Origin of the sequence: Larsenimonas rhizosphaerae (assembly GCF_023700005.1) — a bacterium.
Taxonomy (GTDB): Bacteria; Pseudomonadota; Gammaproteobacteria; order Pseudomonadales; family Halomonadaceae; genus Larsenimonas; species Larsenimonas rhizosphaerae.
In genome coordinates this window covers 115,344-159,401 of the sequence record NZ_JAMLJK010000004.1, presented here as the reverse complement: position 1 = coordinate 159,401, position 44,058 = coordinate 115,344, and the positions used below count along the sequence as shown (strand labels likewise).

General features: G+C 59.9%; 45 protein-coding genes, 1 tRNA gene and 1 pseudogene (1 of these 47 cut by a window edge). 24 read left to right on the top strand and 23 right to left on the bottom strand.

Annotation, left to right across the window (positions count from 1 at the left end):
- From NAT21_RS14050 to NAT21_RS14015, 8 genes and pseudogenes are all read right to left on the bottom strand, one after another.
- Nucleotides 1-119: pseudogene (locus NAT21_RS14050) on the bottom strand (sulfate adenylyltransferase subunit CysD); the annotation flags it as partial.
- Between the two features lie 210 nt (nucleotides 120-329).
- A complete protein-coding gene (locus NAT21_RS14045; RefSeq protein ID WP_250939378.1) occupies nucleotides 330-1,052 on the bottom strand; it encodes a metallophosphoesterase family protein in 723 nt (240 codons plus the stop codon).
- A 23-nt stretch (nucleotides 1,053-1,075) separates the two neighbouring features.
- Nucleotides 1,076-1,516 (bottom strand): DUF1249 domain-containing protein, encoded by a 441-nt coding sequence (locus NAT21_RS14040; RefSeq protein WP_250939376.1) that lies wholly within the window; start codon nucleotides 1,514-1,516, stop codon nucleotides 1,076-1,078.
- A 3-nt stretch (nucleotides 1,517-1,519) separates the two neighbouring features.
- The gene (locus NAT21_RS14035; RefSeq protein WP_250939373.1) at nucleotides 1,520-2,146 is read right to left on the bottom strand and encodes an NUDIX domain-containing protein; all 627 of its coding nucleotides are present in this window, start codon (nucleotides 2,144-2,146) and stop codon (nucleotides 1,520-1,522) included.
- A 108-nt stretch (nucleotides 2,147-2,254) separates the two neighbouring features.
- Complete coding sequence (locus NAT21_RS14030; protein ID WP_250939371.1) at nucleotides 2,255-3,028, bottom strand: SDR family oxidoreductase; 774 nt, start codon at nucleotides 3,026-3,028, stop codon at nucleotides 2,255-2,257.
- Nucleotides 3,025-3,699, bottom strand: a complete 675-nt coding sequence (locus tag NAT21_RS14025) for an iron-containing redox enzyme family protein (RefSeq protein WP_250939369.1) — start codon at nucleotides 3,697-3,699, stop codon at nucleotides 3,025-3,027. The genes NAT21_RS14030 and NAT21_RS14025 overlap by 4 nt, the downstream gene beginning before the upstream one ends.
- Before the next feature lie 2 nt (nucleotides 3,700-3,701).
- On the bottom strand, nucleotides 3,702-5,162 hold the full coding sequence (locus tag NAT21_RS14020; protein WP_250939367.1) for an AMP-binding protein: 1,461 nt from the start codon (nucleotides 5,160-5,162) through the stop codon (nucleotides 3,702-3,704).
- A complete protein-coding gene (locus NAT21_RS14015; RefSeq protein WP_250939365.1) occupies nucleotides 5,152-5,814 on the bottom strand; it encodes a thermostable hemolysin in 663 nt (220 codons plus the stop codon). Before NAT21_RS14015 ends, NAT21_RS14020 begins: the two co-directional genes overlap by 11 nt.
- 109 nt (nucleotides 5,815-5,923) lie before the next feature.
- Between NAT21_RS14015 and greB the strand changes: the two genes are divergently transcribed.
- Nucleotides 5,924-6,463, top strand: a complete 540-nt coding sequence (greB, locus tag NAT21_RS14010; protein ID WP_250939363.1) for a transcription elongation factor GreB — start codon at nucleotides 5,924-5,926, stop codon at nucleotides 6,461-6,463.
- A gap of 18 nt (nucleotides 6,464-6,481) precedes the next feature.
- Here the strand turns inward: greB and NAT21_RS14005 are convergent, their stop codons facing one another.
- Both NAT21_RS14005 and NAT21_RS14000 read right to left on the bottom strand, forming a co-directional pair.
- On the bottom strand, nucleotides 6,482-7,462 hold the full coding sequence (locus NAT21_RS14005) for a methyltransferase (RefSeq protein WP_250939362.1): 981 nt from the start codon (nucleotides 7,460-7,462) through the stop codon (nucleotides 6,482-6,484).
- Complete coding sequence (locus NAT21_RS14000; protein ID WP_250939361.1) at nucleotides 7,459-8,247, bottom strand: methyltransferase domain-containing protein; 789 nt, start codon at nucleotides 8,245-8,247, stop codon at nucleotides 7,459-7,461. The genes NAT21_RS14005 and NAT21_RS14000 overlap by 4 nt, the downstream gene beginning before the upstream one ends.
- A gap of 111 nt (nucleotides 8,248-8,358) precedes the next feature.
- Here NAT21_RS14000 and NAT21_RS13995 point away from each other — a divergent pair.
- The 16 genes from NAT21_RS13995 to NAT21_RS13920 all read left to right on the top strand — a co-directional run bounded on the left by NAT21_RS13995 (nucleotide 8,359) and on the right by NAT21_RS13920 (nucleotide 22,320).
- Nucleotides 8,359-8,435, top strand: a tRNA-Arg gene (locus NAT21_RS13995).
- A 165-nt stretch (nucleotides 8,436-8,600) separates the two neighbouring features.
- Nucleotides 8,601-9,785, top strand: coding sequence for a tyrosine-type recombinase/integrase (locus NAT21_RS13990; protein ID WP_250939360.1), 1,185 nt, complete (start codon nucleotides 8,601-8,603; stop codon nucleotides 9,783-9,785).
- A gap of 764 nt (nucleotides 9,786-10,549) precedes the next feature.
- Complete coding sequence (locus NAT21_RS13985; RefSeq protein ID WP_250939359.1) at nucleotides 10,550-10,816, top strand: helix-turn-helix transcriptional regulator; 267 nt, start codon at nucleotides 10,550-10,552, stop codon at nucleotides 10,814-10,816.
- Nucleotides 10,813-11,016, top strand: a complete 204-nt coding sequence (locus NAT21_RS13980) for a hypothetical protein (RefSeq protein ID WP_250939358.1) — start codon at nucleotides 10,813-10,815, stop codon at nucleotides 11,014-11,016. The genes NAT21_RS13985 and NAT21_RS13980 overlap by 4 nt, the downstream gene beginning before the upstream one ends.
- A gap of 433 nt (nucleotides 11,017-11,449) precedes the next feature.
- Nucleotides 11,450-11,728 (top strand): hypothetical protein, encoded by a 279-nt coding sequence (locus tag NAT21_RS13975; protein ID WP_250939357.1) that lies wholly within the window; start codon nucleotides 11,450-11,452, stop codon nucleotides 11,726-11,728.
- Entirely contained in the window at nucleotides 11,721-12,008 is a 288-nt protein-coding gene (locus NAT21_RS13970; RefSeq protein WP_250939356.1) for a hypothetical protein, read from the top strand. Before NAT21_RS13975 ends, NAT21_RS13970 begins: the two co-directional genes overlap by 8 nt.
- Nucleotides 12,001-12,267, top strand: coding sequence for a hypothetical protein (locus NAT21_RS13965; protein WP_250939355.1), 267 nt, complete (start codon nucleotides 12,001-12,003; stop codon nucleotides 12,265-12,267). The genes NAT21_RS13970 and NAT21_RS13965 overlap by 8 nt, the downstream gene beginning before the upstream one ends.
- Nucleotides 12,260-13,276 (top strand): toprim domain-containing protein, encoded by a 1,017-nt coding sequence (locus NAT21_RS13960; RefSeq protein ID WP_250939353.1) that lies wholly within the window; start codon nucleotides 12,260-12,262, stop codon nucleotides 13,274-13,276. The genes NAT21_RS13965 and NAT21_RS13960 overlap by 8 nt, the downstream gene beginning before the upstream one ends.
- A complete protein-coding gene (locus tag NAT21_RS13955) occupies nucleotides 13,266-15,074 on the top strand; it encodes a DUF927 domain-containing protein (protein ID WP_250939351.1) in 1,809 nt (602 codons plus the stop codon). Before NAT21_RS13960 ends, NAT21_RS13955 begins: the two co-directional genes overlap by 11 nt.
- A gap of 83 nt (nucleotides 15,075-15,157) precedes the next feature.
- On the top strand, nucleotides 15,158-16,087 hold the full coding sequence (locus NAT21_RS13950) for a hypothetical protein (RefSeq protein ID WP_250939350.1): 930 nt from the start codon (nucleotides 15,158-15,160) through the stop codon (nucleotides 16,085-16,087).
- A gap of 130 nt (nucleotides 16,088-16,217) precedes the next feature.
- Entirely contained in the window at nucleotides 16,218-16,508 is a 291-nt protein-coding gene (locus tag NAT21_RS13945; protein ID WP_250939348.1) for a hypothetical protein, read from the top strand.
- Between the two features lie 631 nt (nucleotides 16,509-17,139).
- On the top strand, nucleotides 17,140-17,928 hold the full coding sequence (locus NAT21_RS13940; RefSeq protein ID WP_250939346.1) for a hypothetical protein: 789 nt from the start codon (nucleotides 17,140-17,142) through the stop codon (nucleotides 17,926-17,928).
- Nucleotides 17,929-18,450: 522 nt separating this feature from the next.
- Complete coding sequence (locus NAT21_RS13935; protein WP_250939344.1) at nucleotides 18,451-19,344, top strand: hypothetical protein; 894 nt, start codon at nucleotides 18,451-18,453, stop codon at nucleotides 19,342-19,344.
- 78 nt (nucleotides 19,345-19,422) lie between these two features.
- The gene (locus NAT21_RS13930) at nucleotides 19,423-20,439 is read left to right on the top strand and encodes a hypothetical protein (RefSeq protein WP_250939342.1); all 1,017 of its coding nucleotides are present in this window, start codon (nucleotides 19,423-19,425) and stop codon (nucleotides 20,437-20,439) included.
- 618 nt (nucleotides 20,440-21,057) lie between these two features.
- Nucleotides 21,058-21,663, top strand: a complete 606-nt coding sequence (locus tag NAT21_RS13925) for an HAD family hydrolase (protein WP_250939340.1) — start codon at nucleotides 21,058-21,060, stop codon at nucleotides 21,661-21,663.
- Nucleotides 21,664-21,789: 126 nt separating this feature from the next.
- A complete protein-coding gene (locus tag NAT21_RS13920) occupies nucleotides 21,790-22,320 on the top strand; it encodes a DUF1176 domain-containing protein (protein ID WP_250939339.1) in 531 nt (176 codons plus the stop codon).
- Nucleotides 22,321-22,417: 97 nt separating this feature from the next.
- Here the strand turns inward: NAT21_RS13920 and NAT21_RS13915 are convergent, their stop codons facing one another.
- The 5 genes from NAT21_RS13915 to NAT21_RS13895 all read right to left on the bottom strand — a co-directional run bounded on the left by NAT21_RS13915 (nucleotide 22,418) and on the right by NAT21_RS13895 (nucleotide 28,431).
- Nucleotides 22,418-22,729 (bottom strand): DUF6482 family protein, encoded by a 312-nt coding sequence (locus tag NAT21_RS13915; RefSeq protein WP_250939338.1) that lies wholly within the window; start codon nucleotides 22,727-22,729, stop codon nucleotides 22,418-22,420.
- Nucleotides 22,730-22,904: 175 nt separating this feature from the next.
- Nucleotides 22,905-24,668 (bottom strand): PilZ domain-containing protein, encoded by a 1,764-nt coding sequence (locus tag NAT21_RS13910; protein ID WP_250939337.1) that lies wholly within the window; start codon nucleotides 24,666-24,668, stop codon nucleotides 22,905-22,907.
- A gap of 191 nt (nucleotides 24,669-24,859) precedes the next feature.
- Complete coding sequence (locus tag NAT21_RS13905; protein ID WP_250939336.1) at nucleotides 24,860-26,266, bottom strand: Na+/H+ antiporter NhaC family protein; 1,407 nt, start codon at nucleotides 26,264-26,266, stop codon at nucleotides 24,860-24,862.
- Between the two features lie 75 nt (nucleotides 26,267-26,341).
- Nucleotides 26,342-27,625, bottom strand: a complete 1,284-nt coding sequence (locus tag NAT21_RS13900; RefSeq protein ID WP_250939335.1) for an NAD(P)/FAD-dependent oxidoreductase — start codon at nucleotides 27,623-27,625, stop codon at nucleotides 26,342-26,344.
- On the bottom strand, nucleotides 27,622-28,431 hold the full coding sequence (locus NAT21_RS13895) for an IclR family transcriptional regulator (protein ID WP_250939334.1): 810 nt from the start codon (nucleotides 28,429-28,431) through the stop codon (nucleotides 27,622-27,624). The genes NAT21_RS13900 and NAT21_RS13895 overlap by 4 nt, the downstream gene beginning before the upstream one ends.
- A gap of 220 nt (nucleotides 28,432-28,651) precedes the next feature.
- Here NAT21_RS13895 and NAT21_RS13890 point away from each other — a divergent pair, with 220 nt between their 5' ends.
- Nucleotides 28,652-29,311: a DUF1007 family protein gene (locus NAT21_RS13890; RefSeq protein ID WP_250939333.1), complete on the top strand. Its 660-nt coding sequence runs from the start codon at nucleotides 28,652-28,654 to the stop codon at nucleotides 29,309-29,311.
- Entirely contained in the window at nucleotides 29,296-30,291 is a 996-nt protein-coding gene (locus NAT21_RS13885; RefSeq protein WP_250939332.1) for a nickel/cobalt transporter, read from the top strand. Before NAT21_RS13890 ends, NAT21_RS13885 begins: the two co-directional genes overlap by 16 nt.
- Before the next feature lie 136 nt (nucleotides 30,292-30,427).
- Here the strand turns inward: NAT21_RS13885 and NAT21_RS13880 are convergent, their stop codons facing one another.
- The 3 genes from NAT21_RS13880 to NAT21_RS13870 form a co-directional block, all read right to left on the bottom strand.
- Nucleotides 30,428-32,119, bottom strand: a complete 1,692-nt coding sequence (locus tag NAT21_RS13880) for a BCCT family transporter (protein ID WP_250939331.1) — start codon at nucleotides 32,117-32,119, stop codon at nucleotides 30,428-30,430.
- 793 nt (nucleotides 32,120-32,912) lie between these two features.
- On the bottom strand, nucleotides 32,913-33,344 hold the full coding sequence (locus tag NAT21_RS13875; RefSeq protein WP_250939330.1) for a DUF6691 family protein: 432 nt from the start codon (nucleotides 33,342-33,344) through the stop codon (nucleotides 32,913-32,915).
- A 7-nt stretch (nucleotides 33,345-33,351) separates the two neighbouring features.
- Nucleotides 33,352-33,792: a YeeE/YedE family protein gene (locus NAT21_RS13870; RefSeq protein ID WP_250939329.1), complete on the bottom strand. Its 441-nt coding sequence runs from the start codon at nucleotides 33,790-33,792 to the stop codon at nucleotides 33,352-33,354.
- Between the two features lie 112 nt (nucleotides 33,793-33,904).
- On the opposite strand from NAT21_RS13870, the gene NAT21_RS13865 reads away from it, so the two are divergent.
- The 3 genes from NAT21_RS13865 (at nucleotide 33,905) to NAT21_RS13855 (ending at nucleotide 36,589) form a co-directional block, all read left to right on the top strand.
- A complete protein-coding gene (locus tag NAT21_RS13865; RefSeq protein ID WP_250939328.1) occupies nucleotides 33,905-34,822 on the top strand; it encodes an AEC family transporter in 918 nt (305 codons plus the stop codon).
- 92 nt (nucleotides 34,823-34,914) lie between these two features.
- Nucleotides 34,915-35,634 carry a pirin family protein gene (locus tag NAT21_RS13860; RefSeq protein ID WP_250939327.1) on the top strand — a complete coding sequence of 240 codons (720 nt, stop codon included), beginning with the start codon at nucleotides 34,915-34,917 and terminating at the stop codon, nucleotides 35,632-35,634.
- A 61-nt stretch (nucleotides 35,635-35,695) separates the two neighbouring features.
- Nucleotides 35,696-36,589, top strand: coding sequence for a LysR family transcriptional regulator (locus tag NAT21_RS13855; protein WP_250939326.1), 894 nt, complete (start codon nucleotides 35,696-35,698; stop codon nucleotides 36,587-36,589).
- Between the two features lie 37 nt (nucleotides 36,590-36,626).
- On the opposite strand, the gene NAT21_RS13850 is transcribed toward NAT21_RS13855, so the two are convergent.
- Nucleotides 36,627-37,292 (bottom strand): glutathione S-transferase, encoded by a 666-nt coding sequence (locus tag NAT21_RS13850; protein WP_250939325.1) that lies wholly within the window; start codon nucleotides 37,290-37,292, stop codon nucleotides 36,627-36,629.
- A 175-nt stretch (nucleotides 37,293-37,467) separates the two neighbouring features.
- Between NAT21_RS13850 and glpT the strand changes: the two genes are divergently transcribed.
- Entirely contained in the window at nucleotides 37,468-38,793 is a 1,326-nt protein-coding gene (glpT, locus tag NAT21_RS13845) for a glycerol-3-phosphate transporter (protein WP_250939324.1), read from the top strand.
- 43 nt (nucleotides 38,794-38,836) lie between these two features.
- Here glpT and NAT21_RS13840 read toward each other — a convergent pair whose 3' ends face one another.
- The 3 genes from NAT21_RS13840 to NAT21_RS13830 all read right to left on the bottom strand — a co-directional run bounded on the left by NAT21_RS13840 (nucleotide 38,837) and on the right by NAT21_RS13830 (nucleotide 42,718).
- The gene (locus tag NAT21_RS13840; RefSeq protein WP_250939322.1) at nucleotides 38,837-40,111 is read right to left on the bottom strand and encodes an NAD(P)/FAD-dependent oxidoreductase; all 1,275 of its coding nucleotides are present in this window, start codon (nucleotides 40,109-40,111) and stop codon (nucleotides 38,837-38,839) included.
- Nucleotides 40,112-40,308: 197 nt separating this feature from the next.
- A complete protein-coding gene (locus NAT21_RS13835) occupies nucleotides 40,309-41,844 on the bottom strand; it encodes an AMP-binding protein (protein WP_250939321.1) in 1,536 nt (511 codons plus the stop codon).
- Nucleotides 41,845-41,896: 52 nt separating this feature from the next.
- On the bottom strand, nucleotides 41,897-42,718 hold the full coding sequence (locus tag NAT21_RS13830; RefSeq protein WP_250939319.1) for a p-hydroxycinnamoyl CoA hydratase/lyase: 822 nt from the start codon (nucleotides 42,716-42,718) through the stop codon (nucleotides 41,897-41,899).
- A 142-nt stretch (nucleotides 42,719-42,860) separates the two neighbouring features.
- Here NAT21_RS13830 and NAT21_RS13825 point away from each other — a divergent pair, with 142 nt between their 5' ends.
- Nucleotides 42,861-43,283, top strand: a complete 423-nt coding sequence (locus NAT21_RS13825) for a MarR family winged helix-turn-helix transcriptional regulator (protein WP_250939317.1) — start codon at nucleotides 42,861-42,863, stop codon at nucleotides 43,281-43,283.
- Nucleotides 43,284-43,331: 48 nt separating this feature from the next.
- On the opposite strand, the gene NAT21_RS13820 is transcribed toward NAT21_RS13825, so the two are convergent.
- Nucleotides 43,332-44,058, bottom strand: the 3' portion of a protein-coding gene (locus NAT21_RS13820) for a PDR/VanB family oxidoreductase (RefSeq protein ID WP_250939315.1). Its footprint extends 236 nt past the window's final position; 727 of the gene's 963 nt are visible here — the last part of the coding sequence; its start codon lies off the right edge, out of view; it ends in the stop codon at nucleotides 43,332-43,334.

Below are 44,058 nucleotides of genomic sequence, written 5' to 3'. Positions count from 1 at the left end.
TCCTTGCCGATGGAATACAGCATGACAGGATTGCGAAATTCCGCGGCTACTTCGCGGATGATATGTATCGACTCGGCTTCGAGCTGCTTTAAATGCGTCTGGCGCTCAGGTGAAAGCATCGCGTTCGACCACCTCTTTGATAAGCGTGAAACGGCAGGCTGTCCGGCGCGATTCGGATGCCCTGCCGACAGGAAAACTTCGGTAACGGTATACGTGTCGGCCTGTAGCGCGCCGAGGGTTGGCGTACCTGTAGATGATGGTACGTTACCCTCGGCCTCTCATAACGTCAAAGAATTAAATTTCATCCTTTTAGGCCATTACGCTATATGTCATGGGTCGACACGCTCAACCCAGGTGGTGACATTGTCGCCTCTGGCAGCCACGACGCGAAAGCCGGGACGCGAGGCGCTATCAAGCTGAAAGGTATCACTGCCGGCCAGAAACTGATCCGACGTCGCCGGCGTAGCGCAGACCCGAATGTTCTGACACCAGGTACTGAAGGCATGATGCACATGGCCACACAGGATCATTTCTACATGAGGATGCATCGACAGGATGTGCCATAACGCTGCTTCATCCTCAAGCGACAGGGCATCCATCCAGGATGAACCAACCGGCACAGGCGGATGATGCATGGCAATGAAGGTGGGCTGATCGCTGGACTGCAACTCACGTTCAAGCTCATCAAGCTGCGTTTCACCCACGCGGCCGGCCACGTCACCAGGCAGTTGGGTATTCAGCATCAATAGCCGGCGCTCCCCCAGATCCAGGGTCGGGATCATCGGCCGGATATCATTCATGATCTGCACATTGTCATGATTGCCCGGCAGCCAGAACCAGGGGCACTGAAAGCGGTCCAGGCGGGCTACCGCCTGATGATAGGACGCAGGCGAATCATCATTGCTGATGTCCCCGGTCACGATCACCATGTCCGGCCGCCGTGCCATGGCCGCATCGATGACCCGCTCGAGCTGAGGAGTAGCGTATCCCTGTCGGTACAGTGCGGCGGGGTCGGCACTGAGGTGACAGTCCGTCAATTGAACCAGGCGCATTGGCAAGCCGTTAGTGTGCTGGGTTAGCCGGGAAGGTCGGCAGTATGTCCATGGGCCATGGCGTGTTCCAGCCATTCACCCAGAAACCGGTTGAGCTGGAGTTTTTCATCCGGCTGATGCATGCGGGCATTCGGATAGCGGTAGCGCCCTTCAAAATGACGCTGACGCTGGAAGTCGGTCACCTCGGCCATGCGTACATCATGGTACAGGTGCACCGTCATGCACGGCGTATCGATCACATGATCGAGCACCCCCTGCTGCCTGACCCGCAAGATGGTGGTATAGGGGGCCTGCTCCCGCACGTCAAGGCACAGCGTGCCGAAGCGCGCCTCCTGACCTGACAGGGCTATTTCGCGCACATCCCCGGCACGTACATCACGCACCAGCCTGGAAAGCCGCGCATAATTGGCAGAACACTCGCCCTGCAGGGTTCGAAGGTCTGTTACGTAGGCCATTCGAGACAAGATTCAGCTCCTTGCACGCAAACTTGCGCGCTCCCTAGACAACCACTGCATACCGATAATGGCCATCGCATTATTCAATCGGCCCGCCATCATCATCTCCCAGGCAGCCGGGAAGGCGATGACGTGAACCTGAATATCCTCTCCCTCGTCAGCAAGGCCGTGTACACCGCCGATCGGAGCGCTATCGATCAATGCACAGAACAGCGTGACCCTTTCAGTGCAGGCTCCCGGACTCGGGTAATAGCTGTACAGCCGAATCACTTCACTGACGCTGCAGCCGGCTTCTTCCTCGGCCTCGCGACGGGCGACATCCTCGAGTGACTCGTCCTTGTCGACAAGTCCTGCCACCGGCTCGATCAGCCAGGGCGTCACGGGATCATTCAGCGCACCTGCACGGCACTGCTCTACCAGTACTACGGCATCGCGGGCCGGATCATAGAGGATAATGCCGACAGCATCATGACGCACGTGCACTTCACGGGTCAGTACCGGGCTGATGCTTCCGTCAAACCGTCGGTGCTTGAAATGGCGGCATTCCAGCGAAAAAAAACCGTCCTGCAACACTTCTGTCTCGACGGTTTCCACATCAGCCCCGGTAAACCGGGGCGTATCGGGGACAGTCTCGCTCATCGGTCAGGGCCTTTGCGGTCTGGGTCATCAGCGATATGCCGATAACGGAAGCACCCAGTATCGCTGTAACCGCGCCATGATGCCAATCAGCCGAGTCTGCGCCTGTTTTCAGGCGGGATGGGTAAAGCGGCGAATGATCGGCAGTTGCTTGATGAGACTGCCCCGCACCAGATCCGGCAGAAAGCTGTTGAGCCGGGCGAAGAAGCCCTCCGGCTGCCCGATGAAACGCTCGGTACAAGGCCGTTTCAGATGTGTCATCAGCGCCTGAGCCACCACATCCGGGGCATCGACCCGCGTGCCCAGCGCCTTCTGCATTGCCTGGGCGGCCTCGTTGTTCATGGTGGTATGCGTGGCACGTGGGGCCAGCCAGCCAACGCGAATGTTGTCATCGCCCAGCTCGCGATCAAGTGCCTGGGAGAACAGCCGCATACCGGCCTTGCTGGCGCCATAAATGCTGTAACCGGGATGGCCGATGGCCCCCAGCGCCGAGCCGATGTTGACGACCTGCCCCGGTCGGGCCATCAGCGGCAAAAGGGCCCGCGTCAAAAGGATCGGCGCAATCAGGTTGGTGGTCAGCTGCGCCTCGATCTCCGCCTCGTCGCAATCACCAAGAAAGCTCAACTGATTGACGCCGGCATTGTTGATGAGCAGGGACGGCGCCCAGTCAAGCGCCGTGAGGCGCTCAACGATGGCGGTGCGGGTAGAGGCTTCATTCAGGTTGCCGGCGACCACCTCATGATGACCAGGCAGTCGAGACGCCAGCTCCGCCAGCGGCGTGGTACGCCGACCAACCAGCATCAGCTGCCAGCCGTCGTCCGCCAGCCGGGTGGCGCAGGCACGGCCGATGCCACCACTGGCACCGGTCAGGATGGCGATCTTCATGCGCGCGCCTCCGGTTCGTTGGCAGTTACGGCGTAGAACATGCCGCCCCACAGGCGATACATCATCCGCGCCATGTGAATGATGTCGTCCTGCTGCTTCCTGTCCGTAATACGGTTGACCAGTTTTTCAAAGAAATCGAGGTGCTCGAGATCCAGGCTGCCATGCGAGTAAAGGTAACTGAAGGCAGATTTTGGCAGGGCCAGCTCGCTTTGAATGATCTCACCCAGCGGGGTTGCCAGCGACACGCTGGTGCTTTCCAGCACATACACCATGCCAAAGAAGCTGACCGGATTTTTCCGCATGACGCTGTCGTAGGCATAGCTGACCATCATCTCGGTTTCGGGCCAGGGCCTGGCGTGGCGAACCGTATCCTTGTCGATACCGCATACGGCCAGATCATTCAGGATCCACTCCTGATGCCCGACTTCTTCCTCAATGTATTCACACAGCGCCTCGCGCAGCCATTCCTGCTCATCCGTCAGTCGGGCACCGGTCGCCATCATCAGCGGTACCGTGTGCTTGACGTGCTGATAGGCCTGGCTCAGATAGCGGGTATAGCGCTCCAGCGTGATATAGCCTTCGCGGCAATCGGCGATCAGCGGCGCGGCCAGCAGCCAGTTCAGATCTTCTGCGGTTTCTTCCTTCAGGCGTTCAAAAAGCAGTGCGGTCATGGTCATTCTCCATACGAGGTCATATCAGGAGCCAGTGCGTCAGGCACGGCGGTTGTCAATGCAGCAGGACGAGACAGCACCAGCGCACGCCGAAGCCGTCCATTGGCGGTCAGTTCACCGCCTTCCCGCGTAAAGGGCGCATGGCGCGCCCAGCCATTCAGGCGGGCGTAGGCAGGCAGTCGGGCGTGTACCCGGGCCAGCGCCCCGTCAATCTCATCATCCGTGGCCGAGCTCACCAGCAGGGCTCGCAGCCCCACCTGCTCATCGCCGTAGACCATCGCCTGATCAATGAGCGGCTCGGCGGTCAGCTCGGCTTCAATCCACTCCGGCGACACATTGCGGCCCAGCCCGGTCACGATCACATGCTTGCGCCGCCCCTCGATCCACAGCCGCCCCTCGTCATCCAGCCGTCCCAGATCCCCGGTCGCCAGCCATTCGGCGCGCGGCGTATCATCATGCAGATACCCCAGCAGGCTATTGCCCCGGACCTGCACCTCCCCATGCCGGATACGTACCTCCACATGGCTCAGCGGATGCCCCACCGAGCCGGCCACCGCCTGGCCCGGGCGATTAAGCGCCACCACGGAGGCACATTCGGACAGGCCGTAGCCTTCCAGTACCGGCAGCCCCAGCGCCATCGCGTCGGCAACCCGCGCCGGCGGTGTATGCCCGCCTCCCAGCGCCAGCAGGCGCATGTCCGTCAAGGGAGCAAGCTGCTGCTGCGCCATCAGCCCGGCCAGCATATCCGGCACGATGACCGCACTGTGGATGGCCAGCGCTCGCAACCGATCTGCCAGCCGTTCGGTATCGATGCCCGCCATGCCCACCCAGCCCAACCGGGCCAGCGGTGACAGCACCAGCGTTCCGCCACCGCGCAGTACGGCCTCACCGGCAACCTGCTCAAGCAGTACCGACAGTGGCAACACCTGCAAATGACGCTGAACACCGCACTCGATCACCACCTCTGCCAGCGCCGCAGCTACCTGGTCCAACTGGCGAGCTTCCAGGCACACACCGCGAGGTGAGCCTGTCGTGCCGGAGGTATACGTCACCAGCGCGCACCCCTCGGGGGGCTGCTGCCGACACCGATAACGCTCCAGCCGATACCCGGGCATCAGCTCCCCCTGCTGATCGGCATGGGCCGGTGTCAGCAGGGCATCCACCCCGGCATCACGCAGGACGTGCTGCTGCTGCGCCGGAGTAAAGAACGACGGCACCGGTACCAGCGTCAGCCCACCCGCTCGCGCAGCGATGGCAGCGACCCACCACAACAGGCCGTTATCCGCCTGAAGCCCCAGCGTCTGAACGCCCTCTTCGGCCAGCCGCCGAGCCAGCCCCTCGGCCTGGTGAAAAACATCCTTCACCGTGACCGGACGACCATCCAGATCAAACAGGACCGAGGCCGCACCTCTCGCCCTCAGTACCGATACCAGCGAAGACGCCGGGCATGCATCAACGGCCATTAATGATCTCCTGCAGGGTGGTGCGAGGAAGCGGGCATGAGCGCCACAGGGCCTGATTGCCCCCTCGATCAAGTGAAGCGAGGCTGGCAGCCACCGGCGCCGCCACGACAACCGGACGGTGGGCGTAATACCGCCCCCACTGAGTGGTCATGTCGCTCAGGCGTTCAGGCAGTGCCGCCCCCAGTGAAATCAGCGCAATGCGTAACCGGTAGAAGGCGGCCAGCAGCAGCGGCGTGCCGGTAAATACCACCACATCGGCATTCACGGACGAGAAAAAGCGGGTCAGTACGGCAATCAGCGGGCGGGAATAGCCGGAAGCAGCCACCAGATTACCGACTTCGATAATGCCGTCGCGGGCAACGGGCCGCCCCAGATGATCACTGACCAGCGCCTCGATGGGATCATCAAGGTACTGCTCCAGATACAGGGGGGCAGTACGTGCGCTGCTGAACCCGGCGCTGCCCCGCCATTGCCCGCCCTGGTCCAGTACAAACTGGTGTGGATGAAAGTACGTCAGCCGGGCATCATGCACCTGCTGATACCGCGTCTTGATTCGTGTACACAGCGCTGGATAATCGGCATCGCCAGGACCACTCAGATAACTTCCCAGTGGCAAGGCAGTGCTATCGGGCGACAACATGGGACGAGGCATGAAGGCTCCTCCTGAAAGGATATGCCCGCACAGTGCGCTCGCGGTCTTAAGGCATTATTAACCGTTTGATTACATTTCAGGGTGCGTGCAACGACGCGGAGACATACGAATGAAAGGACGCAACATGAGCCGCTGGCGCGACCCGGCCACCGACCCGCGCCAGGAAAAAAAGACCAACCTGATCACCCCCCAGGGCTATGCCCGCATGGAAGGGCTGCTGAACCATCTGGCACGGGAGCGCCGACCGGAACTGTCCCGCAAGACCGGTGAAGCCGCCGCCCAGGGCGACCGCAGTGAAAACGCCGATTACACCTACAACAAGCGGGAACTCAACAAGACCATCTCCCGCATTGCCTACCTGCAAAAGCGCCTCGACGCCCTGACGGTAGTCAGCCGGCGCCCGGATGACACCTCACGAGTCTTCTTCAGTGCCTGGGTGACGCTGGAAGATGATGAAGGAGAGGAAATGACCGTGCGAATTGTCGGCCCCGACGAGACCGACACACGCAAGCACTGGATCAGCATCGATGCACCGCTGGCGCGTGCCCTGCTGGGAAAGGAACTCGATGCCGACATCAACGTGGACGCCCCGGGCGGGTCGACCCACTACATCATTACCGATATCGACTACGACGGCCCCGATGCCTGACATCGGCGCCTGACGGCCTCAGCGCCGCTTCGGGTAGCGGCACTCATACACCTTGAAGCGGCGATTATCCGCGATCACCTCAACCGAGTTGAACGTGCGCGACAGGGCCTCCTGATACGGCAGAAAACTGTTGGCCACCAGATAAAACGCACTTTTCATCTTCAGCATGCCCGCGGCCTGCTCGATCAGCCGCCGGGTCGGCATCAGCGTCACATCGCGCTCTTCATGAAACGGCGGGTTGGTGATAATGGCGTGAAAGCGCCCTTCCACACTTTCCAGCATGTCACTGGCCACCACCCGGCCTTCCACCTCATTGGCTGCCAGCGTCTGTTTCGTGGCCTCCACGGCAAAGTGGCTGACATCACAGGCGGTCACGTTCACGCCCTGCTTCGCGGCAAAGGCAGCGATAATGCCATCGCCACAGCCGACATCCAGCACTTCCCCCTTCAGCTCCGGCAGGTTCTCCAGCAGAAGCGCCGTGCCATCGTCGAGCTTGCCATGGCCGAACACGCCCGGATGGCTCACCAGCGTCAGCCCCAGCGCCTCGAAGCGCGAAAAGGAATCCGGCGCCGGCACCGGCGCTACCGCCATGCTGAAGATGGAACAGCGCCGGGCGTTATCCACCCGCTCACCGGCCAGTCCCAGCTCCTCCATCAGTTTCGGCATCCGCTTGATGCCGACCTGATGCTCCCCCACCACATCAAGGGTGGCACCGTCCTTCAGCACCGTGCACAGCGTCTGCAGCCACCAGCGCCCCAGCGCCTGTGCCTTGGGCCAGAACAGCAATGCCCGATCAAAGCCGTACTCCGGCGCCTCAAGCCCTTCAAACACCATCACACCGCGTTCCCGATAATGAGTGGCAATGGCATGATCTGCCGTCCAGACGGCCGCCCCGGGGGCCACATCACCGCCTTCCGGCGGCGCCACCCACAGGGCAGCGGCGTAGACGGCGCTATCCTGGCGGTCGAGGATCTGAAAAACAGGACGTTCTGCGCTCATGAAGACTCCGGACGGTATAAACAATAATGAAGGTAGCGGCCCAGCCGCCAGTAGGGTTCCTGATCGCCGAACCGGGCCTCCAGCTCGGCCAGCTGCGAAAGCTGCACCTCGCTGGGCGTACGTTCGCGCAGGTAATCATGGAAGACGCGAATGCCCGACACCGCCCGGCACTCAAACCCGGCCGCCTCGGCCCAGCCCAGCACCTGGGCATGGGTCATCGGGGAGATCGGCGTCAGCCGCTTTCTATCCCCCCGGCCTGCCAGGCTGCGCCCATCCACCACACGCTCAAGGTTGCCCTTGACGATATTGGAAAACCGCAGCGCATCGTGATTGAACACCATCAGCGACAGCCAGCCACCGGGCGCGGTAAGCCCATACAACAACGGCAGCGCCTCCTCCGGGTGGGCCATCCACTCGAGCATGGCATGACACACCACCCGCGGCCAGGGCGCGGCGCTTTCCCGGGCGAAGGTTTGCAGATCCGCCTGCACACACGGCACCGAAGCCCCCAGCACCTCGCGGGCGCGGGCCAGCATCTCGGCAGACGGCTCCACCAGCGTCGGGCACAGCCCCTCATGGCGCGCCCACTCGCTCATCTGCCCCAGCCCGCCCCCGATATCCAGCAGCGCCGTGCCCACCGGCAGCGGAATGTGCGCCCGGATATGGCGCTGCACCAGCGAGAGCCGAAGCTGCCCGCGGGACGCGCCATACATGCTGTTGGCAAATTTCTCGGCCAGACCATCGAAATGACGATCATTGCCCGGTGTGTACGCCTCAGCACCCATGGTTACTCACCGCGATTGGAAAAAGAGGCCGCATTGTAGGCCCGGCGAACAACGAACTCCACCCTGCGGGTTTTACATCCCTGCTCAAGTGCTTATAATGATGCCCGCTTCGCCCCCATAGCTCAGCTGGATAGAGCGTCCCCCTCCTAAGGGGAAGGTCTCAGGTTCGAATCCTGATGGGGGCGCCACCTGACGTTCCTGACACGTCCAAGCGGTTCCAAAAAAACCCTTAAATTCAAAGAAGTAACCTTAAAACCCTTCCCAGAAAGTCCAGGCCATTCCTACCTAATCCGGCATACTCATGGTATACGTTGTGGACTAACCCACTGTTCGAAGAATGTCGGTATGCCACGATGCCTCTAACTGCCCAACAAGTCTCGAAAAGTAAGCCAGGGGACAAAGTCATCACCCTGTCCGATGGGTCGGGATTAGAACTCAGGATTTCTCCAAATGGCCGCAAGGGATGGCGCTTTCGCTACGTGCGTCCCAATGGAAAGCGCAACATGATCAGTTTTGGGACATACCCTGAAACTACACTCGCAGAGGCCCGGGAAAAGCGCATTGATGCAAGACGGCTTATAGCCAAAGGCATCGATCCCGCTGAAGAAAGAAAGCGTGAGCAAAATGAGCGTCAGGAGATCGTGCGCAATAAGTTCATCACGCTTGCCCAGGAATGGCACAAAACGGTGATTACCCGCTGGAAAGAAGGCTCAAGGCGCGGCAGGCAATGCTGGTCAGCTTTAGAACGCTACGTGCTTCCAGACATGGCAGAGCGTGATATAGACAGCATCAACCCCCTTGAATGGCTAGAAGTCTTCAAGCGAATCGACGAACAGGAAAAGTTCGAACAGCGCCGCAAAGTGCATGCCTACTGCCGTGACATCTATAAATTTGCCGTCATAACAGGTCGAGCCACACATAACCCTCTGATCGACATAACAAGCGCATTACAGCGACCTAAAAAAAGCAGTTTCCCTTTCATATCCCAGGAAGAACTGCCAGAGCTGATACAGGCCATTGAGCTCTACGACAAAAGCAAAATGGTTCAAACCGGCCTGAAACTGCTTTTCATGACCGCTGTCCGTCCATCGGAGTTACGTGAGGCCAAGTGGGCTGAGTTCGACTTCCAAAAAGGCATCTGGACGATCCCAGCCGAACGCATGAAGATGAACAGAAAGCACAGAGTTCCCCTTCCCCGCCAAGCCCTCAAATTACTGCATGAGCTCCATTACGTTACCGGCTCATACGGCATTCTTTTCGTCGGTAGAAATGCCAACTCACAATTTCTATCTAATGCGGCATTTGGCATGGCGCTCAAGCGTATGGGCTATGAAGGCCGCCACGTTCCCCACGGTACGCGCCACACGGTGGCCACCGGGCTCAAGGAGATGGGCTACCCCGGCGAGTGGATCGAGATGCAGCTCTCGCACAAGCTGCCAGGCATCCAGGGCGTGTATACCCATGCCGAGCACATGGCCCCCGAGCAGCGCCCGGCCATGATGCAAGCCTGGGCCGATAAGCTCTTTCCCAACGAGTAGCGCTGAAACGGTATTACTGTGCATGGGAATGCTTCGAACTAAAAATACTGTTTATTTGTACAGTATATTTGGCTAAGGTATTGATTAGACATCGCTGCACGCTGGGGCGTGCGGTGGCCTTATCTGCCCTTAAATCAGTCGAAGATGCCTATGCTTTCGTTCGATCCCCTGGCTGTTCGCTTTCATCCTCTGCCAACGTTTCGCTTCATGCCGAACCATGACACATGCGCCCAGTGCGGGCGTCTGCTGATCCAGGTCGGCCCGGAGGAAATGCTACCGAATAACGTCTTTACGTCATCGATACCCGCTACGTGCCCATCCCTTCTCTGCACCGGAATAACGCATGTTCTTCATGAGGTGATGCAGAAAAACGGGCGGATGCCGCGTTACCGATGTCATGACTGTCTAGGCACCATGCGCGTTCGAACCAGTAAGCGGCTTCACCCGTTCTACAGCGTGATGTATCTGGAATGCCTGACGCCTGGGTGCGGTGCTCGTGTAAAACTTGATCTGACGATCAATGAGCAAAAGCTCGGCTCAAGCACATGGATTCCAGCGTTCTGAGCCTCTTCTACGTCCTTTGTCCCTCAAAACCGCGCTTTCATGCGCGGTTTTTTGTAGGCGTCAACGCTCTTTTTTCCTGCTCGGCCACCCATTTGGCTGTAAAGACCGCTTTTACAACTCGCGCCGCTCGAAGTCCCACGCCAGCCCCGGCAAGCTATCCCTGACCCACACAGACCAACGTGCGTTATCAGGGAGACCGCATGAGCTATCGACACACCGACCGCCTCGACCAGTACGGCCACCGCCTGCTGCGTCGCAAGGAGGTGGAGCACAAGACCGGCAAGGCCCGCTCGACCCTCTACGCCGACATCGCCCGGGGCACGTTCCCTGCGCCGGTACCCATCGGCAATAACAGCGTCGCCTGGCTCGAGGAGGAGGTCGACCGCTGGATCGACGACCGCCTGCACCAGCGCAACGCCCAGCTCGCCGCTATTCAGACCACCGTCGCCCAGGAGGCCCGCCTATGAACCAGTTCACCCTCGAGATCGCCGGACAGCAACTGACCTTCACCGAGGCCGACATCCCGGCCATCGAACAGGCGCTGGCCAAGGCCGTGGAGCGCCCCGGCCACTTCGTTTCGACCCACGGCCAGAGCCGGGTGCGGGTCATGCTGAGCGACACCACCGTCTCACCGTCCAATCCGGCCCCGTTCCAGACCGACTGCTGATTCCCCACTGAGTGACCCGTACGACCGGCCATCCGGCCTCACACCGGATGGGTTGGGGAGACTTTGCCCAAATTCCGAGGGAGACCGCGTTATGCGCACAGTTGTCGCGCGTTCCAAGCGTTTCGAGCTGGCCATTGGCCCGATTCAGACCGCTGGGGACTTGCCCCCGGCGGCGCGATCTGATTATGATGAGCCCGTCGCAGCAAAATCTGCGACCGGGCGTGAGAACCCGACTTCACAAAGGCGCAGTAGCGCCCCTAGCATTGCAGGCGCTTTTTTTGTGCCCGCAACGTGCTGTTATGGCGGCTGTGCATGGGCGGACTTCGGTCCGGCCGGGTTCCTTTGTGTCCGGTTTCTCACCCCGTGTACAGTCGTCACCAAACGCGTGAGAACGTTTGGCGGCGACTCCAAATTACACAAAGGAGTCTGCCTCATGGCACATCACGCCCCCCGTGCGTCTGCACGCACGCCCCAGTCGCATACCGCGCAACCGCGCACGACCCAAAACACGATTCCCGATTCTCAAAAAGCCGTGGCGCTGATCGGCACCCGGCTGATCGAGCTGCGCGTCAACCGCCGTTCCGAACAGTTCGCCGAAGTGCTCGGCATGGCCCGCATGGCCCTAACCCTCGGCGCGATTTCCCGCGCCGACTACACCGACCTGCTCGAGGACTTGAACACGCTGCTCGACGCGGGGGTGTCTCATGGCTGAGCGTCCGACCCACACACCGCTCTCGACCAACACCAGCCGCACCGCGCCGGTGCTGATGATCGACAACACCGTCGAGCGTAAAGAGCTCATCGAGTGCGCCGAACGGCGCATGCTTGCCGCCCGCGAGATGCTGTTCACCCTGTCCAGTATCGAGATCGAGCGCACCATCGCCGAGGGCCGCGATCTTCAGAGCCTGACCCACGCCGCCTACCTGCTGCTGGCCGACGCCGACGATCTGTACAGCGCTGCCCTGCGCCATACGGAGGTGACCCATGGCTGATCTGTCCCGGCTGCGCGAAGCCGACGCCCTGACCATCGACCGCACCCGCCCGAGCCAGGCACTGTTCGACGACGCCCACCACCGCCTCGACGACGCCCACCACCGCCTCGACGCCGCCCACGGCCTGATGGCAAGCCTCAGCGAGCTCGAGCCCGATAACGAAGGGGCGATCCCGCCCATCGCGCTGGCCGTCCGGCTGCTGCTGGGCGATGCGTCCGACCTGCTGATCGCGGCCCGCGAAGGAGGCCACCATGAGTGATGCTCTGCAACGTCTGCGCCTGGTCAGCCGGGCCGCCTTGAGCGACGCCGAGACCCTGCTGGCCGAGTGGCTGCCCGACGGCCAGCGCCAAGGCACCGAGTGGGTCGCCCGCAACGCCCTGCGCGGCGACCGCCGCTCCGGTTCGTTCGGAGTGTCGCTTAGCACCGGCAAGTGGAACGACTTTGCCGACAGCGAGGCCCACGGCGGCGATCTGGTCTCGCTCTACAGCTACCTGCACGGCTGCCGCCAGGGCGACGCCGCCCGTGCCATCGACGCCCGGCTGGGCCTTGGGATCTATCGGGCCAGTGAGCTCTACCCACTGGTCGCCGAGATCGACACCCGCGCCCCGACCGGCAGCGCCGAGACCGGCCAGGCCCAGCGCGACGCCAACCGCGCCGCTGCCGCCGAGCGGGCGCGCAAGTACTGGTCGACCGGGCGCAACGCCCGCACCAATCCCTACGTGCAACAGAAAGAGATCCCACCCACCGGCGTGCGCCAGTCCCACAAGGGCTGGCTGATGGTGCCGCTCTTCGTGGCCGGGGAGCTGGTCAACCTGCAATGGATACAGCCCAACGGCAAGAAGCGGTTCCTCAAGGGCGGCCAGGTTCAGGGGGCCTACTGCCTGCTGGGCACCCTCGAGCCCGGCAAGCGGCTCTACGTCTGTGAAGGCTGGGCGACCGGGGCGACGCTTCACTACCTGACCGGCGACTGCGTGGCCTGTGCGCTCCACGCGGGCAACCTGCTGCCGGTGGCGCGTCACTTCCGCAAACACCTGAACGGCTCGCTCGATCTGGTGATCGCAGGCGATGACGACCGACAGACCGAGGGCAACCCGGGGCGGCGGCTGGCCAACGAGGCCGCCATCGACGTCGGGGCGCTGGTGCTGTTCCCGTCCTGGCGTGACGGCTGCCCCGAGCACCTGACCGACTTCAACGACCTGTACCGCTGGCACAACGCCCGCATGGACGCCGAAGAACGCGCGCAAGGAGGGCCTCGCCATGACGGATAACACGCCCAAGTCCCCCAATACGGACGGCACCAAGCCCAACCTGGCCCTGGTCGGCGACCCCGCCGCGCCGGAGTACCAGCGGTTACAGCGCCCGGGGTATTCGGTCTACACCGGCACCGCCACTCTTGAAAACAAGCGGTTCAGTGCCGGGGTCTGGTATCACGGCATCAAGCAGGCCAGCCCGGATGAAGCGGGCCAGCCGTTCGATCTGTGGATCTGCTCGCCGCTGCACGTCGACGCCGAGACGGTCGACACTGACGACGGCAGCATCGGGCGTCTGCTGCGCTTTACCCACCGAGGCCAGGCGCGCGAGTGCGTGATCCCGATGGAAGCGCTCGCCGGGAAAGGCGAGGACGTGCTCAAGAGCCTGATGCGCCAGGGGCTGGTGATCGAGTACAGCCAGCGCAAACACGTTCCGGCCTACATCGCCAGCCACCACCACCCCGAACGGGTGCTCGACACCACCACCCGGCCTGGCTGGCACGACCCCAGCGGGGCCTTCGTGCTGCCGCATCGGATCATCGGCAGCGACCGGGTGCGGTTCCAGAGCTCGGGCCGTGAGGCGCGGATCTTCGACACCAAGGGGACGCTGTCCGAGTGGCAGAGCTCGGTGGCGGCCTACTGCCTGGGCAACCCGGTGCTGATCCTCTCGGTCTGCTGCGCCCTGGCCGGGCCGCTGCTCAAGAAAGTCGGCGTCAACGGCGGCGGCGTCCACCTGGTCGGCGACTCCTCGAGCGGCAAGTCACTGGCTCAGGACATTGCCGCCACCGTGTGGGGGCCGATGGATCGGTTCAAGATGTCGTGGGACATGTCCGGCGGTGGGGTCGAGATCGAAGCGTCCTCCCGCAACGACACCGTGATGGTAATCGACGAGCTCAGCCGGGCGAGCCCCAAGCAGATCCAGGGCCACGCCTACGCCATCGCCAACGGCACCGGGCGCGGCACCATGACCCGGGAACGCGAAGGACGGCCCAAGAACTACTGGCGTCTGCTGGCGCTCTCGAGCGGCGAGCGCTCGCTCGGCGACCACGCCGCCATCGCGGGTAACACCGCCCACGCCGGGGCCGAACTGCGCATGGTCGACGTCAACGCGGGCACCCGCACCTACCGGGCCTTCGATGACGTCCACGGCCTCGACGGCGAGAGCTTCCACCGCCGACTGACCGACAGCGTGACCCGCCACTACGGCCACGCCGGGCCCGCGCTGGTCGAATGTCTACTGGCCCCCGACCGGCTGGCCGAGCTGGGCGAGCGGTTCCAGATACAGCGCCGTGCGTTCGCGGTCGAGAGTTCCCAGGCCGGGCGCGTAGCGGATAGGTTCGCGGTGATGGCGCTCGCCGGGGAGCTGGCCAGTGAGTGGCAGATCCTGCCCTGGCCATCGGGCACGGCCCGCACCGCCTGCCGTCAACTGTTCCACGAATGGCTGGCCACCATGGGCGACGGCAACGCCGAGGATCGCCAGATCGTGACGGCGCTGTCTGACTTCATCGCCCTGCACGGCGACAGCCGGTTCTCCGACGTCACCGCTCAACTGTCTGGCCATGTGCACCACCGGGCCGGGTTCTATGAGGTCGACAACGGCAAGCGGCTGTACCTGTTCAACCGCGCCGCCCTCAGTGAAGCCGTGCCCGGCTACAGCCGCGAACGCATCATTCGGGCGCTTGGCCACTGCGACGCCCTGGTGAAAATGGATGAAGGCCGCAAGCAGAAGAACTACCGCCTGCCGGGCGGCGGCAGCGCCCGGTTCTTCGTCATCGACCCCGACCGCCTCGACCTGCAAGGAGACCCCACCGCATGACTGCGCCCGACACCCCCACGGCGAACACCGCCGTACGATCCGTGACTCGTGTTATCACTACGACCGCCCAGGAGCCTGTCACCATGACTACGCCACAGCCGACCGTAACAACGCCGGCCCAGCCGGGCCAGACCGTCCCCGGCACCGCCGAGGCGGTCGCGTTCAAACGCCCTGATCTGAACACACTGCGCTACGTGAGCGTGCCGGACGAAGTCCGGTTCATGGGTGGTAAGACCGCCCGGGAACGCTTGGCCGCCCAAAAAGCGCACTATCACGACCTGAAAAGCCGCCTCGAGACGCTGCACACCGAACGTGCCCGACTGATCAAGACCCGCGACGCCCTGGCCGAGCAGCAGAGCCAGGCCAAACGCGACTGGAAGCGCGCCTTGCTGGACGGCCTTGGCAAGCAGAGCCGCAGCGTGCGCAGTCAGCTCAAGAGAGAGGCCGAGGCCCGGGTCGAACTCGAGCAGCACCACGAGATGATCGCGGTGCTCGCCCCCCAGATCGAATACCTCCAGATCCACACCGACACCGCCCGCAAGGGGCTAGCACGCCAGCAGGAACAGATGAACCGGGCTCGGACGCACTGGGCGCTCGAAGACAGCGCCCGGGCTTACCTCGGCGGCGACGCCAGCCAGGCCCCGGCCTTTTTCGGCGCGCTGGAGCCGCTGTTCGAGCGGATCGAGATGGATCTACTCAACAACAGCCTGTACATGGCCCAGTTCGACCTGGACGTCTCACGTCAGATCGGCAAGGCCATCTATCTACAGTTGAGCGATGAGGACACGCGCCGGATCAAGGACGAGGTCTACCGTCAACAGCGGGCCGCTCTGGGCGAGTTGGTGCTGGCCTTCGGCCCGACACACACGACCGCCCCCGACGTGCTCGAACGGCTCCCGGCCCGGGCGGCCTGTGAGGCTCAGCCCGGTCAGTACCGGAACAGTTTCACCACCAAGCGCCGACTGAATGAACTGGCTCAGCAGATGGAGTACGTGCCCGACATCACACACTGACTTGATGCCATCCCATCTGACCCAAGCCCCGCCCCTGTGCGGGGCTTCCTATTTTTATTTCATTAGCTTTTTCTGCTAAAAGTGTTTAGGCAGTTCTTTTAACTAACGAACCAGTTTTAGAGGTGGATTCATGGTGAAGGTCAGCAGTATTAAGGACATTAACGATCAGTACGATTATAAGGATGAAATGCCCAACGGAGAGGGGGATTCCGAACTTGTGGCATGTGGGCAAAACGGCAACTACAACGAGCTATCGTATATCTATAAAGAAAAGCTCGAGTCCGAAGTAAAATCTGGGGCCATTACGGAGCAGGCCGCACTCGACGCTCTGAATAAGGCTTGCGCTAATGTTAAAAACCCTAGATCGCGTGAGGATTTCTATAGCTATCTGGAGCAAGAGTTAGGAATAACGATAACCTGAAGTATTTTTCTAAAAAGCCCCGCCCCCGTGCGGGGCTTTTTGATGAACCCCGCTCGCCAGGAAAGGGGGATGGCCGCCCGGTGCCCACTCAAACAAGGGTGCTCACAGGAACCTGCAATCACTGGCAACAGTGGCAACGCGGCAACGGATCGCTCTACCCCGCATGGTTGAGGGGCTGAGGCGTTGCCATTGATACAGGGATGAGTGGCAACAACTGGCTACTTCTTACTAGGGGCCCTGTTCCTGCCCATGTGTGTCTGCGTCGTTGCCTGTTGCCAGTGGGGATGGCATCGGCAACATGTTGCCAGGCTGGAACCCGCATGGTTGTGGGGCGTAGCCACTGTTGCCACTGTTGCCGGTGTTTTTTCACACACACGTACACGTATATAGGACGACTCAGCACGAGTCCGTCCCGAGCCGATCCCGTCTTTCCTGGCGAGCGGGGGTAAGGGGTATCTCGACCGGGCTTGATCTGTCTTTGTTCTGAGGTGTGTGGCGCACGGTGTTGTGAAGGCCTGCGTTACAACGCCCGCGCCTCGAAGTCCCCGCCCGGCCCGGGCAAGCTGTCCATGACCGAGGCCGCCCACGTCTGTGGCGGCCAGCACACCACCCACGGGGACACCACACCACTATGGATCTGGACAGCCACAACGGTATGACGTATGCCCATTGCTCGCCCAAGGAGTATCTCGAGCTCCGGGCCTCGCTCGAGCAGACGACCGCCGAGCTCGACCGGCTCAAGAAGCAGCGCGCCGCCACCGAACGTGCCGCGACCGAGGCCGGTAAGGGCTGGCGCAGCTTATTCAAGGCCGCACGCGGCAAGAGCGACACCAAGGTGCGTCAGCTTCAGCGCGACGAACACGCAAGCCAGGATGAAGTGGCTCAACTGGACGAGCTCATCGACGAACTGCAACCCCAGGCTGACGGCCTGCGCGTCAAGGCAGGCGGGGCCCGCTCGAGCGCCCGGCGCATGCTCTGGAGACAACGCCAAAGCGCTGCTCAAGCCGCACTCACCGACTGTGCGAGTGCCATGCTGGCCACCGACGAAGGCCCGGCGTTTCTGGCCGCGTTCAAGGCGCGGCTCGCTACCACTGAACGGGAAGCCCTGGACGATACCTCGTTCATGATGGGTGCCGGGTTCGAACCGCCGTACTTCGACGGCTGGTACGCCTCGGTTGGCCATTTCCCGGCCGATCAACAGGCCGAGCTGCGCCGTCACCTGAGCGAGCGTGAAAACCGGCTGCTGTGCGATCTTGTACGGGCCCGGCTGCCCGAGGTGGAGACCAACGACTCGACCTTAAACACGATGACCCTGCCTGAACTGCTGCCTTACGAAGCGTCCGAAGGCAGCTACGCCACGCCGCTTTCAGTCAAGTGCGAGCTGATGAGGCTGGAACGCCAGGCCACGGCCACTGGCTGACATAGCCACGCCACTCACCCGCCGCGCCTCGAGCGCGGCTTTTTTGTGCCCGGGTGCGGCAACGGGGCTTTGGGCCACACACACACGCACGCACCTGCGGCACTCCACCGCTGCTGATAGACCGCCTTGGCTCCTTATGGATGATTGAGGACAACTTTTTTTAGAGATAGCTTAAAGATAAGCGACGCATGGTCGATGTACGGCAAAAGCGCGCGTGACAGAGGTGCAAGTTCGCAAGGAATCGCAAGCGAATCCGCACTCCCAAAACCGCCATGCGACCCAGCAGTGGCGCGGCCTGGGGCCTAGTGCGTAGGTGCAAGGAAACCGACCCATTTAGCGCGCAGGCGGGGCGGGGAGTCGACAGCGCACTGCAGTGGAGAAAATGCATAGAGCTTATTCATGATCAGATTGCTCAGTTATGAAATTAATACCGATCTAAAGCAGTTTTGGCGAGACAGAGATTAGTCTCTCTTATTTCGCGTTGAGTATGCCGTGTAATTTTTTTCGACGTTAGGAGAAATAATGAGTCTTGATGAGGCGAGGGATAGGATCAACCTTTTAAGGCATTTTGATTATTCGCTAAAGCTTTTTGAAAACAATTATCAAGAGCTTTTGTCTGTGATTGATTTTCTTTGCGATGAGAAAGTAGGCCTTGAATTGTTTTCTGTGATTAATCGCTGGAAATTAAACGAAGTTTTATTTCATCTTGGATTTAAGCTCCATAATTACGTTTGCGCTGCAAAATCATTAATAGATCATGCAAGAGTCTTGTATAGAAGAGTGTATGAAGAAAAAGTGTTAAAATTTAAAGATTACGAGGAGGAAGTTAGAGCACGATTTGAAAAAGATGCTTTAAGCAAGTTTGTAGAGTTTCTGAGATCTTACTGCCAGCATGAAAAACTTCCATTTATTAACGCCTCCATGGAATTTGATTCCCAATCTGAAGAAGGGTTTGTTTTTAACGTTTATTTAGATTCTTCAGAGCTTCTTAAGTCCAGCAGCATCAAGTCCTTGCCGAAATCTTTCATTAAGCAAAAAGGTGATAATATTAACTTAAGAAATGTAGTCAACGATTATCACTTTAAGGTAACGGATTTCTATAGATGGGTTAAGATTAAGCAACAAGAGATTCATAATGAGGATTTTGAGTTATTGAGAATATGTTTTAAGGATGAGCAAGTAAGAGCCATTAGTAATTTTATTAGCTCATACTATGATTCTAAAGGTACAAGTTCGATTAAAGAGCAATTTTATACAATTTTAAGTGAAGATAATTATAAAGAGCTTGAGCAATATAAAGAAAATGAGACTAAATGGCTGGAGTGCGCAATAGAGTTGATTGAGTCTAATGTAGTGCTCCCTGAGGGAATTAAGGCAGACCTTAAAGCGAGAGTTAATGTGGCTGTTAAAAAATAATTGTTGTTGATAAAAATTATTTTAAATTTTTATACAAAATGTGGCATTACTGAAATTAATTTTTTGACGAGAATTTAAATGGAAATTCGAAAGGATTTTGAATCGGTATCTATGTTGTTAAGCCGTTTGCCTCAGTACGCAGACGCCTTCGATAGAAATAATGTACGAGATTGGTCTCATCTAAAAAATAAGGAAGATTTTTCAAAGGTTTATTTTTTATGTTGGGATGATCGGAAACCGCTAGAAAATATCTATGCTACTGGTAGAGATGTAGCAGTTTTTATGTCAAGTAAGCTAAAAGAGTTTAATTATGCTGATATAAATCCTACACTATCTGGATATGTTGATTCTTTTGAGAATGGGTGGCTTGACGAAATAGATAAACTCAAAGGCTGTTCAGAAAACGCTAAGGAAACTTGCAGAAATCTTGATCATGCTCCTTGGGCTATCCTTCAAATGATTGAATTGTTTGATGATCAAATTAAACTGCTGATCGCTACCAGGCATACAATAGAGGCATTGAAGCAGACGGATCTTTATAAATGGGAAAAAGGTCAGGTTCAACAAAGTTACCCCATTCCAGATTATCAGAAAATACTAGAGCTAATTAATTCTATAGGGAAAATGTTTGAGCGTCTGCCCCCGACTTATAGTGGGAAAAGTGAAGAGGAACTACGCGACCATATTCTTGTTTCTCTGCAAGGTATTATAATTGGTGGGGGATCAGCAACGGGTGAAACGTTTAATAGGAAAGGCAAAACTGATCTATTAATTAGAAAGAGCGATAAAAACGAATTCGTAGGTGAGTGTAAGTTCTGGAGTGGACCTGCAGGGCTGGGGCAGGCTATAGACCAGCTTTTGTCATACTTGTCATGGCGTGACACAAAGGCGGCTCTAATTATCTTTGTGAAAAATAAAGATTTTACTTCAGTTATTAGATCTGCTGATGAAGTAGTAAGAGCGCACTCTTGCTTTTTAGAATTTAGAGGAAATACAGATGACTCTGTTTATTTGTATGATTTCAGTGTTCAAGGCGACCAAATGCAAGTAATAAGTTTTTCAATGATGTTATATCATATTCCACCAATTAGCTAAGGTAGACAACAAAGCTCAGCCGATGTGTCAAGAGGTGCGCGGCTGATTTTGGCTTTTTATCAAAGATGACCTCAAGCCCGCTTTTCAGCAAGTCGCCCTTTGTCCCATCGAGTGTATTTATGGAGCGCTTTGAGTTTAATTTATTGAAGGCTTTGGTATTCAAAAAGGTATATTTTTTATATTCCTCTGGAATTAATTTCATAGTTAACATGGGGTTATATTTTTTATAGTCCTGCTTCGACATTATCTAATCCAAGCCTCTCCCTCAGTAAGTTGTGCGATGAATAGGCATCTTTTTGCAAGATATGGCATACCAAAAGGCATACAAATCAAATCTAATACTTGATTATTTTATAAAATTCAAACACTTATTAATTAAATAGAATCCTGATGGGTACCCGGCCTTGTCATTCATCCCTCCACCGATACCCATTCCCCGTCCTCCCCTGATATCAAAGCGCCCATGAACCACCGCGCCCTCTGCCAGCCCACCGGTTCAGGGAGGCCATACGCCGGCCTGGTACCCGCATCGCTCCTCGACGTTTTACATGGCAAAAACCTGCCAACCGGGCCGAAGCGTGCCACCATGAACCTCTCTACTTTCACCATCGGTGTCTCATGACCATCGCATCACTGACGCAGTGTCGGCATTGGGTATTTGATATGGACGGTACGCTCACCGTGGGCGTGCATGATTTTCAGTTCATTCGGCGCGCACTGGATATTCCCCCGGACAGCGATATTCTCGATCACCTGGAGGCACTGCCCGATGAGCAGCGCCGGGCCAGCCATGCCTGGTTGATGGCGCATGAACGCGAGCTGGCCAGGCGTGCCACGCTGGCCCCCGGTGCCGAGGCACTGATCCGGGAGCTTCATGGCCGAGGGGACAGGCTGGGCATTCTGACCCGCAATGCCCGGGAGCTGGCCCATATCACCCTTGAGGTCATTGGTCTGGCAGACTGTTTTGCCCGTGAAGAGGTGCTGGGGCGGGAGGATGCTTCGCCCAAGCCCCACCCCGGAGGGCTTGAGCACTTCATCACACGCTGGAACGTGACGCCCTCGAGCGTGGTCATGGTGGGCGACAGCCCGCTGGATATGCAGTGCGGCCGCGCCGCCGGTGCCCGAACGGTACTGGTCAATGCACCGGATACCCCCTGCCCCGAGGCCACGGATCATCACCTTGAGGATTGCCATGCGCTGAAGGCGGCGCTGGCGGTGGGATAGGCGATAGCGCCCCGCTTCTGCACTCCCCCTGTGGGTGCTGCACCCGCAAAGGCTCATGCGGAAATGAGCGAATGCGCCTGGGGCTCTTTACAAGGCCACTGAATCAACGTGAATACCGGAGGCATCATGAAGGTGTGCAAGGAAAGGACTGTACTGATGGCGGCGCTGACCCTGGCGTGCTGCGCTCAGGCATCCGCCAGCGATCATCTACCCGCGCAGGTACGCGCCGAGGTGGACGCGCAGTGCGTGGTAAGCGATGCCAGCCGCGGTCAGGCGCCTGAGCAGTTTCCGGCCGGCCAGGACGGGACGCTCTGGCTGGTGCCCTGTCATATCGGGGCGTATCAAACCGGGTACCAGGCGGTTTATCAGTCAGACGATGGTGCGTCCCGCAAGCTGCTTTTTGCCAAATGGGAAGACCGCAGCTGGACCGGGAGCGACGCCCTGTTCGATCCGAACTTCGACCCGGACACGGGCATACTGTCGGATCAGTACAAGGACCGAGGTGCCGGGGGCTGTGGCGGCGAACGCACCTGGCGGTGGGAATCACACACGTTCAAGCTGATCACCTACCGCGCCCGCAGTTGCAGTGATGATCCATCCCGTTATCCGCTGGTGTTCGAGGCCAGGCAGGATGACGCGCATACCGCGGGGCACTGAATGCTTCTCCCGAACGGGCGGCAGGCCGGATAGCCTCGTCTGCCATGGCATAAAAAAAGCCACGAAAAACGTGGCTTTTGTCATTGCGGTTCGGCGATCAGGCCCCGGAGTCCAGCGTCATGGGGGATTTATGCACTTCGTTGCTGGAGGGCTGACCGATCATCTCGTCATAGGCGGTGCGCTGCACCAGGTAAAACGGCAGTGATTCAAGGCCGCCGGCATCACGCAGCAGTTGCTTGGCCTCACTGACCGAGGCAGGGTTCAGTGCGCCGCCGGAGGCCTTCTCGAGTACAACTTCTTCGCCACCATGCACTGCCTTGAACAGGAAGATATCGCCTTCCATTGATTCCAGCTGCAGCTCGTCAATATCGCCATTACGTGCCCGCCGTACAAAATCATCAAATGTCATATCAAGCATCCATGGTCAGGGATCATCTGCTCGCAGATCCATCTGCGAGCCTGCCTGACAAGGATAGCCAATCCGCCTGATACTTGCCTGTTGTCGGGTATCGCCCCCCGCCCTGTTCGGTTTCAGAGGGGGCAAGCGCCCGGCTTCCGCGCGGCGCATTGCGCGAAACATGCCGTCAGCAGGGCATCAGGTCGTAATCCTTCGGGCGCACCGTGCCGGTAATTTCTCCCATCTGATCAAAATCCACGCGGGAGAGAATCATGCTGAGGTTGCCTTCCGAGTCATTGAGATTTCGCACGACGCGCACCCGGACAGGATCCCCCCGGGCATCGACACTCATGACCCAGCCCAGATACCCCCGCGAGAAATACACCAGACTGCCAATCGGGGTCACTCCGTGGCGCTGCACGTACTGCACGATCCAGTCGCGGTCGTATTCCTCCGGCAGGCTGTACATGTCGCGGTAGGCTTCAAGAGGCAGCATGCCCGTCTTGCCGGGATTGCTGGGCCACATGGCGCCGTTGAGGCGGCGAATCACCGAAAACATCTGGGCAATACGGGCAATCTGATCCATGCCCCAGGGCGGCGCGCCGATCGTCATGAACGGGTCCGTGCGGCTTTCCCGCATGAACCGGTGAATCATGTGCCCTTCCAGCCATTCTTCCCTCGCCAGCCGCGCCAGCAGCACTTCCCGATGGCGTGACAGATGCCGCTTCTGACTCGGGGTCAGCTGTACCGACAGGGAAGGCATGGATTCGTTGACCATCATCGGCTTGCCGATGTTGTGCAACAGCGCACAGAAGATGGCATCACGCACATAAGGCAGGAAGGAGGGTATCGAGAGCAGCATGTCACCCAGCTGAATGGCGGAACGCAGCGCCAGTTGCAGCAGCGGGGGTTCATCCGTCAAACAGCCGGACGCATACAGGCACTGCTGACGCTTGCGCTGCAGCATGTGAATGATGGTTTCCACGCAGTCGTACAGGATAACGCGCGGCAGCTCCTCATCGTTGCGCAGGGCAATCAGGGTGCCATGAAGGCGCCGGGCAATTTCGCGCATGGCCCGAATCAGCGGTACGGATTCCGGCTCATCGACCGTGACCTCCTCCTGGGGAGCTACCGCGCCCGAGGGGCGTGTAAATATCGGCGAATGGTGCGCGGCCCGGGTTTCCAGGCCAATCCGGCAGGCCAGCTCGCTTTCCATTTCATTCAGGAAGTAGCGTATCCGGCGTACGGTATCGTTATCCGGCGTCGTGAACTCAAGGCCCACGGTGGCAAAGTGCGTACGCCCGGCCGGGCGCAGGTGGCTGACGCGCGCGCCCACGGTAAAGCCCTCCCCGTTGGGGAAGACGATATTCACCTGATGCATCAGCCGGTCGGTCTCGAAAAGGCCCGAATGCTGCAGGGGTACCTCGATCATGCAGCCCCCGCGGGAGAGATTGCACAGGCTGGCCCTGAACGGTTCGGAATTTTTATAAATCGTCATCCAGGCATGGGCATACAGCCCCTGGATAAAGGGAATACGGATCTCGCCACGCCGGGTAGCGCTGAAAAAGGAGTGTGGCATCGTACACAGGATGCCGGTCCGGCCATTGACGTGGCGCAGCTCAAGCGGCTGGATTTCGTCAAAGTCCAGGTATTCTGCAGCCGGCAGGCCGGAGACGGTCTGCTTGACCTCAAGCGAGAGGCAGCCCTTGAGCAACCGGCTTTTACTCATGACCAGCTCTTCGGCCAGCTCGATCAGAAAGGCATGCTGCTGCCGATCCACCCGAGTAATCCGCCCGACCAGAGGTGTCTTGAGGGCATCGAGCACCACGGATACCTCGCGCCCCTTCCTTGCCAGAAGGTCCAGCTTGTCCGCGACGTGATCCAGGTTCTTTTCCGCAGCAGGTGGGCTGGAGGCGGTTGTATCGCCATCGCCTGAAAGGAATTTATGCATTGCGTCACGTCCCATGCCGTGTCTTTTGCGTGCGCTATCTCAAGCCGTCCGAACGGGCTGTATGTCGTTCACCACGCTTCTGACCACAAGGAGTGCAGGCCGTTTTTATCGATATACCTTCTGTTTTTTTCGGACAGCCGAAGAATTTCTTTAACGGAAGGCGGCATGCATCACCGCCTCCCGGCCAGGCTCTAAAGCGTCAGACCCAGCCCCAGATACACCACCAGCGTGACGCTTGCGACGCCCAGCGCAAAGGGAATCTGCGTCTTGACGTGATCGATGTGATCGCATGCAGAACCGGTCGAGGCCAGCACCGTGGTGTCCGATAACGGCGAGCAATGATCCCCGAACACTCCCCCACCGGCCACGGCAGCTACAGTGGCATACACCAGCGGTGTCAGGGTGTCGCCGGTCAGGGTGAAGGCCACCGGCACCGACAGCGGCATCATGATGGCAAACGTGCCCCAGGAAGAGCCTGTGGAAAAGGAGATCAGCGCCGCGACCAGAAAGGTAATGGCGGGCAGTAGCTGCGGCGTCAGCCAGCCACGGGTGATGTCGATGATATAACCGGCCGTGCCCATGTCCTTCGAAAGCTGATTCAGGGAATAGGCCAGCGCCAGAATCACGATGGCCGGCATGACGCCCTTCATGCCCGAAAGCGCCGTCGAAATGATGTCATTCAGCGCAATGCCCTGCAGACGCATGATAACGCCAAGCACCACGGCCGCAGCCAGAAAGGCTTCCATGGTTTTGGCCGACCCCATCACGATGAAGGTACCGATCGCGACACTGATGACAATCAGTACCGGCAGAACGAAGTTGAGCCACAGACTGGTTTTGATGCCCTCGAAGGGCTGAAGGTCTGTCAGCTCCGCGCCCAGCAGGGGCTGCGCCCCATCGCGGGAAACCTTGCCCTCGGTTCTGGCGCGGTGCTCGGCCCGCCCCATGGCGCCGATGCTGGGCACCCAGCCGATGATCACCAGCCCCACGGTCAGCACCGACAGCCAAGCATAGATATTGAAGGGAATGGCCTGCACGAACACGCTGATCGCTTCCGGGGCAGTCTCGATCGGCCCCATGCCGATCAGCAACCCGGAAATGAAGACGGCCCAGCCGGTAATCGGCACCAGCACACTCACCGGTGCCGAGGTAGAGTCGGCGATATAGGCCAGCCGCTCGCGGGATACCTTGTAGCGGTCGGTCAGTCCACGCACGGTCGACCCCACAAACAGCGGGCTGAAGTAGTCACTGAAGAACACGAACATCCCCATGACCCAGGCCACCAGTTGCACCTTGACCCGGCTGAGGGCGCGCTGCTCGACGAAGCGGGTGAAGTTGGCAATCGCCCCGGTCCGCTGGAAAAAGGCAATGACCGTACCGATGAACAGCTCAAGCAGCAGTATCCAGGAAAATTCCGTGGTGCCCAGCGTGGTTTTAAGCAGCGTGGGAAAGCCCATCAGCCCCTGCCCCATCGACAGCACCCCGACGAAACAGGCAATGGCGAGGGCAAATATCGTATTGCGCGTTATAAAGGCAAGCACGATGGCCAGGGTGGCCGGCAGAAGGGACAGCAGCCCGTAGTGTGTTTGAGGGTCCATGAAGCGTCCTTGTGGTTGTTGTAAGCCTCGGGATGAGTGGTGTGCGTGGCCAGGCCACGCGGGGTCAATCGCGGATCAGGCCTCGTGGCGCCCTTTGTAGCGCTCCTTCAGGCTGATGGCTTCAAAGCCAAGCCGGCGAAGCGGTGCCGGCGGCATCCATGACGGTGTGCCGAACAGGCCATGAATATCCGCACACGGAACACCCAGCGCCTGGTGGGCCAGTGCCTCACCCAGCAGGGTGCCCTTCACGATGCCCCCGCCATTGCAGCCGGCAGAGACATGAAGCCCGGGGGCAATCGCTCCCCACAGCGGTGCGCCGTTGTAGGTCAGGCCGGTGGTACCGCCCCAGACCGTATCAAACGGGGTATCCCCCAGTGCTGGAAAGCGGGCGGTCAGCCGCGCGTGCAGTTGCGCGGCGATGCGGGCGTTGTCCTGCTCGCGCTCCAGACTGTAGAACGAACGAATCATCATCCGGTGGTCTGCCGTCGTACGCAGGGTGCAGCCCAGCCGGTGGGCCGGCAGCAGCCCCCACTCATGGCCGCCGGTTTGGTCACGCAGCGCGTCGGCCAGCGGTGGCGTCAACGCTGCATAGGTATAGATGGTGGCCAGCCGGGAGCCATCTGCGCCCAGCGCACGGGAAAAGGCGTTATTGGCCAGCACCACATGTGGGGACGTGAGCTCGCCCTCGGGCGTCTGTACGCGCCAGTGCCCCCCATCCCGCTCGACGGTGCGCGCGGGCGTATGCTCGAAACAGGTAATGCCCGCCGGCAGGGCATCCACCAGCCCACGAATCAGGGCCGCCGGCTGAACGAGCCAGCAGTCCGGGGAATACAGGCCTTTTGCGTAATACGTCGTGCCGAGGCGCTCCGCCAGCGCCCCCTGTTCCAGGGATTCAAAGGCAAGGCCGGAGGCCGTCAGAAACCGGCGATAGGCCTCGATCGAGGCCAGTCCTTTCGGCCCCCGGGCGGCGCGATAGGTGCCGGTACGGGCCAGTCCGCACTCGATACCGTGATCCGCGACGGCCTGGCGCAGGCTGTCCATCGCCTGACGGCTCAGATCGTTCATGCGGCGCATGCCGGCCAGTGCCGAATCGTCCACATCGTTGGCCAGCGCGATCTCCAGCATGAATCCGGAATTACGGCCCGGGCTGCCGTCTCCCACCGCCTCGGCATCCAGCATCACTACCCGCGCATCCGGCCGGAGTGCCTGCCAGGCACGGGCACACGCCACACCGGTATAGCCTGCGCCAATGATCACCACCTCGGCACGGTGGCTGCCCTTCAGGGGAGGATGCGGCGTGCGTTCAGGCAACTGGCTCTGCCAGCCGCTCGGGCGCTGGTGCAATGGAAAGGGCCTCATGACACCGGCTCCAGCAGGCCGTGAATCTGCTGCGCCATTCGGCCTGCAGCGTCCTGCAATGCCAGGATGACCTCTGCTTCGCGAGCCTCACTCAGCTGTGACTTGAGCATGGAGCAACTCAGCGCGGTCGGACTGCGCCCGGAAGGGTCCGCGATGGTGACGGCAACGCCTGCAAACTCCGGCAGACTGGCGCCTTCAACGCCCCGGGTGAACCCGGCATGATGAACGTCGGCCACTGCCTGCTCGATACGCGAGATGTCGATGTGATATTCACCGCAAAGACGGGCCTGATGCTGTTTGAGCACCAGCGCCCGTGCGGCAGGGTCCAGGGTGCTCAACAGGGCCACGGAGGCCTGCCCCGCCCCCAGTGGTACCCGTCCACCCATGGTGCCTGCAAAACTGCCCACGGCGCAGGCGCCGTTTTGCACATCGAGGCAGACCGCATGGGCCCCATCCAGGGCGAAAAGATAAAAGCTGCCACCAAACTGCTGTGCCAGTGAGAAGAGATGTGGCCGGGCCAGCTCACGAAGGTTGCCGCCATTGCCGGCTTCAGCCCCCAGCGCGAGCAGCTCGTAGCCCAGCAGGTAACGATGGCGCACCGGCGAATGCCTCAGAAAGCCCTCTTCGCGCAGCCCCTTGAGCAGCCGGTACACGGTTGGCCGGCTCAGCTCCGTGCCTTCGAGGTAATCCTCGATACCGGCACCACGGACGCCACACCGGGAGGTCACCCGCAACAGGGCAATGACATGGCGCAGGGTCGAGGGCAGCGCACTATCGGCGCGAATGGCAGAGGTTGGCACGGTCATGGCTCCCACCGGATCAAATCAGCGATTTCAAATCCAGTATAAGGAGACACTTGCCGCAATGCGTCTCGCAGGGCGAGACAATGAAGATCAATCGCCTGTCACCCGGCCCGGCAACAGGACTCGGCTCCGACCCGCGCCGGGATACTTCACGGCGTGTCTTGCCAGTACGGAAGGCCGAGCGGTACATTTCAATTCACGTTCGCCCTGCCGTGGAGTGCCCTTGAACACTATTGTCTGGTTTCTGGTAGTCACACTCAGTGCCGTACTGCCGGTGCTGATGCCCGCAACGGCTCAGGCTCACCCGCATGGCTGGGTGGATTATCAGGTCACGGTGGAGTTTGACGACCACCAGCGTGCCACCGCGCTGAAACAGGTCTGGGTACTGGACCCGATGTACAGCCTGACACTGCTGGAAGAGCTGTCCCGCGAGGAGCACATCACCATGGGCCAGGCCATGGACAAGCTGGGAAGCGACATTACCGCCAACCTTGAACGGCAGCATTATCTTACTCATGTCTACCAGGGCGGCAGGGAGCTGGCCGTGGGGCCCATCACTGCCTACGCAACGACCCTTCGCGGCAAGCGCGTTCAATACACCTTCACACTGCCGCTGAAAACACCAGTGAAGGTGGATCATCAGCCCCTTCGCTGGAAGGTCTACGACGATACCTACTACATCGAATTTCTTTATGACAAAAAAGCCAAGGCGCCCATCACGCTGACCAATCCGCCTGAAGGCTGCAGCACAACCATTGCCCATGCCACCGCCGCGCCCGGGCTGGTGGAAGAACTGTCTGCGATCGACATCAACGGCGAGGCGCCCGCGGGGATCGGCCAGCGTCTGGCGGATACGGGGATACTTGAATGTCCAGGCGCCTGATCCCGATCGCGGTTACCGTACTCGCCGTATTACTGGCAGTGGGACTCTCCCTGTATTCCGGTACGGATTCAGCCCTTGCCGATCTGACACAACAGGTACGGGAATGGCAGCACCACTTTCAGCGCAATCTTTCACTGGGCATGGTGAATTACGATCAACAGGAAGGCCCGCAAACAGCAGCGCTACTGATGCTTCTGGGGTTCGGATATGGCGTATTTCACGCCCTGGGCCCGGGCCATGGCAAGGCGGTCATTACCACGTACCTGCTCACTCACCCCACCGCGCTGCGCCGAGGGCTTTGGCTTTCCAGTGCCGCTGCCCTGCTGCAGGGCGTGGTAGCCATTGCGCTCACCGGCCTGCTCGTGGGCGTGCTGGGCTGGCTGACCCGCGACAGCATGGCCGGCACGGTCTATCTGGAACAGGCCAGTTTCGGGCTGGTTGCCCTGCTCGGGGGCTGGCTGGTGTATAACGCTGCCCACAAGATACGCGCAGCATGGCCCGCCGCACCATCCCGGGCGCCATTGATGCAGTATCAGCCGACTGCACGCCCCCTCATATCAAGAGGGCCGGCAGCGTCTCCAACGGATTGCGGGTGCGGGAAGACACATCACATTGACCCGGTGGCTGCCGGTACTGGCTGGCGAAGTCAGCTTGTGGCGGTATTCGCCATCGGGCTGCGCCCATGCAGTGGTGCCATCATGCTGCTGGGGGTTTCAGCCATGCTGGGGCACTGGTGGCCCGGCGTGCTCGCCGTACTGGCCATGTCGGCAGGAACAGCCCTGACCACTGCCAGCCTGGCGAGCCTTGCCGTCATGGCCCGTGGTCATGTTCAACGCCTGTTCAAGGCGGTGTCCTCCCCCTGGCCGGGTCTGGCCGGTCACACGGCAGCACTCGCCGGCGGCCTTGTTATCCTGATGCTGGGCATTGCATTGATGATCTCCGGGGTGGACGGTGCGCCGTCATCGCGCGGCCCTCTGTAATGTCTTCCACTACCGGGCAAGCCGGCTGCAGGCCGTCGAAGTAGCCGATCCCTGCCCCACCCTGTTGTATCGACATTGTTGTACCGACATGAAAAAAGCCGGCGCAAGCGCCGGCTTTCATTACTGCTGACCAATATCAGGCCTTGGCCTTCTTGCTGGGTCGAGGCTCTGACATAAGCCCCTTCACGAGCGCGTAACACCCGACCAGCAGCACGATGGTAAAGGGCAGTCCCGTCGATACGGCAGCGGCCTGAAGCGCGCCAAGCCCTCCACCCAGCAACAGTGCTATGGCAATGGCCCCCTCGATCAGACACCAGAACACACGCTGCGTGGTCGGTGCATCGACCTTGCCACCGGCAGTGATGGAGTCGATTACCAGTGACCCGGAGTCCGAGGAGGTAACAAAGAACACGATGACCAGAATGATGCCCAGAACCGAAGTAATGGTGGCCAGCGGCATCTGTCCCAGCATGGCAAAGAGCTTCAGCTCCAGTGCAGCGTCCTGGACGCCCTGGAAGCCTGACGCGATCTGCTGATGAATGGCGGTTTCACCAAAGGCCGTCATCCACAGTACAGAGACCAGTGTCGGCACCAGCAGGACGGACAGCAGGAACTCGCGAACCGTACGACCGCGGCTGACCCGCGCGATGAACATGCCCACGAACGGAGACCAGGAAATCCACCATGCCCAGTAGAACGCAGTCCAGCCCTGGCTGAAGTTGGCGTCTTCACGACCGAACGGCATCGACAGCGCCGGCAGGTAGTGCAGGTAGGAGCCAATATTGGTAAAGAAGTCGGTGGCGATCATCATCGTCGGGCCAACCACAATGATGAAGCCCAGCAACAGGAACGCCATTACCATGTTGATCATCGACAGCCGTTGAACACCCTTGTCCAGACCGGACAGTACGGAGACCAGAGCCACGATGGTGATGGCAACGATCAACAGCGTCATGGTGACGTTGGTGTTGGGAATACCGAACAGGTAGTGCAATCCGGCCGAGGCCTGAGAAGCACCTAGCCCCAGAGAGGTAGCCAGACCAAAGAGCGTCGAAAAGACCGCCAGGATATCGATGCAGTGGCCCGGCCAGCCCCAGACGCGCTCGCCCAGAATCGGATAGAACACGGAACGGATGGTCAGCGGAAGGCCCTTGTTGTAGGCAAAGATGGCCAGCGCCAGACCGACGAGGCTGTAGGCAGCCCACGGGTGAAGACCCCAGTGAAAGATGGTAGCCGCCATGCCCAGTGACATTGCACCGGCTTCATCACCGGCAGCGCCGTTCAGAGGCGCCCAGTCGGTACGCACACCGTCCGGCCCGGTAGTGGTGCCTGCCAGCGAGGTGCCGAAGTGCGTCATCGGCTCGGCAACGCCGTAGAACACAAGACCGATCCCCATGCCGGCGGCAAACAGCATCGCGAACCAGCCGAAATACGTGTAATCCGGCTTGGCACCCGGCCCGCCGATACGTACCCGGCCCAGCGGAGAAAAGATAAGCCCCAGACAGACCAGCACGAAAATGTTGGCGCCACTCAGAAAGACCCAGGTGAGATTGCCGGTCAGCCAGTCACGCACGCCATTGAAGATCGGTTCAACCTGGTTCTGCAGGGCAAGGGTGAGGAAAACAAAGACCAGTATCACCAGCGCCGAGATGGTAAACACCTTGCCGTGAAGGTCCAGATCAAGGCCCATGGCGCGGGTCGAAATATTGTCCTGACCGATCACGTAATCCGTGTCAATCAGAGCCGTGGGGCCGTCGGGTCGACGGATTCCCTCGCCTGCCGGCTTATCGCCGTCAGAAGGGTTTTTCGGTTCCTGTGGTTTTGTCATACAGTTTTAGCCTTTGTTGTAAATTTTATGACATCGACACTCTATCGCTTCTTTAAACACATTCGGCGGCATACGAAGGCTGATACACCCACCTGATGTGCAGACCGGAACCTGTCCGTTACCCCGGCTCCGCGTCGAAATGATCAGGACTCCTCCTTGTTGTGGGAAATGGCACAGCATCGCTGCTCGATGGCTCCACCGGCACGGGGTCACTATCACTGATTATCGTATTCATTTCGAAAACATTGATACTGATGTACCGGGACGATGGCCGGGCCAGCGATTGCCGGCGGCATGAACACACCATGATGCATGACACAGGCAATTGCATCGAACGGTGATGGCGCCGGCATCACGCGTTGTCGTCACGGGCTTCGTCGACGTTGGACCACAGCGTGATAATAACGTCAAGTTTCGAGAGTAACACCTTGTTATTTCAGATCATCCTCAGGCAAAGCGCCTGATGACACCCCCGGTATTGCGCCGTATGCACCCTTCTCTTGCCATGAAACACGCCGCCGGTCCTTTTCTCGAATTGAATGATGCTTTAAATACAGTGACTTGAATTGAGGCCGGAGGGTCGGTCAACGCTACTTGAGCAGACCTTGTTCAGGTGTCAGGACAGCAATATACCTTGGTCATACCCGTCGCAAACCGATATGTGACCGCCGCAGGCAATGCACGAGGGAGAGTACGCCAGGCCGTGTAACGAACGCCTGCAAGGTTCGAGGCCGGGTCAACCACTTCACCGCGGCGTGCCTGAAAGGGAGGGAGGCGACGCCGCAGCAGTCTTTCAGGGCCGGGAGGGCTTGCGCCGGGTCAGGCACCAGCCGAGCACCATGAACGCCAGCATCAGCCAGACAGACATGTACCCCCCGCCCATGGAAGCCATCGCAGAGCCCGGCACATACCCCACCATTCCGCAGCCCACGCCGAACAGGGCAGCGCCACCGATCAGACGACGATCGATCCCCGTCAACGCAGGCAACTGGAACCGGGAGGTCAGCAGCGGGCCATCCTGTCGCCAGACCAGCCGATACCCGATGAAGGTAGTCAGTACTGCACTGCCGAACACCACCAGCAACGTCGGATCCCAGCGGCCGGCCACATCCAGAAAGGCCAGCACGCGGCGCGGGTCAGTCATGCCGCTGAGGGCCAGCCCCATGCTGAACAGCAACCCGGCAATCAGGCCCGCCAGCGGTTTCATGATCAGTTTGTTGAACATGGATACCTCACAAGTGATAGATGGCGAGCACGGTCAGCATGGCCGCGGCAAGAAACACGGCCATCGCCACCAGCGAGCGCAAGGACAGCCGTGCCAGCCCGCAGACACCGTGTCCGCTGGTACAGCCACTGCCAATACCGGTGCCCAGCCCGATCAGCAGACCGCCAATGGCCATGGTGGAAGGCCCGGTTACCGGGCTGCCCAGCAGCCCGCGTGCACCGCTGACCAGATTACCGTTGACGCCCAGCACGGCGAGAATCACCGGACCGCCGATCAGGCCCAGAACAAAGGCCATGCGCCAGTAAACATCCCGACTGCCCGAGTCCAGAAACAGACCGGCGACGATGTCACTGATTCCTGCAATGCGGCCCAGCGATGACATCAGCCAGACCACCGCAAGGCCGATCAGCACGCCACCGACCAAGCCCGGAAAAAGAGAGGAGATCATGAAAGGGTTCCTTGCATTTCAAACCTGATGCTTTTGTGTGATAACAGCATAAAGTGTCGGGGCAGGCAGTGATATGCCATCCCGGCGGTTATACAGGCTGGTGGAGCACCTCATGTTTGATTTTTTAACGGCATTATGGCCGCTGTTTGCGCTGATTGTGGCCGGGGCCGTCATGAAGGCTTGCCGGTTTCCCGATGATGGCTTCTGGGCCGGTGCAGACAGCCTGAACTATCGCGTTCTGTTTCCCGCCCTGTTGTTTGCCAATCTATCGACCGCCCCGTTTGGCGATCCCGCCCTGCCTCGCCTGCTCGCGGCTGTAGCGCTGACGCTGGGGGTCGGCACGGCCGGGCTTTGGATCGCACGCCGCCAGCAGGGCTGGAAGGCAGCGCGCTTTGGTGTCTGGGTGCAGGGCTGTCTGCGGTTCAATACCTATCTGGGCCTGGCTACCGTAGGCAGCCTGTACGGTCAGGAAGGACTCCGGCTGGCGGCCGTGGTCCTCGGCGTACTGGTGCCGTTGGTCAATATTCTGTCGGTCGTGGCCCTGTCCATGGACAACTCGCTGAGCCTTCGCCGCCTGATGCGCCCGCTGCTGACCAACCCGTTGATTCTGGCCTGCCTGGCCGGCGCACTGGTCAACTTTTCAGGGATCGAACTGCGCTTCGGGGCGGACAGGCTGGTATCGCTGACAGCCGCAGCCAGCCTGCCACTGGGGCTATTATGCGTCGGCGCGGCGCTCAGACCCCGGGAACTGACCCATGAACTGGCCCCCCTGTGCGCCAACAGTGCCCTGCGCCTTCTGCTGTTTCCCACATTAGCGTTTCTGGCTGCCTGGCTTGTCCATCTTCCGCTGATGGAATGCACTATTGTCGTGCTCTTTTTCGCCCTGCCCACCGCCGCCACGGCCTACGCCCTGACCCGCACCATGAACGGGGACAGTCAGCTGATGGCTGGCCTGATCACCCTGCAGACCCTGCTGAGCGCCGCCAGTCTGCCGCTGGTGCTGTCGCTGGTGGGCCTATTGTCAACCTGATCGAGACAGTATGACCGCTTACACCCTGTTTATCCCGTCGAGGCCAGCGCGCAGAATGGTGCCTTCCTTACCTGTCATTCAGGGAGTACCTCATGCTGACCCATCGCAAGGCCGATGAGCGCGGTCACGCCGACCATGGCTGGCTGAACTCGTATCACACCTTCTCCTTTGCCGGTTACGTTGACCCGAACGAGCGTGGCTTCTCCAACCTGCTGGTCATCAATGATGATCGTGTAGAGGCCGGCAAGGGGTTTGGCACACACCCTCACCGGGACATGGAAATCTTTTCATGGGTGCTGAACGGCGAACTGGAGCACCAGGATACCCTGGGCAATGGTGCGGTCATTCGACCGGGAGACCTGCAGCTGATGAGTGCGGGCACCGGCGTGGCCCACAGTGAGTACAATCCGTCCTCTCGAAACGGCGTGCATTTCCTGCAGGTCTGGATCACGCCGAACCGCATCGGCCAGCCCCCTCGCTATCAGCAGGAATACTTCAGCCCTGAGAAGCGTCGCGGCCGGTTGCAGTTGATTCTCTCGCCGGAAGGCGAGGCCCCTGCCCTGGCCATTCGCCAGGACGTGCGGGTGTATGCCGGGCTGTTTGATGGCAGTGAACAGGCCACGTTGACCCTGGCACCCCACCGTTATGCCTATGTCCATGTCGCCCGTGGACGCATCACCCTGAATGGACTGGCGCTCGGGGAAGGTGACGGGGTACGCGTTCGCGAGGAGCAGGTTCTTTCACTGGAAAACGGCCATAATGCTGAAGTGCTGGTCTTTGACCTGCGTCCCAACGAGCTGCCCGGCATGTGATCGTGCGTGTCATTGCCGCTCCGGTGCAGCACTCACCCGGTTGAGCCACTCGGGAGCCTGCATGACACTGGATGACCTTCGCCTGTTTGTCGCCACGATCGAAGAAGGCAGCTTTACCCGCGCCGCCGAACGTGAAGGCGTATCGAAACAATACATCAGCCGACGCACCATCGCGCTGGAGGATGCTCTGGGCGTGCGGCTGCTGAACCGCACAACCCGCCAGCTGACGCCGACCGAGCTGGGCCTGACCCTGCTTGATCGCGCTCGCCGTATTCTGGCTGACGTGGATGATACCTTTGACGCCGTGGCCGGTCAGGGCGCGCTGGCACGCGGCGTTCTTCGCATCAGCGCCCCCATGACCTTTGGCACTCTGCACCTGGGTTCACTGCTGACCGGTTTCATGCAGCAGCACCCCTTGATCACCATCGAGCTGGACCTGAACGACCGGCTGGTGGATATCGTTGCCGAAGGCTACGACATGGCCATCCGCATCGGCGAGCTGGCAGACTCCAGTCATATTGCTCGACGGCTGGCCACCATGCAGCTGATCACCTGCGCCAGCCCCGACTACCTGGCACGCCATGGTCAGCCGGACACGCCGGATGATCTGGCAGATCATGCCTGTTTGCTGTACGGCCATCAGCGTCAGATAGAGTGGACATTTGAACAGCACGGTCGTCGCGTGCACCAGCGGGTAACCGGGCCACTGCGCACCAATAACGGTGAAATCGTACTGGAAGCCGCTCGGGCCGGACTGGGTATTGCTCATCTGCCGACCTTCATTACCCGCCATGCACTGGACACCGGCGAGCTGTGTCAGGTATTGACGCCATGGCAGCCCCGGGCCAGTGCCCTTCATGCGCTTTACCCCCGCCACCGCCAGTCGGCGCGGGCAGTGCAGGCACTGGCGGATTACCTGCAGGACGCCCTTGCCGACAGCCCTGCCTCGCAGTAATGCGCCAACCGCAAACGGTTCCACCCTGAAGGCCCCTTCAGTAGGCGAAGGGGCCACCCTTTTCGACGGCGCGCTGCCAGGCCGGCCGGCTACGCAGCCAGGTAATCCATTGCGATAATGCCGGGCGCCCGCTGATACCGATTCGCGACGCTGCCGCCAGGACCGGAAAGCTCATCTGAATATCCGCCACACTCAAGCGGTTACCCGCAAAATAACCGGTCGTGGCCAGACTTCTTTCCCAGAAATCCAGGTGGTTCTGAATATCCGGCTTCAGATAGGTCCGCGTGATGCCATCCGCCAGCATTTTCCCGGCCGGGCGCAGTATCAGCGGTACCGGCTTTTTATCCAGGCGGGAAAAGATCAGTGTCATGACCAGCGGCGGCATGGCCGAGCCTTCGGCGTAGTGCAGCCAGTAACGGCAATCGCGAAAGGCGCTTGTCCCCGGGGCCGGCGTCAGGGTGTGGCCGGTGTCATAACGTTCCGTCAGATACTCGATGATCGGACCTGATTCGGCGATGATGTTATCTCCGTCTTCAACGATCGGTGACTTGCCGAGCGGGTGAACCTGCCTGAGCGTATCAGGGGCACGCATGGTCACGGGATCCCGTTGATAAACCACCAGCTCGTAATCGAGCTCCAGCTCTTCCAGTAGCCACAACACGCGTTGGGAACGCGAGTTTTCAAGATGGTGAACCTTGATCATGTCTCTTCTCCGATCAGACCTGCCAATGCGTCATTAATGTTCGCTTGTACAGTACATACGAAAGTGCAGCAGCGCACATTGCTCGAATATGACATTTTAATGACACCTGCCGTGTTCGAAATCGAAAACGCCAGGCCTCCCCACGTTGACGAACCATCTGCCCACCGAGGTGTCTGTGCTGTCATTTTTCAAATCCGGGGCAGCAGCCCCTCGTCTGCCTGAAGACAGGATAGACCCGGTCTATCGTCGTCTGCGATGGCAGATTTTTGCCGGTATCTTTTTTGGCTATGCCGGGTATTACCTGGTTCGCAAGAATTTCACCCTGGCGATCCCGCATCTGGTGGAAGAGGGCTATTCCCGAGGCGACCTCGGGGTGGCCCTTGCAGGGGTGTCCATTGCCTATGGCGTCTCCAAGTTCCTGATGGGGGCCGTGTCCGACCGCTGCAATCCACGCATCTTCCTGCCGACCGGTCTGATACTGTCGGCCGTGATCATGCTGCTGTTCGGATTTACCGACTGGGCAACCTCCAGTATCGCCATCATGTTTGTCCTGCTGTTTCTCAATGGCTGGGTGCAGGGCATGGGCTGGCCGCCCTGCGGGCGCACCATGGTTCACTGGTGGTCGCAGCATGAACGCGGACGCATCGTATCGACCTGGAACATCGCCCATAACGTCGGGGGCGGTTTGATCGGCCCGCTGTTCATCCTTGGCATGGCCTGGTACAACGACTGGCACTCGGCCTTTTACATGCCGGCCATGGTGGCACTGGGCGTGGCGGTGTTCGCCTTTCTGACCATGCGTGATACGCCACAGACCTGCGGCCTGCCGCCGATCGAGCAGTACAAGAACGATTACCCCGACGGGTACGACGAATCCCATGAGCGGGAATTTTCGACCCGCGATATTTTCGTCAAGCATATCCTGAACAATCGCCTGCTGTGGTACATCGCGCTGGCCAATGTCTTTGTCTATCTGCTGCGGTATGGCATCCTGGACTGGGCACCGACCTACCTGCAGGAGGTGAAGCACTTCACGGTCGACAAGTCATCCTGGGCCTATTTTCTTTACGAGTGGGCCGGCATTCCTGGTACCCTGCTGTGCGGCTGGATGTCGGACAAGCTGTTCAAGGGGAATCGGGCTGCCACCGGGATTTTCTTCATGATACTGGTCACGGTGTTTACCGCCCTTTACTGGCTGACACCGCCAGGCCACGCCATTATGGATATGTTCTGCCTGATCGCGATCGGCTTTTTGATCTACGGTCCGGTCATGCTGATCGGGCTGCACGCCCTTGAACTGGTGCCGAAGAAGGCTGCCGGCACGGCGGCCGGGTTTACGGGCCTGTTCGGGTATCTGGGTGGGTCTGTCGCGGCCAGTGCCATGGTGGGTTATACCGTGGATGCCTACGGCTGGGATGGCGGCTTCATGCTGCTTCTGGGGGCATGCGTGCTGTCCATTGTGCTGCTGGCAATGACCGTTCGCCATGGCCGACGTACCTGAGTCACCTGCCCTCGCTGCCAGCCAGCGGGGGCACCTGCCGGATTCAGGGCATGTCGTGACGAAGCAATGGCTCCCCTTCCGGCTGCACCAGCCACTCGTGCCCCTTCAGCATGCCATTCCAGTAAAGCCAGGGCAGCACGTGCACCTTGATATACCAGGCGCGGCGGCTGGCGCGTTTCCCGTTGACAAGCCAGGCAGGAAAGGCCGGTACCGGTTTTCGGTTGTAGTCGAATTCCGCCAGCATCGCACGGCCATGCTCCACCATCAGCGGGCAGGCGCCATAGCCGTGGTAGAAGGCGCTCAGCGGTCGTTCCTTCAAGCGGGACAGCACGTTTTCAGCCACTACCGGGGCCTGATGCCTGACGGCCGCCGCGGTTTTGGCATTGTCGGTATTGCAGATGTCACCGATGCCGAAGATGGTATCGAAAAAACGATGCTGCAGGGTTTCCGGCATCACATCCAGCCAGCCATGTGCGTCGGCAAGGCCCGAATCCTGAATCAGCCACGGAGGGCTGTGGGGAGGCACAACGTGCAGCATGTCGAAGGGCACATCATATTCCCGGTCCCCGGTACTGGTCTGCGTGCGAAACCATGCCCGTTGGCAGGGGCCATCCACGGCGACCAGGGCATCACTGAGGTGGTTATTGATATCGTAATGCTGAATATAACCTTCAAGGGCCGGCACAAATTCGCACACCCCGTAGAGCACTGACTGCCCGCTGTGAAAGTGCACATCAATGCCGCTTGATACACCCCGGGACAGCCAGTTGGAGCAGGCCATGTACATGGCTTTCTGAGGAGCGCCCGCGCACTTGATGGTGCTCGTCGGCTGGGTAAACAGGGCCCGCCCCTGATTCATGGAGGTGATCAGCGAGCAGGTATAGGCTGCAAGCCCGGGGCGATAGTTGGAGGTAACGCCATGATCGCCCAGTGTCTCTTCGAGGCCTTCGACCCCTTTCCAGTTCATCACCATGCCAACCGCCACCACCAGGCAGCGATAATGAAGCCGCATGCCACTGGCCAGAATCACCCACCCGCGTCGTGGTGCGACGCTGCGCGCCTTTTGCCGGTACCAGGTAACCTTCTTCGGCATGACATCTTCCATGGCACGCTGGGTGCGCTCCACATCGATGATGCCGGCCCCCACCAGCGTCCAGCCTGGCTGATAGTAGTGGGTTTCAGACGGCTCGATAATTGCAATATCAAGGGAAGAACGACGCTTCAACAGGCTGGCGGCGACAGAAATCCCTCCTGCTCCGCCTCCTATGATGACAACATCGTAACGTCCGTGTTTCGCATCGGAGTTCAACGTTTCCATGACATCCCCTGCCCAGCCACCGTACGTGTCCGGAAACGCGTCGGTCGCTTTTATTTTTCGTGCAACCTGCCAGGGCGGCAGGATGCTGACAGCAGGCGCCTTCATCGTAAAGGCAGCCTGCCAGTATCAACAATGGCACATCAGGGGGGGAGGCGCGCTATAAGGCAGCTCTAGCGCTTTGGTCCAGGAAAGGCCTGTCAATCATCGTCGCGGGGGGTATCCTCCGCGTCATCCTCCTCGCGCAACTGGTAGCGAAGCAGTTTGCCGGAGGCGGTGCGGGGCAGACTTCGGGTAAAGGAAAATCGCGAAGGCACCTTGTAGCGTGCCAGATGTGCCTGACAGTGACTGCGCAGCGCCGGTTCGCTTTCCTGCATATCGACACCGGCATGAAGAATGATGTGAGCATGGCCTGTTTCACCCCAGCGCTCATCTGGCATCCCCACCACCGCCGCATCCTGAACCGACTCATGGGCCAGCAGCACCGCCTCGACCTCGGCCGGGAAGACATTCTCGCCACCGCTGATATACATTTCCTTGATGCGCCCGGACAGGGTAATGAAACCCTCTTCATTGCGGTAGCCTATATCCCCGGTGCGAAACCAGCCCTCTGGCGTAAAGGCCGCTGCCGTCACTTCCGGCTGCTTCCAGTACGCACGTGTGACCCCCGGGCCCCGCACCAGTATTTCACCGATCTCGCCATCCGGCAGCGCCTCTCCGCGGGTGTCCACGATGGCCACCGACATCAGCGGCCCGGGCAGCCCGGCCGACCCGGCCTGCGTCCAGATCCGCTCCGGATCAAGCGGCACGTGCATGATGGTGCCGGTTTCCGTCATGCCCACACCATTGGACATCATGATGCCCCGGGTCAGCCACCAGCGAATATCCTCTGCCGGACAGGGCGCGCCGCCAGTGAATAGCCCTTTCAGCGTACGCCAGCGATCCGGCTCGAAATTATCCTGGCGACGCAGCTGGATGGCCATTTGTGGTACGCAGAAGTAATGCGTTACGCCGAGCGCCGGATCACTCAACCAGTCATTGGTCCGGGCTGGATCAAACAGATGGGAAATGATCACCTGTCCACCGAACAGCATTGGCGAACGCAGGCAGGGAATCAGACCGATGACATGAAACATCGGGGCATCGCACAGGGACACACTGCTGCTGGAGGTCTCGCCCAGCACCGCAAAGTTCATGGCATTGGCATAAATGTTGTTGCGGGTAATCTCGACGCCCTTGGGCCGCCCGGAGGTGCCGGAGGTATACACCAGCATCGCCAGCGTCTCCCCCGGCGGCATCGGCCTGTTCCGGGCCGGCGCGGCACGATCCATGGCCTCGCGCAGCACCTCCATGGGCCGTTCCGTCCAGCCTGCATCGGCGCCACATGCCAGGGGGCGGGCAATATCCGTAATGACCAGCCGAGGCGTGCAGTCAGCCAGAATCTGTCCGATTTCGGCCGGCGACAGCCGATGATTCAGTGGTACACCTACCGCGGCCATGCGTTCCAGTGCCAGCAGCAGCGTCAGCAGATCGGCGCTGTTACGAGCAACAAAGGCCACACGGTCGCCGGCACGAATGCCATGGTCGTCAACCAGTACCGTCATCGCCTGTTGAATGCGGTTATCCCACTCTTTCCAGGACCAGTGCTGTCCGGTGGCCATATCCGTACAGGCTGGTTGTTGCGGACGACCCTGGCCGTGCATCCGGACCGGGTCGGACATCATGAACTCTGACATGCTACCTGCCTCACCGTGGCGGGAAGGAGCCGGGGACATCCCCGGCTGCGGGCTATTTCTGACGGGACTTGTCGTAGGCACCCAGTCCCGGCTTGTAGCTTTTCTCATCGATGAACTGACGAATGCCTTCCTTCCGCCCTTCACCATCAAAGAAATTGGCTGCTTCCTGCGCCCGCACCAGATAATCCTCGGCGTTGTCGTAGGTCATGTCAGCCACGCGGCGCACGGCATCCTTGGTCGCCTTGAGGGCCACCGGGTTCTTCTCGAGCAGCGTTGCGGCCACCTCGGCCACCCGGGTTTCCAGCTGATCAAGAGGCACACTTTCATTGACCAGCTTCCATTCGGCCGCCTTTTTGCCGTCGATCAGTTCACCGGTCATGGCGTGGTACATGGCGTCACGCATCGACAGGAGATCCACCACGACCTTGGTCGCGCCCCCCCCGGGCAGGATGCCCCAGTTGATTTCGGACAGGGCAAACTGCGCCTCATCCGCGGCAAAGGCCAGATCACAGGAGAAAAGCGGCCCGTAACCGCCACCAAAGCACCAGCCATTGACCATGGCGATGGTCGGTTTTTGATACCAGCGCAGCCGGCGCCACCACCCGTAGGATTCCCGCTGGGAGCGCCGTACCCCCTTGAGGCCCTCACGCTCCGTTTCACGAAAGTATTCCTTCAGATCCATTCCTGCCGTCCAGGCACTGCCCTCTCCGCCCAGTACCAGAACCCCTACGTCATCATTGAATTCAAGCTCATCCAGTACCTCCATCATTTCCCGGTTCAGGGCCGGGCTCATGGCGTTGCGCTTTTCAGGCCGGTTGAAGCGAACCCAGGCCACGCGGTCCTTGATGTCACAGGTTACAAGCTCGTTTTGCATCTTCATCTCCAGAGGGCATCGCCATTGCGGAATTAACTATTTCATATAGCTATTTATGCGATATTAAACACTGCACCGTCAATGCCAACGCGTTATTCTTTAGCCGCAGACAACAACTGAATGATCTCCCAAGGACACGACCATGCAGGGAACGACACTGAACAGCCTGATCGGCTACCATTTGCGGCGCACGAGTACCCTTGTCACGTCTCACCTGGTGGATACGCTCAAGCCGCTGGGGCTGCGCCCGGTGACCTTCAGCATTCTTTGCCTGCTACGCGAGGCGCCCGGACTGACTTCCAGCGACATTACCCGCCGGCTCGGGCTGAAAAGCGCCAATACCGCCACCCTTCTGGGCGAACTGGAAGCGCGGGGCTGGATCGAAAGAAGGGACGATGAGAAGGACCGGCGCGTCACGCACCTGCACCTGACCGACACCGCAGTGACAACCCTTGAGGAAGCACTCACGCTGGCGCGTGAGCACGAGGAAGACCGGTTCAGTGCCCTGGACAGCACCGAACGCCAGACCCTCAAGGCCCTGCTGGCCAGAGTCTGGCAGGAATAGAACTTGCGTGCGGTATCGCCCCTCGGTCGCGCTGCCGAGGGCATCCTGTCAGAGATCAAGCACCAGTGTCGGCGTCAGCGAGCGTGAGCAGCAGGGCGTGAATTGATCGTTGGCGGCATGTTCCGCATCATCCATGTACAGATCCCGGTGGTCGGGCGTTCCCTCCAGTACTCGTGTCATGCAGGTACCACATACGCCCTGCTCACAGGACACCATGATCTCGATACCATTATCGCGAAGCACCTCATACACCGTTTTATCCGACGGTACGGTAAAGCGCGTACCGCTGCTGGCAACCTGAACCTCGAAACTCTCGCTATCGCCTGCAGAAGGTGCCGCTCCGGCAAAATACTCGGTATGCAACTGATCCGATGACCAGCCGGCGGCTCGGCAGGTCGACAGCACGTGATCAATGAATCCGGCCGGGCCACACACATACAGATGTGTGTCCGGATCAGGGGGCCCGGCCACCTCGCCAACCGACAGCTGCGTCCCCTCATCATCGATATACACGTGCGCCCTGTCGGCCCACGCGGCCTGGGTAATGTCCTCCAGAAAGGCCATGGCCTGTCGCGTGCGGCCGCAGTAGTGCAGTTCGAACTCCGCGTCCGAGCCGGCCAGACGTTCCGCCATGCACAGCAGTGGTGTAATGCCGATACCGCCGGCCATCAGCACCGTACGCCTGGCGGGTTCCAGCGGAAAATGGTTTTTGGGAGCACTGATCTGGATCAGGTCCCCCTCCTCCAGCGTATCGTGCATCCCGATGGATCCTCCA

What these genes read in the sequence shown, in the direction of transcription:
- NAT21_RS14030 (WP_250939371.1), bottom strand. Translation starts at nt 3,028, where the DNA reads ATGAAGATCGCCATCCTGACCGGTGCCAGTGGTGGCATCGGCCGTGCC.
- NAT21_RS13945 (WP_250939348.1), top strand. Translation starts at nt 16,218, where the DNA reads ATGGTGAAGGTCAGCAGTATTAAGGACATTAACGATCAGTACGATTAT.
- NAT21_RS14025 (WP_250939369.1), bottom strand. Translation starts at nt 3,699, where the DNA reads ATGACCGCACTGCTTTTTGAACGCCTGAAGGAAGAAACCGCAGAAGAT.
- NAT21_RS14015 (WP_250939365.1), bottom strand. Translation starts at nt 5,814, where the DNA reads ATGCCTCGTCCCATGTTGTCGCCCGATAGCACTGCCTTGCCACTGGGA.
- NAT21_RS13960 (WP_250939353.1), top strand. Translation starts at nt 12,260, where the DNA reads ATGAGTGATGCTCTGCAACGTCTGCGCCTGGTCAGCCGGGCCGCCTTG.
- NAT21_RS13860 (WP_250939327.1), top strand. Translation starts at nt 34,915, where the DNA reads ATGCTGACCCATCGCAAGGCCGATGAGCGCGGTCACGCCGACCATGGC.
- NAT21_RS13940 (WP_250939346.1), top strand. Translation starts at nt 17,140, where the DNA reads ATGGATCTGGACAGCCACAACGGTATGACGTATGCCCATTGCTCGCCC.
- NAT21_RS13910 (WP_250939337.1), bottom strand. Translation starts at nt 24,668, where the DNA reads ATGCATAAATTCCTTTCAGGCGATGGCGATACAACCGCCTCCAGCCCA.
- NAT21_RS13880 (WP_250939331.1), bottom strand. Translation starts at nt 32,119, where the DNA reads ATGACAAAACCACAGGAACCGAAAAACCCTTCTGACGGCGATAAGCCG.
- NAT21_RS13870 (WP_250939329.1), bottom strand. Translation starts at nt 33,792, where the DNA reads ATGATCTCCTCTCTTTTTCCGGGCTTGGTCGGTGGCGTGCTGATCGGC.
- NAT21_RS13865 (WP_250939328.1), top strand. Translation starts at nt 33,905, where the DNA reads ATGTTTGATTTTTTAACGGCATTATGGCCGCTGTTTGCGCTGATTGTG.
- NAT21_RS13915 (WP_250939338.1), bottom strand. Translation starts at nt 22,729, where the DNA reads ATGACATTTGATGATTTTGTACGGCGGGCACGTAATGGCGATATTGAC.
- NAT21_RS13930 (WP_250939342.1), top strand. Translation starts at nt 19,423, where the DNA reads ATGGAAATTCGAAAGGATTTTGAATCGGTATCTATGTTGTTAAGCCGT.
- NAT21_RS13840 (WP_250939322.1), bottom strand. Translation starts at nt 40,111, where the DNA reads ATGGAAACGTTGAACTCCGATGCGAAACACGGACGTTACGATGTTGTC.
- NAT21_RS13970 (WP_250939356.1), top strand. Translation starts at nt 11,721, where the DNA reads ATGGCTGAGCGTCCGACCCACACACCGCTCTCGACCAACACCAGCCGC.
- NAT21_RS13850 (WP_250939325.1), bottom strand. Translation starts at nt 37,292, where the DNA reads ATGATCAAGGTTCACCATCTTGAAAACTCGCGTTCCCAACGCGTGTTG.
- NAT21_RS13950 (WP_250939350.1), top strand. Translation starts at nt 15,158, where the DNA reads ATGACTACGCCACAGCCGACCGTAACAACGCCGGCCCAGCCGGGCCAG.
- NAT21_RS13975 (WP_250939357.1), top strand. Translation starts at nt 11,450, where the DNA reads ATGGCACATCACGCCCCCCGTGCGTCTGCACGCACGCCCCAGTCGCAT.
- NAT21_RS14020 (WP_250939367.1), bottom strand. Translation starts at nt 5,162, where the DNA reads ATGGCCGTTGATGCATGCCCGGCGTCTTCGCTGGTATCGGTACTGAGG.
- NAT21_RS13875 (WP_250939330.1), bottom strand. Translation starts at nt 33,344, where the DNA reads ATGTTCAACAAACTGATCATGAAACCGCTGGCGGGCCTGATTGCCGGG.
- greB (WP_250939363.1), top strand. Translation starts at nt 5,924, where the DNA reads ATGAAAGGACGCAACATGAGCCGCTGGCGCGACCCGGCCACCGACCCG.
- NAT21_RS13985 (WP_250939359.1), top strand. Translation starts at nt 10,550, where the DNA reads ATGAGCTATCGACACACCGACCGCCTCGACCAGTACGGCCACCGCCTG.
- NAT21_RS13980 (WP_250939358.1), top strand. Translation starts at nt 10,813, where the DNA reads ATGAACCAGTTCACCCTCGAGATCGCCGGACAGCAACTGACCTTCACC.
- NAT21_RS13935 (WP_250939344.1), top strand. Translation starts at nt 18,451, where the DNA reads ATGAGTCTTGATGAGGCGAGGGATAGGATCAACCTTTTAAGGCATTTT.
- NAT21_RS14035 (WP_250939373.1), bottom strand. Translation starts at nt 2,146, where the DNA reads ATGAGCGAGACTGTCCCCGATACGCCCCGGTTTACCGGGGCTGATGTG.
- NAT21_RS13895 (WP_250939334.1), bottom strand. Translation starts at nt 28,431, where the DNA reads ATGACCGTGCCAACCTCTGCCATTCGCGCCGATAGTGCGCTGCCCTCG.
- NAT21_RS13955 (WP_250939351.1), top strand. Translation starts at nt 13,266, where the DNA reads ATGACGGATAACACGCCCAAGTCCCCCAATACGGACGGCACCAAGCCC.
- NAT21_RS13855 (WP_250939326.1), top strand. Translation starts at nt 35,696, where the DNA reads ATGACACTGGATGACCTTCGCCTGTTTGTCGCCACGATCGAAGAAGGC.
- NAT21_RS13835 (WP_250939321.1), bottom strand. Translation starts at nt 41,844, where the DNA reads ATGTCAGAGTTCATGATGTCCGACCCGGTCCGGATGCACGGCCAGGGT.
- NAT21_RS14005 (WP_250939362.1), bottom strand. Translation starts at nt 7,462, where the DNA reads ATGAGCGCAGAACGTCCTGTTTTTCAGATCCTCGACCGCCAGGATAGC.
- NAT21_RS13990 (WP_250939360.1), top strand. Translation starts at nt 8,601, where the DNA reads ATGCCTCTAACTGCCCAACAAGTCTCGAAAAGTAAGCCAGGGGACAAA.
- NAT21_RS13965 (WP_250939355.1), top strand. Translation starts at nt 12,001, where the DNA reads ATGGCTGATCTGTCCCGGCTGCGCGAAGCCGACGCCCTGACCATCGAC.
- NAT21_RS14045 (WP_250939378.1), bottom strand. Translation starts at nt 1,052, where the DNA reads ATGCGCCTGGTTCAATTGACGGACTGTCACCTCAGTGCCGACCCCGCC.
- NAT21_RS13825 (WP_250939317.1), top strand. Translation starts at nt 42,861, where the DNA reads ATGCAGGGAACGACACTGAACAGCCTGATCGGCTACCATTTGCGGCGC.
- NAT21_RS13830 (WP_250939319.1), bottom strand. Translation starts at nt 42,718, where the DNA reads ATGCAAAACGAGCTTGTAACCTGTGACATCAAGGACCGCGTGGCCTGG.
- NAT21_RS14000 (WP_250939361.1), bottom strand. Translation starts at nt 8,247, where the DNA reads ATGGGTGCTGAGGCGTACACACCGGGCAATGATCGTCATTTCGATGGT.
- NAT21_RS13920 (WP_250939339.1), top strand. Translation starts at nt 21,790, where the DNA reads ATGAAGGTGTGCAAGGAAAGGACTGTACTGATGGCGGCGCTGACCCTG.
- NAT21_RS13900 (WP_250939335.1), bottom strand. Translation starts at nt 27,625, where the DNA reads ATGAGGCCCTTTCCATTGCACCAGCGCCCGAGCGGCTGGCAGAGCCAG.
- NAT21_RS13885 (WP_250939332.1), top strand. Translation starts at nt 29,296, where the DNA reads ATGTCCAGGCGCCTGATCCCGATCGCGGTTACCGTACTCGCCGTATTA.
- NAT21_RS13925 (WP_250939340.1), top strand. Translation starts at nt 21,058, where the DNA reads ATGACCATCGCATCACTGACGCAGTGTCGGCATTGGGTATTTGATATG.
- NAT21_RS13905 (WP_250939336.1), bottom strand. Translation starts at nt 26,266, where the DNA reads ATGGACCCTCAAACACACTACGGGCTGCTGTCCCTTCTGCCGGCCACC.